This is a genomic window from Microbacterium sp. LBN7 (genome assembly GCF_045690345.1).
In the GTDB taxonomy this organism is placed as follows: Bacteria; Actinomycetota; Actinomycetes; order Actinomycetales; family Microbacteriaceae; genus Microbacterium.
Map to the genome: position 1 here is coordinate 731,143 of NZ_CP147856.1, position 57,133 is coordinate 788,275.

Consider the following 57,133-nt stretch of genomic DNA (forward strand, 5'->3'; position numbering starts at 1 on the left):
TCCACGCCCTGCTCGATCTGCCGGCCCCCGCTGTCGGCGCAGCCCAGCTCACCATCCGCACCGACGGCCCCGCGGCCGCCGCGGAGGCCGAGACGATCGCCGGGATCCTGCGCGATCACGGCGGGCTCACGACCGTCGCCCGCGACCGCGAGGACGGCGAGCGGCTTCTCGCGATCCGGCGCTCGATGCACGCGGCGATGGCCTCTCTCGGCACCACGCTGATCGAAGACGTCTCGGTGCCGCGCAGCGCGATGCCGGCCATGTTCGACGAGATCGCGCGCATCGAGCGCGATTTCGGGCTCACGATCCCCACGGTCGCCCACGCCGGCGACGGCAACCTGCATCCGAACTTCATCTTCGAGGGGTCCGAGACTCCGGCGCACGTCTGGGCGGCCGCGGACGAGCTGTTCCGCGCGGCGATCCGCCTCGGCGGCACCCTGACCGGCGAGCACGGCATCGGCGTGCTGAAGCGTCGCTGGCTCGCCGATGAGCTCGGCGACGACCAGTGGCGGCTGCAGCGGCAGATCGCGGCCGTGTTCGACCCGCTCGGCATCCTCAATCCCGGAAAGGTCTTCGAGCCCGATGCCTGATATCCATGTGAGCGCCGCCGTGATCGTCGACGACGACGGGCGCGTGCTCGTCGTGCGCAAGCAGGGCACGACGAGGTTCATGCAGCCCGGCGGCAAGCCGGAGCCCGGTGAATCCCCCGCGCAGACGCTGATCCGCGAACTGCACGAAGAGCTCGGGCTGCTCCTCGACGAGGCCGACCTCCAGCCGCTCGGCACGTTCATCTCCGAGGCGGCCAACGAACCCGGTCATCGTGTGGTCGCCGAGGCGTTCGCGACCTCGATCGACCCCGAGGCGGTGTCGGTGCAGGCCGAGCTCGCCGAACTGCGCTGGATCACTCCGTCTGACGTGGCGACGCTGCCGCTCGCCCCGCTCAGCCTCGAGCATCTGCTGCCCATCGCCTGGCCGGCGCAGGCGCGCTAGGGCGCTCCCGCTAGATGCCCTGCCAGGCGGGCTTGTTGGCGAACGTGTACCGGTAGTAGTCGGCGAGACGGAGGCGGGATGCCGCCGCCTCATCGACGACCACCGTGGCGTGCGGGTGCAGCTGGATCGCAGAGCCGGGGAGGAAGGCCGTGAGCGGCCCCTCGACCGCGTCGGCGACCGCCTGCGCCTTGCCCTCTCCGAACGCGAGGAGCACGAGGTGGCGCGCCTTCAGGATGGTTCCGAGTCCCTGCGTGATGCAGTGCCGCGGCACGTCGTCGATGGAGTCGAAGAAGCGCGCATTGTCCTCGCGGGTCTGCTCCGTGAGCGTCTTCACACGGGTCTGCGAGGCGAAGGAGGATCCGGGCTCGTTGAAGCCGATGTGCCCGTCGGTGCCGATCCCGAGGATCTGCAGGTCCACCCCTCCTGCTGCGGCGATCGCGGCCTCGTAGTCGTCACCGGCGTGCTGGATCGTCGCCTCGGCGCCGTTGGGCACGTGGATGCGCTGCGGATCCAGGCCGAGCGGCTCGACCACCTCGCGCGTGATCACCGAGCGGTAGCTCTCGGGGTGCGCGGGGTCGATGCCGACGTACTCGTCCAGCGCGAAGCCGCGGACCTGCGAGACATCGTGACCGGCGAGCTGTGTGCGCAGCGCGAGATAGACGGGCAGCGGGGTGGAGCCCGTGGCGAGACCCAGCACCGCGTCGGGGCGGCGCTCGATGAGCTCGACGATCTCGGTGGCGACAAGCGCGCCGGCGGCTGCCGCGTTCTCGACGATGACGACCTCAGCCATGGGGGACGATCTCCTTCTCGGGGACGGAGGCGCCGACCAGAGCGGCGCCGAAGGCAGCCGCGGGAGAACCCGCGGAGAGCAGTTCGATTCTCTCATCCAGGCGCAGCGACCGCATGAACGGTGACGCCTCGGCGCCGGCGTGCAGTGCGGCGCGGATGCCGTCCTCGAGCCGCGCTCCGAGCGCCGTGAGTCCACCGCCGATGACCACCGTCTCGACGTCGGCGGACAGCACGAGGACGCGGACGGCGGCGGCGGCGCCGTGGTACAGGTCGTCGCGGAGCGCCGACGCGTCGGCGTCTCCGGCGTCCGCCGCATCGAAGATGTCCCTGATCGGGAGTGCGCCGGGGCGCCCCCACGCCTTCGCGAGGGCACCTCCCCCGCAGAACGTCTCGATGCAGCCGAACTGTCCGCATCCGCACAGGCGGCCGTGCGGGTCGACCGAGATGTGTCCGACCTCGCCCGCCGTGCCGCGCGAACCGCGCCAGATGCGTCCGTCGATCACGATGCCCGCCGCGACGCCCGTCCCGAGGTTGAGGTAGGCCATGGAGCCGGCGACGCCGCTGAGGACGGCAGCCCCGAGGGCGGCGGCCTTGACGTCGTTCTCGACACGGAAGGGGATGCCGAGCACCTGCTCGGCACGTGCGGCGAGATCGAGCGATTCGACGCCGAGGTTGACCGCATGGTCGACGCGCCCCTGCGCCACGTCGACGAGGCCGGGGATGCCGATGCCGACGGACCCGATGTCCGCGACGGGGAACCCCGTCTCGTCGGCGAGCGCGGTGACGGCCATGACGATGCTCTCGACCACCGCGTCATCGCCCCAGCCGGTCGAACGGCGGATGCGGCCGAGGATGTCACCAGAGCCGTCGACGGCGACCGCGTCGATCTTCGTCCCGCCGACGTCCAGGCCCACTCGAATCTGCCGACCTGCCCGGTCGACGTTCTGTGCCCCGGTCATCGGATGGCGCTTGTGTCTGTCGTGCGGGCGGCGCGGGTCACGACACTCCCAGCTGTCCGGAGAGCACCATCACCGCGGTCCCGCGCAGCACGATGTCGTCCTGATGCGTGCGGCGCACCACGACGTCTTCGAAGACGCCCTCGAGCGTGCGCGCGTGCAGGGTCTCGATGGCGGCGTCGATGAGGATCCCGTCGAGCAGATCGGCGGGGCCAGAGAGCACGACCTCGGACAGGTCGAGGGCCGCGACGATCGGGGCGATGGCGATCGCCATGCGCGTTCCCGAATCGCGGAGGATCTCGTCGCGCGCGGCGGGGTCGGCCGCGAGCGCCTGGCGCATGCGGCTGACGCTGAGCCACGCTTCGAGGCAGCCGTCCTTGCCGCAGGCGCAGCGCGGACCGCCGTCGGTCCCGACGACGACGTGCCCGATCTCCCCCGCGGCGAATCGGCTGCCGAGGAGGGGCTGGCTGCCCGTGATGAGGCCGGCACCCACACCGCGCCCGAGCTTGATCAGCATGAAGTCGGCCTTGGCGTCGCCGAACGTGTACTCGGCGAGCACGGCCGCGTTGGCGTCGTTGCGGGCGAGCACCGGCAGGTCGAGATCGACGCTGAGCTTGGCCTCGAGCGGGAAGTTCGACCATCCGAGGTTCGGCGAGCTGAGCACGACGCCGTCGGGGCGGACGACACCGGGCGTGCCGATGCCGACGCCCAGCAGCGGCTGCGTCGATGCGGCGACGAGGGTGCGCGCGAGCTCGAGCGTCGCCGCGTACACGGCGTCCCCGTCCGGGGATTCCGGGCGGGCGACCTCGCGTCGCTCGAGGACATCCCCGTCGAGGCTGAGCACGGCACCCTCGAATGCGGTCGGACCGGACAGGTCGAGACCGAGGATCTGGTGCCCGATGCGGTCGATGTCGATCAGGATCGGAGGCTTGCCGGGGCCGACGGCCTCGCGCACACCCATCTCGATGACGATCCCGTCGGCGATGAACTCGGCGACCAGGTCGGAGATGGTGACCCGGGTCAGTCCTGTCTCACGCGAGAGGTCGGCGCGGCTCATCGCTCCGGCGTGGTAGAGCGTCTGCAGGACGAGCGCACGGTTGTGCCCGCGCGCGTGCTCGGGGAGCACCTTGGACCGGGAGCGAAGGTGCCGGCCGGGGCCGAAGGCGTGCGCATTCGCACCGCCGTACTCCGACGGCGATGCGGCACGCTGTTCATCCGAAACGGACATGTTTGTTAGTAGACCTTACGAACAAAATTTGCGCAACCTCTGCCGCGAGGCGGGCGGCGAGGGTTACCGAAACGTTACATTACTTTCGAGGCAGGACAGGGCGGGAATCCGAGAGCTCCACGAGGCGGGCGACCAGCCCCGCGACGATCGCCTCCCGCGCCTTGACCGTGAGCGGCTTGCCCGGCACTCCGGGGCGCCTCTGGTCCGGCGCAGGACCGTCCAGGGGCCGGTACCGCACCCCGGAGGCCTGCAGACGGCGCAGGTGCGTCGTCAGGCGGCGTCCGAAGTCAGCATAGGGCTCCGGTTCCCCACCCGCCCAGAGGCGTTCGGCGATCGCCGCGAGCCGCGGGAACATCGCGAAGTCGACGCGGTCGGGAGTGGGCAGATGCTCGCTCCACACGTTCGCCTGACCGCCGACCGCGCCGTCCTCGATGCGCAGGGTGTAGGCGCGCTCGATGCTCAGCGGCGGTCCGACGCGGATGGGCTCCTCCGCCGACTCCGACTGGGGGTAGTCCAGGTACACCTCCAGGTCGGGGCACGCCACGACCGGGATGCCGCGCGCGAGCGCCTCCCGCATCGCGACAGGACCCCGCCAGGCGAGGATGCGGACGCCCTCGGGGACCTCGCCCTCGAGCACCTCGTCCCACGCCAGCGCGGTGCGCCCGCGGCTGCGGACATGTGCGACGAACTGGGCCGTGAACCACGGCTGCACGTCGTGGGGCGTCGCGAGGCCGAGCTCGCGCATCCGCTCGGCGGCCGCGGGGCTCTGCGCCCACTCGGTGACGGGCACCTCGTCGCCGCCGATGCCGATCCATTCGGCGTCGAACGCCTCGCACAGTGCGTCGATCGCCGCACGGCCGAACGCCAGTGACGCCTCGGTCGGGGCGAGCGTGCGCGGATTGACGCCGAAGCGCTCCCAGGGCGCCGTCACCGGTTCGCCGACATCGGTGTTGCCCAGCTCGGGATACGCCGCGAGGCCGGCCTGGATGTGGCCGGGCAGCTCGACCTCCGGCACGAGCGTCACGAAGCGCTCGGCCGCGTAGGCGACGAGCTCACGCAGCTGGGCGGTCGTGTAGAACCCCTCGTGGATGCCGGGTTCGACGGTCGCGAGCGGACCGTGTCCCCGCTGCGTCGACGATCGGCGGGAGCCGACCTCGGTGAGCCGCGGGTAGCCGGGAACCTCGAAGCGCCAGCCCTGATCGTCGGTGAGGTGCAGATGGAGCACGTTCAGGTGGTGGTCCGCGAGGAGGTCGATGAGGCGTCGCACCTCGTCGACCGGGCGGAAGTGACGTGCCACGTCGAGCATCACCCCGCGCCAGCCGTACGCGGGCGCCCCCTGCCACACGCCCGCGGGCAGCGTCGCCGACGCGGCGTCCGGGTCGCGCAGCTGTCGCAGGGTCGTGGCCCCCCGGAAGACGCCCGCCGCGCTCGCTCCCCGGATCTCGACGCCGTCGGCGGCGATGGTCAGGCGGAACGCCTCCTCGCCGATCCGCTCGCCCTCCACGACCTCGGCGGCGATGCCCTCGTCGATCACGAGCCGGATCGGCGGCGCGTCCTCGACGGCCGCTCCCCCGCCCAGCCGGGCGACGGATGCGGACAGTCCCGGCTCCGCGACGATCGGCGTCGCCGGCCCCCAGGAGAACACGGGAGCGGCCGGATCGATGCGGGAGTCGATGCGCGGAACCGTCGCACGGTGCGCGGGCGGCGGCATCCGCAGCGCTCGCCCCGGCGTCGCGCCCGTGACCTGCCCGTCCGACAGCACGGGAACACCGCCGATGAGCACCTCCAGGATGCCGATCGGCGCCTCGAGCGGCCGCTCGAAGGTCGCGCCGGCGGCGACCGTCTGCGGGTCGAACAGCACGAGGTCGGCGATCGCCCCCTCGCGGATGATGCCGCGTGGCGCGTCGCCGCGGTCCAGGCCCAGCCGTGCGGCCGGGGTGCCTGCCAGATGCCGCACCGCCTCCTCGAGGGTGAGGACGCCGAGCTCGCGCACGTAGTGCCCGAGGTAGCGGGGGAAGGTCCCCCGCCCGCGCGGGTGCGGGCGGGCGCCGATCAGGATCCCGTCGCTGCCGCCGGTGTGACGCGGATGCCGCATGATGGCGCGGACGTTCTCCTCGTCGCCGATGTGCATCAGGATGCCGGTGGCGCCGGCATCCGCGGTGATCGTGTCGAGCACGACGTCGACCGCTCGACGGCCCGTCGTCGCGGCGATCTCGGCGACCGTGCGACCGACCAGCTCCGCGAGGGCCGGATCGGCCGCGCCTGAGATCTGGATCGCCGACCAGTCGGCCTTCTCGCCGTGGAAGCCGTCGCAGCCGATCTCCTCGAGCTCCACCCGCACGGCTTCCCTGCCGGCCGCGTCGAGCGCCGCGATCGCTCCGAGCAGGTCGCCCGTCGCGGCGAGCCTGCTGGGCAGCAGAGCGGCCAGTGTCGTGGCGCCGGGGAGGTAGGGGTAGGTGTCAAGCGTCACGTCGACGCCGTCGGCGATCGCCGCGTCGACCAGGGAGAGCAGCTCGTCGGCACGCCCGCGGTTCGGGGCGAAGTTCATCGTCGCGTGGGTCAGGTGGATCGGGCAGCCCGTGCGCCGGCCGATGTCGAGCGCCTCGCGGTAGGCGTCGAGCGCTCCCGCGCCGTAGCTGCGCGTGTGCGGGGCCCAGTAGCCGCCACGCTCGGCGACCACACGGCACAGTGCCTCGAGCTCGTCGGTGTCCGCATACATGCCGGGCGTGTACGTGAGGCCGCTCGACATCCCGAAGGCACCGGCGTCCAGCGCCTGGCCGAGCATCGCCGACATGGTCGAGACCTCGTCCGACGTGGCGCGACGGTTCGCGTGTCCGACGACCATCATGCGGAGGTTCCCCTGCGGCACGAGCACAGCGGCGTTCCCGACCGTCGCGGTGTCGATCGCCGCGAGCAGGTCGTCCATCGTGCGCCAGGGCGCGGTGGCGGGCGTCCCGTTCCAGCCGGCGATCTGCGCGGGGATGACGGATGCCGTGGCCTCGTCCAGCGGCGCGTATCCGAGGCCGTCCTGACCGAGCACCTCGGTCGTCACACCCTGGCGGATCTTGGCGTCGTGCGCGACGCCGGTGAGGACCGCGAGGTCGCTGTGCGCGTGCATGTCGATGAAGCCCGGCGCGAGGACGAGCCCGGTCGCGTCGACCTCGATCGCGCCCTCCGGCAGTTCGAGGTCGAGCGACGGGGCATCCGTGCCCTTCACGATCGCGACGATCCTGGCGCCCTCGACCGCGACGTCGGCCGTGTACCGCCGCGAGCCGGTGCCGTCGACGACGGTCGCTCCGCGATACACCCGCACGCGGCCTGCTGCCGCCTTCTCCGCACTCAGAAGCATGTCGCGACCGCTCCGATCACCCGGGGGTCCGCGGCGTCGGGATCGTCGATGACGGCGACCACCTTCCACTTGTCGAAGGCCGTGCACGGATGCGAGAGACCGAGCCGCACCACGTCCCCGACGTCGACCGTCGCTCCGTCGGAGAGACGGAGGAAGGCGTGCTGGTCGTTGAGGGCCGTGATCTCGCCGTCCACCGACTGCGGCACCGGGAGATCGAGATCGAAGGGCACATCGCGTCGCCCGGCGTCGAGCAGAGCCAGGCTCTCCTCCGGCTGCGAGACCACCCGCGCCCACGCATGCATCGCGGACCGGAGCGGCGCCGTGCCGGTGAGCGGTCCGAACGGCGACATCCGGCTGTAGAAGCCGTCGTCATGGATCTGGAACGCCCCCGACCGCAGCACCACGTCGGCTCCCTCGCTCCGCGTCAGCACCGCGGCGGCGCGGTCGGGGAAGGAGCTGCCTCCGGCGCTGACCACTGGCCGGAGACCGTCGGGATAGGCGAGACGCTCGTGCAGCTCGATCAGCGTCTGCAGATATCCGTCGACCGCCGCGACCGATGCGTCGCTGCGGTCGGGGCCGAACGGCCCCTCGTAGCCGGCGACGCCCGCGAGGCGCAGTCCGGGGGCGCCGGAGATCGCCGCGGCGATCCGCTCCCCCTCCTCGACGGTGCGCGCGCCGGTGCGTCCGTGGGCGCCGCCGAGTTCGACGAGGACATCGAGCGGCCGGGCGGCGTCCGCGAGCGCGCCCGCCAGGATCTCCACCCCGGCGACGGAGTCGGCCCAGCACAGGATGCGCAGTCCCGCGTCGGCCGCGAGGAGCTCGCCGAGCCGCGCCGCGGCCGCGGCATCCGTCACGGCGTTCGCGATCAACACGGTCGGCACGCCGGCGTCGACGGCGACCTCGGCCTGCCAGGGCGTCGCGACGGAGATCCCCCACGCGCCGGCGTCGAGCAGTCGCTGCCACAGCGCGGGCGCCATCGTCGTCTTGCCGTGGGGGGCGAGCACGACACCCTGCGCCCTTGCCCAGGAGAAGACGGTGTCCTCGTTGTGAGCGAGCGCGCTCTCCTGCACCGTGAGCACCGGCGTGACCAGGTCGGAGAGACGCAGATCCGCGTCCGCGACCTCCGACAGCCGCAGCCCGGATGCGCGGGCCGGGAAGCCCTTCGCCCAGGCGCCGAGAACAGGATCCGGAATTTGTAGAGGCACCTAACAAGGCTACTAGGGTGGAACCATGACCGCGAAGACCCGAGTTTCCACCGACGCAGCCCCCGCCCCCGCGCACACCTTCTCGCAGGGCGTCCGGAAGGGCCCCATCGTGCAGGTCTCCGGCCAGGGCCCGGTCCACCCCGAGACGAACGAGTACCTCTTCCCCGGCGACGTCGCCGCGCAGACGACCCGCACCCTCGAGAACGTCAAGGCGATCGTCGAGGCATCGGGCGCCACGTTCGACGACGTGGTCATGCTGCGCGTCTACCTCACCACGCGCGAGGACTTCCCCCTCATGAACGAGGCGTACGGCGCCTTCGTGACCGCCCACACCACGAGCGGCGTGCTCCCCGCGCGCACCACCGTGTTCACAGGTCTGCCCCGCGAGGAGATGCTCGTCGAGATCGACGGACTCGCCGTCATCTCCTGACCCGGGGGCCCGCCGAGCGAGCCCCCCATACACCGTTGCCTCCCCGTTACCTGCCATCACGTACTATTGAGCATCAGGACACGTGAGAACCGGGGGGTGAAGTTCGTGACCGATGTGATCTCAGTACCGAGCGCAGCACAGGCGCATGGCGACGACGATGCGGCCACGGCCGTCATCGCACCCACCGACGCACCCACCGATTCCCTGCCGCCCACGACCGGCGATCAGCCGCTCGCCTGGGCGCCGATGGAGCCGGCGCCGAAGAAGCGCCGCCTCGGGCTCTGGATCGGTCTCGGCCTCGGTGTCGTCGCCATCGGCGCGGGCGCCGCATCCATGGTCCTCATCGCTCCGGGAACGACCGTCGCCGGCATCCCCGTCGGCTGGATGACGCCGGGCGCCGCGGCCGACGCGATCAACGCCCACCTCGCCGAGACAGAGGTCGTCCTCACGGGCGACGGCGAGGGCACCGTGCTGACCGGAGCCGACCTCGGCGCCGCCGTCGACGCGACGGCTCTCGCCGACAAGGCGTTCGCCACGGCACCGATGTGGAACCTCGGCGCCTGGATGGGCGAGCCGGTCCCGGCCGACATCTCCTTCGACACCGCGCAGGCGACGAGCGCGCTGCGCGCCGCCGTGCCGACCAGCTTCGAAGACCCGGTCGACGCCGGCGTCGCCTTCGACGCGGCCACCGCCTCCTACGTGACCACGCCGGCCGAGGCCGGAACCGGCATCGACGTGGGCGAGCTCAACGCCGCATTCGTCGACGCCGTCGCCGGTGGCAGCAAGACTCTCGAGTTCCCCGGAGGCCCGGCCGAGGCTCCGGCCGCCGTCTCCGACGAAGACGCCGCCGCGATGGCCGCGAAGATGAACACGCTGCTCACCACCATCGGCTTCTACGTCGGCGCCGAGCGCACCGTGCCGATCGACGCGGCCACCGCCGCCAGCTGGATGACGGTCGTGGATGACAACGGCCAGCTGCGCATCGAGGCCGACGCACAGGCGATCAGCTCGACCTCCGATTACCTCGCGCTCGTCGTCGACCGCGCACCGGTCAGCGCCACGAGCATCGTCGATTCGGGCGGCAACGTCCTCCGTGAGGAGCAGGCCGGTGTCACCGGCCGCACGGTCGGCGACACCTCCGACGTGGCGGAGAAGTTCGCCCAGCAGCTCGCCGCCGGCGATGGCGTCTTCGCACTCTCGGTCACCGAGGTCCCCTTCGAGACCGTCACGCTCTTCCGGCGGATCGACGTCGACCTCGGCGCGCAGCGCGCCACGCTGTATGAGAACGGCGCCGTCGTGGAGTCGTGGGCGATCTCCTCCGGTCTGGACGCGACTCCCACCCCGACCGGGAACTTCACCGTGTTCGCGCACACCGAGATCCAGGACATGATCGGCACGGACTACGTCACCAAGGATGTCCCGTGGAACACCTGGTTCGCGCCGGACATCGCCTTCCACGGCGCCTATTGGCACAACAACTTCGGCAACCAGATGAGTCACGGATGCGTGAACATGCCCATCTCGGTCGCGAAGTACGTCTACGACTGGGCGCCCGTCGGCCTCGAGGTCTCGGTCCACCACTGAGCGGACGTCTCCTCGCGAGACGCACGCGAAAGGGGCCGGATGCGATTCGCATCCGGCCCCTTTCGTGTGTTCGTCAGCGCAGGGCGTCGACGATGCCGTTCAGCGTGGCCGACGGACGCATGACCGCCTCGACGAGCGCGTCGTCCGGGCGGTAGTAGCCGCCGATCTCGACGGGCTTGCCCTGCACGGCGTTGAGCTCGGACACGATGGTCGCCTCGTTCTCCGCGAGGGTCGCGGCGATCGGCGCGAACGACGCCGCGAGTTCGGCATCCTTCGTCTGCGCAGCCAGCTCCTGAGCCCAGTAGAGGCTGAGGTAGAAGTGGCTGCCGCGGTTGTCGATCGTGCCGAGAGCGCGGCCCGGGGAACGGTCCTCCTCGAGGAACGTGCCGGTCGCGGCATCCAGCGTCTCGGCGAGGACACGGGCCTTCTCGTTGCCCGTGCGGTCCGCGAAGTGCTCGAGCGACGCCGCCAGCGCGAAGAACTCGCCCAGGGAATCCCACCGGAGGTAGTTCTCCTCCACCAGCTGCTGCACGTGCTTCGGCGCCGAGCCGCCGGCACCCGTCTCGAACAGACCGCCGCCCGCGAGGAGCGGAACGATCGAGAGCATCTTGGCGCTCGTGCCCACCTCGAGGATCGGGAACAGGTCGGTCAGGTAGTCGCGCAGCACGTTGCCGGTGACCGAGATCGTGTCCAGACCGTGGCGCATGCGCGCGAGCGTGTAGCGCGTGGCCTCCTCGGGCGCGAGGATCGTGATCGTCAGCCCCTTGGTGTCGAGCGTCGCGAGGCCCTGGTGCACCTTCGCGATGATCTGAGCGTCGTGCGAGCGGTTCGCGTCGAGCCAGAACACGGCCGGCACGCCGGTCGCCCGTGCGCGTGACACGGCGAGCCGCACCCAGTCCATCACCGGGATGTGCTTGGTCTGCGTCGCGCGCCAGATGTCGCCCTTGCCGACCCGGTGCTCGATCAGCACGGTGCCTTCGCCGTCGAGGACCTGGACGATGCCGTCCGAGGCGATCTCGAACGTCTTGTCGTGGCTGCCGTACTCCTCGGCAGCCTGCGCCATCAGGCCCACGTTCGGCACGGTGCCGATCGTGGCGGGGTCCAGCGGACCGTTCGCGATGACGTCGTCGAGCACGGCCTGGTAGACGCTCGCGTACGAGGAGTCCGGGATGACCGCGAGCGTGTCCGCCTCGCCGCCGTCCTTGCCCCAGAGCTTGCCGCCGTTGCGCACGAGCGCGGGCATCGATGCATCGACGATCACGTCGCTCGGCACGTGGAGGTTCGTGATCCCCTTGTCGGAGTTCACGTACGACAGTGCCGGGCCTTCGGCGATGGCCTTGTCGAACGCTGCGGCGATCTCGTCGCCGCCTGCCACGTTCGCGAGGCCGGTGAGGATCGAGCCGAGACCGTCGTTGGCGCTGAGGCCCGCGGCGGCGAGCTGCTCGCCGTACTGCGCGAACACATCCGTGAAGAACGCCCGCACGACGTGGCCGAAGATGATCGGGTCGCTGACCTTCATCATCGTCGCCTTGAGGTGCACCGAGTACAGGATGCCGTCGGCCTTCGCGATCTTCAGCGTCTCGTCGAGGAACGCGTCGAGGTCGGCGGCCGAGAGGAACGTCGCGTCGATGATCTCGCGCGGAAGGACCTTCAGGCCCTCCTTGAGCACGGTGACCGTGCCGTCCTCCGCCGTGTGGCGGAAGCTCAGGACGTCGTCGTGCGCGGCGACCCAGGAGCGCTCGTTGCTCTTGAAGTCATCGTGACCCATCGTCGCGACGCGGGTCTTCGAGCCCTCCGCGAACGGCTTGTTGCGGTGCGGGTGCTTCTTGGCGTAGTTCTTCACCGCCAGCGGCGCGCGGCGGTCGCTGTTGCCCTCGCGGAGCACCGGGTTGACCGCCGAGCCCTTGATGCGGTCGTAGCGCGCCCGCACGTCCTTCTCCTCCAGCGAGGAGGGCTCGTCCGGGAAGTCCGGGATGTCGTACCCCTGCTGCTGGAGCTCGGCGATCGCGCCCTTCAGCTGCGGGATGGACGCCGAGATGTTCGGCAGCTTGATGATGTTCGCCTCGGGCAGGGTGGCGAGGCCGCCGAGCTCGGCGAGCGAGTCGCCGACCTGCTGCTCTGGGGTGAGCTTCTGCGGGAAGGCGGCGAGGATGCGGCCGGCCAGCGAGATGTCGCGGGTCTCCACCTCGATGCCCGCCTGGCCGGTGTAGGCCTGGATGATCGGCAGGAAGGAGGCGGTGGCAAGGGCCGGCGCCTCGTCGGTGTAGGTGTAGATGATGGCGTCGTCGGTCACCAGGAGGTTCTCCGTTCGCGGGGTCTATTTGTCTCGATACCAAGATACCTGAGCCGCTCTCGCCGCGTGGGCCGCACGCCTCGCCACGGCATCCGGAAACCGATCCCGTTGCGGCCGTGAGCGAAATGTTCCTCCGAAACGTGTTCCTCCGCGCGGGAGGGGTTAGCCTGGGATCATGTCCGAACTGCGCATGGTCGAACTCTCCGCTGCGACGATCGTCGCCGTGAACAACCTGTCGCTCAAGCCCGGACAGGAGCAGTTCCTCGCCCCCGTCTCCTACGGGATCGCGGCCACCGTCATCAACCCGCAGACGTCGTGGCAGCGGGTGATCCTCGATCGCGACGAGGTCGTGGGCTTCGTCAGCGCGAACTTCGACGACGAGGCGCCGGAGGAGCATTTCCGCTCCGTTCTCTGGCGCATCAACGTCGACGCCGACGACCAGGGTCGCGGCGTCGGGCGCTTCGCGGTCGAGTCGCTCATCGACGAAGCGCGTCGCCGCGAGGTCGACCACGTGAACGTGATCTACGAGGCGGGCGACGGCGGACCGGAGAACTTCTTCCACCGCGTCGGCTTCACGCCCGTCGGCGAGACGGCATACGGCGAGATCATCGCCGAGATCCGCGTCACACCCTGAGACCGGCGGCGGGGTCTCGAATCCCCTCCCCCATCGAGACTCCGTCGCCTTTCATCGACCATCGGCGGGACCGCTCCCACGCCGATCGTCACGAATATGTTGCGAGCAACCACAAAAAGCTTGCGCTCCTCTCATCGCCGTGCGTATCATCGCTCCAGAGGCATTAGCGAAACGCTTCGACAGCATTCCGCATGACGACGATGGAGTCACGATGACGACGATCCACGAGGTGGCCGAGGCCGCCGGAGTGTCGATCAGCACGGTCTCCTACGCGCTCAGCGGCAAGCGTCCGGTGTCCGAGAAGACCCGCGTGCGCATCGAGGATGCCGCACGTGCGCTCGGCTACGAGCCGGATGCCGGAGCCCGGATGCTGGCCGGAAGGCGTACGCACATCTTCGCGCTGACCGAGCCCCTGCGCGCGGACACGCACGCCCCGACGCACATGGCCTTCGTGCTGGCGACGGCCGTGGCTGCACGCCGGCGCGGATACGACATCCTCCTGCTGACCGACGAGCAGGCCTCCGAAGGCATGAACCGCGTGGCGGCCAGCAACCTCGTCGACGCGATCCTCGTGCTCGATGTCGCGCCGGACGATGAGCGCGCGGCGATCGCGCGGACGGTGCGCACCCCCACGGTGTTCATCGGGATCCCCGACGACCACGAGGGCCTGACCTGCGTCGACCTCGACTTCGAGGCGGCCGGACACCTCGCCGTCGATCGTCTGGCGGACGCCGAGCACACACGCATCACCCTCCTCGGTCAGACCGAGGTCTCGTACCGGAAGTCGAATTTCCCGCGGCGGCTGCTCCACGGAGTCCAGGACCGCGCCGTCGAGCGCGGGGTCGCTCTCGACTGGGTGACCACGGGCGCGGCGGCCACCGACATCGCCGCCGTGCGAGCGGCCGCCGAGACGGCGATCGCGCGCGGCGACCGGGCCTTCATCGTGCACGCCGTCGACGATGTGCACGGGGCGCTGCTGACCGTCCTCGACGAGCACGGGCTGCGTGTCGGGCACGACGTGTCCGTGATCTCCGCCGCCGCCTCCTTCGACACGACGACCCTCGCCGTCCCGGTCGACACCATCCCCCTCGTGCCGCAGCAGTCGTGCGAGCTCGCCGTCGACCTCGCGGTCCGCCGCCTGGAAGAGGCGGACGTGCGACCGGGGATCCATCTCCTCCCACCCGAATACCGCTCCGTCGGATCGGTCGCCCCTCGGGGCTGACATCCGACCCGACGCTCTTGCCTGCGCATTGTCGAAACGCTTCGACGAATGCTCCCCCACAACTGAAGACCCGCCCCAGAGAAGTGTCCGGCCCGACGGGCCACCGAGAAAGGAGTGCCGACGATGGCACGCAACATCCGCAGGACGAAGGCGCTCGCCGTGATGGCCGCGCTCACCGCGACGGGGATCGCCCTGAGCGGCTGCACGGCCGGCTCCGGCGACGACGGCGGTGATGGCAAGACCCTCAAGCTGTGGCACTACGAGGGAGCCGACAGCGCGATGGGCAAGGCATGGGCCGAGGCCATCAAGATCTTCGAGGAGGAGACGGGCGCGAAGGTCGAGTTCGAGGAGAAGTCCTTCGAGCAGATCCAGAAGACCGCCAGCCAGGTGCTCGACACCGACGCAGCACCGGACCTGATGGAGTTCAACAAGGGCAACGCGACGGCGGGGTTCCTCGCGTCGACCGGCCTGATCGCCGACATCTCGGATGCCGTGGACGAGTACGGCTGGGATGAGAAGCTCGCGCCCTCCCTGCAGACGACCGCGAAGTACTCCGAAGACGGGGTCATGGGCGGCGACACCTGGTTCGGTGTGCCGAACTACGGCGAGTTCGTCGGCGTCTACTACAACCAGGACGCGTTCGCGGCGGCGGGACTCGAGATCCCCACGACCTACGACGAGTTCGTCGACGTGCTCGACGCCTTCGTCGCGAAGGGCATCACGCCGCTGGCGGAGGCCGGCGCCGAGTACCCCCTCGGACAGCTCTGGTACCAGCTCGCGCTGCTCGAGGGCGACCGCGGATTCGTCGACGCCTACCAGCTCTACGACGGCGAGGTCGACTGGCAGGGACCCGAGGTCACGGCCGCGACCGAGACCCTGAAGGAGTACGTCGACAAGGGCTACATCGCCTCCGACGTCTCCTCGGTCAAGGCCGAGGACGCCGGCGTCTCGTTCATCAACGGCAACTCCCCCATCTTCGTGTCGGGCTCGTGGTGGTTCGGTCGTTTCGTGGCCGAGGCCACGGGCTTCGACTGGACGATGACCGCCTTCCCCGGCGCCGATCTCTCGCTGGGCTCCTCGGGCAACCTCTGGGTCGTCCCCGAGAACGCCGCCAACAAGGAGCTCGCCTACGAGTTCATCGACATCACCATGCGGCCCGAGATCCAGGCGATCATCGGCAACAACGGCGGTCTGCCCGTGGCCGCGGACACCGCCGACATCACCGACGAGAAGAGCGCGGCCCTCATCGAGACGTTCAACGGCGTGCTCGACGCCGACGGCCTGTCGTTCTACCCGGACTGGCCCGCCCCCGGCTTCTACGACGTCATCGTCCAGGAGCTCCAGGGTCTGGTCACCGGTGTGCAGGACGTGAAGACCACGAACACCAACCTCGGTGAGCAGTACGACGAAGGCACCGCCGAATTCCGTTGATCCGTCCGCGGGGGCGGCATCCTCAGGATCGCCGCCCCCGCCTCCTCCTGGAGATGAACATGTCGCTCGCCACCCGCGAGGGCCGCCGCCAGAAGCTGCCGCCCGAACAGCCGTCCATCCCGCAGCGCAGCGGCGGGACCGGCGCCTACTGGATGTACCTTCTTCCCGGCTTCGCTCTGCTGCTCGTCGTCGTCATCATCCCGCTCATCTGGAACGTGTACCTCACCTTCACGAAGTGGAAGGGCGTGCGCACGCCGGAGTTCATCGGGCTGGAGAACTGGCAGAAGATCCTCACCGACAGCGACTTCTGGACGTCGTTCACGAACTCCGTCTGGATGATCCTGGCGATGGTCGTGGTCCCCACGATCGTCGGTCTCATCGTCGCCGCCCTGCTGTTCGACGTCGTCGGCCGCAAGTTCGGCGGCAAGGTCGGCAGCTTCCTGCGGGCCACCTATTACCTCCCGCAGATCCTGCCCATCGCCGTCGCCGGCATCGTGATCGGATGGATCGTGCGTCCGGGCGGAGACGGAGCCCTCAACCAGATCCTCGGCGCCTTCGGACTGCCGTCCTACGACTGGCTGGGTCAGATGCCCTCCGCGCTCATCGTGCTGATGCTCGTCATGGTGTGGGTGCAGCTCGGCTATCCGGTCGTCGTGTTCATGGCGGCTCTGCAGCGCGTCGATCCCGAGCTCTACGAGGCGGCGGAGCTCGACGGGGCCAACTGGCTGCAGCGGTTCACGGCCATCACGATGAGCATCATCCGCCCGGAGATCTTCGTCGTGACGCTGACCTGCACGATCGCGGCCCTGAAGGTGTTCGGCCCGGTCTACATCATCACGCGCGGCGGACCCGCGGGCGCCACGCTCGTGCCGGCCTACTACGCGTACCAGGAGTTCTTCACCAAGCGGAACGTCGGCTACGGCGCGACCATCGCCACCGTGCTCACCATCGTCGTGGTCATCGTGTCGATCGTGTTCATCCGCGTGCAGAACTCGCTCGAGCGCAAGGAAAGGGCGGGACTGTGATGCACGCCACCACTGCCATCGTCACCGGCAAGCCGTCGAAGAGCCGTGCCCGCGGCGGCATGACCAAGAAGCGGCCCGTCGACTGGCTGCTGCTCGCCCTCGTCGTCGTGGGTGCGCTGCTCGTGATCGCGCCGTTCTACCTCGTGCTGGTGAACTCGTTCAAGTCGCCGGTGGACTACGCCACATCCGGTCCCCTCGCCTTCCCCGAGACGCTCGACTTCGGCGGGATCATCAAGTTCTGGGAGCGGGTGAACTTCCCCGAGAAGGTCTGGAACTCGATCTTCATCTCCGGCATCGTCGCGGTGCTGGCCGTCGTGATCTCGATGCTGAATGCCTTCGCGATCGGCATCGGCCGCATCCGCGGGCGCAGCTGGATCGTCCTGCTGTTCCTCATGGCCAACCTGCTGCCGCAGGAGGCCCTGCTCTACCCGCTGTACTACATGTTCAAATCGGTGGGGCTGTACGACAACGTGTGGGCGGTGATCATCGTGTTCACCGTGATCCAGGCCGCCTTCGGCACCTACCTGCTGTCCTCCGTGTACGGCACGTTCCCCAAGGAGATCCTCGAGGCGGCCTCGCTCGACGGCGCGACTCGTTGGCAGATCCTCTGGCGCGTGATCTTCCCGATCAGCCGGCCGACCCTGTCGGTGCTGCTCATCTTCTTCTTCATCTGGACGTGGAACGAGTTCCTCATCCCGCTGACGTTCCTCGCCTCGAACGCCAACCAGACCGTCCCGGTGGCGATCAGCGTGCTGCAGGGCGACCGTCTGATGGACGTCACGACGACGAGCGCGTCGGCTCTTCTCGGCATCATCCCCACGCTCATCTTCTTCCTCATCTTCCAGCGCACGCTGACACGCGGCATCACGGCAGGAGCAGTCAAGTAATGAAGTTCACCGACGGGTTCTGGCAGCTTCGTCCCGGCGTCACCGCGCTCCACGCACAGGAGGCCTACGACATCGCGGCGACCGACGACACCCCCGACGGCCCCGGCATCGTCATCACCGCTCCGACCATGGTGATCGCCCGGCGCGGCGACGTGCTCAACCGGCCGGTGCTGACCACGACGCTCTCCTCCCCCGCGGAGGGCGTGATCCGCGTGCGCATCGCACACCACACCGGCGGGCGATGGCACGGAGGCTTCGCCCTTCCCGGGGCAGAGCGCAGCACGGCATCCGTCTCGGTCTCGGAGGCCGGCGGCGTCGTGAACGCCGGCGCACTCGTCGCCCGGATCGCCCCGGGCGCCCCCTGGAACCTGGCGTTCGAGGTCGAGGGCCGCCGGGTCACCGGCAGCGGGCACAAGGCGCAGGGGTACATCCGTCTCGCCGACGACGCGCAGGTCGATCCGGGCATCGTGGGCAACGCCCGGCAGGGAGGACGGATGCCGGCGGCATCCGCCTTCCTGCATGAGCAGCTCGATCTCGGTGTGGGCGAGCACATCTACGGGCTCGGCGAGCGCTTCGGTCCCCTGGTCAAGAACGGCCAGACGGTCGAGATCTGGAACGCCGACGGCGGCACCTCGAGCGAGCAGGCGTACAAGAACGTGCCGTTCCACCTCTCCGACCGCGGATACGGGGTGCTCGTCAACGACCCGGGTCACGTCTCCTACGAGATCGGGTCCGAGGCCGTCGAGCGCGTGCAGTTCTCGGTCTCGGGCGAGGTGCTGGAGTACTTCGTGATCGCCGGCCCCACGCCGAAGCAGGTGCTGGGCCGCTACACGGCGCTGACCGGGCGGCCGCCGGTCGTTCCGGCGTGGTCCTACGGCCTCTGGCTGTCGACGAGCTTCACGACCGACTACGACGAGCAGACCGTGAACTCGTTCATCGACGAGATGGCCGCTCGCGAGCTGCCTGTGTCGGTCTTCCACTTCGACTGCTTCTGGATGCGCGAGTTCAACTGGTGCGACTTCGAGTGGGATCCGCGGGTCTTCCCCGACCCCGAGGGCATGCTCGGACGCCTGCACGACAAGGACATCCGCGTCTGCGTCTGGATCAACCCGTACATCGCGCAGCGTTCGCCGCTGTTCCGCGAGGCCGCCGATCAGGGATTCCTGGTGCGCCGCGCCGACGGATCGGTATGGCAATGGGACCTCTGGCAGGCGGGCATGGGGCTCGTCGACTTCACGAATCCCGACGCGACGGCGTGGTACCAGTCGAAGCTCCGCGCGCTCATCGCGCAGGGCGTCGACTGCTTCAAGACCGACTTCGGGGAGCGCATCCCCACCGACGTCGTGTGGGCGGACGGCGCCGAGCCCGAGCGCATGCACAACCTCTACACGGAGCTGTACAACCGCGCCGTGTTCGAGGTGCTCACTGACGTCCGCGGTGACGGCGAGGCCGTGCTGTTCGCCCGGTCCGCGACCGCGGGCGGCCAGAGCATGCCCGTGCACTGGGGCGGAGACTCGACCTCGACGTTCGCGTCGATGGCTGAGACCCTGCGCGGGGGCCTCTCCCTCGCGCTGAGCGGCTTCGCGTTCTGGAGCCACGACATCGGCGGATTCGAGGGAACGCCGGATGCCGCGGTGTTCAAGCGCTGGACCGCGTTCGGGCTGCTCGGCTCGCATTCGCGCTTCCATGGGTCGAGCTCGTACCGCGTGCCGTGGGCATTCGACGAGGAGGCTGTCGATGTGACCCGGCGCTTCACGCACCTGAAGATGCGACTGATGCCGTATCTCTACCAGCAGGGGCTCGATGCCGCGGCGACCGGCGTACCGCTCATGCGGCCGATGGTGCTCGAGTTCCCGGACGACCCGGCCGCCGCCTATCTCGACCGCCAGTACATGCTCGGGTCGGATCTGCTCGTCGCCCCGGTGTTCTCGGCCGAGGGCACCGTCGACTTCTATCTGCCCGCGGGCGAGTGGACGTCGCTCCTCACCGGGGAGACCGTGACGGGAGGCTCGTGGCGCCGCGAGACCCACGGCTTCGACTCCCTGCCGCTGTATGTGCGGCCCGGCGCCGCGCTCCCCTGGGGCGCACGCGTCGACGGACCCGGGTACGACTACCACGACGGGCTGCAGCTGCGCGTCTTCCCCGGCGGGACGGGTGCCGGATCGGTGACCGTGACGAGCCCGGATGGCCGTAGTGTGACCTACGACGTCGACCTCGAGGAGATCACCGGATGACCAGCCCGCTCACCCCGCTCATCCCGCGCGACGACTACCGGGGATCCGGTCTCGTCTTCCCGGAGGGCTTCACCTTCGGCTCGGCCACCGCCTCGTACCAGATCGAGGGCGCGGCGGCCGAGGACGGGCGCACCCCGTCGATCTGGGACACGTTCAGCAAGACACCGGGACGCGTCTGGAACGGCGACACGGGAGACGTCGCGTGCGACCACTACCACCGCGTCGACGAGGACCTCGACCTGATGCAGGACCTGGGCCTGCAGGCCTATCGCTTCTCGATCGCCTGGCCCCGCATCGTGCCGACGGCCTCGGGCGAGGTGAATCAGGCAGGGGTCGACTTCTACTCGCGGCTCGTCGACGGGCTGCTCGAGCGCGGCATCCGCCCGGTGGCCACCCTGTACCACTGGGATCTCCCCCAGTACCTGGAGGATGCCGGAGGCTGGACGGCCCGCGCGACGACCGATGCCTTCGAGCGCTACGCCGAGATCATGGGTTCCGCGCTCGGCGACCGCGTGCACACGTGGACCACCCTCAACGAGCCGTGGTGCTCGGCGTATCTCGGCTACGGGCAGGGCGGGCACGCGCCGGGTCGGCATGAGCCGGCATCGGCGCTGGCGGCCGTGCACCACCTGAACCTCGCGCACGGGCGTGCGATCCAGGCGCTGCGAGCGACGTCGAGCGGCGACCCCGACTACTCGGTGACGCTGAACTTCCATGTGCTCCGCGGGCAGGGAGAGGGCGCCGCCGAGGCCGTGCGGCGCATCGATGCCCTGGCGAACCGGGCGTTCACCGGACCGATGCTGCGGGGCGAGTACCCCGCCGATCTGCTGGCTGACACGGCATCCGTCACCGACTGGGACTTCGTTCAGGCCGGAGACCTCGCCACGATCGCGCAGCCGATCGACGTGCTCGGCGTGAACTACTACTCGACCGCGACCGTACGGCTCTGGGACGGCGTGTCCGAGAAGCAGCAGAACGACGGACACAAGGGCGCCGAGGGCGGCACGGCATGGCCCGGAAGCGACCGGATCGTGGAGTTCGTCGAGCAGCCCGGGCCGTACACGGCCATGGGCTGGAACATCGCACCGGAGGGGCTCGAAGAGCTGCTCGTGTCGCTGTCGGAGCAGTTCCCGGATCAGGCGCTCATGGTCACCGAGAACGGGGCTGCCTTCGAAGACGAGGTCGCCGAAGACGGCGCGGTCCCCGATCCGGAGCGCACCGACTACCTGCGTCGGCACTTCACCGCCGCGCACCGGGCGCTCGAGCGCGGGGTCGACCTGCGCGGGTACTTCGTGTGGTCGCTGCTCGACAACTTCGAGTGGGGCTACGGCTATGCCAAGCGATTCGGGATCGTGCGGGTCGACTTCGACACGCTCGAGCGCACCGTGAAGGACTCGGGGCACTGGTACCGCGAGCTCGTGCGGACACGGACCGTGGGAGCCTAGGCCACGATCGCGAGCCGGACGATCAGCGGTGGTCGTCCGGCTTTCCGGGGCGTCGGCGCGACGTCCACGCCGAGAGGGCGGATGCCGCGGCCCCCGCCGCCCGATCGATGGCCTCGGCCGAGCGACTCAGCACGTCCTGTGCCGCGTCCTGCCACGCGGGGATCGTCGTCGCCTCCCCCGCCTGCACCTTCGCCGCGTGCTCCGCCGCCTCGAACGCGCGCTCGAGTTCGGCGACGGCATCCCGGTAGGCGGCGAACTCGGCGGGTGTGACGCGGCCGGTCGCGGCCCGACGCATCTCCTTCGCGTGATCCGCCGCTCGCAGATACGCGGCCGTCTCCGGTCGCTTGACGTCGGTCATCGCCGGGTAGCCGATCTGCAGCGCCGGGTCGGTCTCGTAGCGCATCCAACGGCCGATCACCGCGTCGTGCTCCGCCTGCAGCCGATCCAGCGGACGAGGACCGGATGCCGGCGGGATCGCCGCCCGCGCGGCGTTCAGCCGCACCTGACGGGCTCGCACATCGGCCGACGCGGCCTTCGCATCGCGTTCCCTCTCGCGCAGCATCCGCCGTGCGGCGGCGACCTGCTCCGCGGACGCCCGCTGTGCCGCGCGCTCGGCGGCGACCCTCGTCAGGTCCGCCCGCGCGATCTTGAGCGCCGTCCGCCGCTCCGCCGCGACCTGCTGCGCGGCGCGAAGGTCATGGCGGGCCGCATCGACGGCGAGCCTCCTGCCGCTGGTCGTGCTGTTGCGTCGGTTCACCCCGATCACCCCCACCGTCCCCACGGCGACCGCGGAAGGCGCGATCCACCACCACTCGGCCACGAGCAGCAAGGGGTCCATCCTTCGATGCTACCCAGGGGCAGGTTGCGGCACGCGGGCTTGGGCGTCTTCTGCGGCCGATTCCCACCTGACGAGGCGACCGGCCCTCACCCCTCCGGTGGCCCCTCGAACTTCCGCGGCCGATCCGAACTTCTGCGGCCACATCGATCGGATGTGGCCGCAGAAGTTCGAGATGGCCGCGGAAGTTGCGGCGATACGGAAGCGACGCGGCTAGACCAGGGTCTCCTGCCACGCCGCATGCAGCTGCGCGAACTTGCCGGTGCCGCTGATGAGCGCGTCGGGGGTGTCGTCCTCGATGATCTGCCCGTGCTCCATCACCAGCACACGATCGGCGATCGCGACCGTCGAGAGGCGGTGCGCGATGATGATCGCCGTGCGGTCCTTGAGCAGGGTCTGCAGCGCGTCCTGGATCAGTCGCTCCGACGGGATGTCCAGCGAGGCCGTGGCCTCGTCGAGGATCAGCACCGCCGGGTCGGCCAGGAACGCGCGGGCGAACGAGATCAGCTGACGCTGTCCCGCCGACACCCGGCCACCGCGCTTGTTGACGTCGGTGCCGTATCCGTCGGGCAGGGACGAGATGAACCCGTCAGCGCCGACGGCCCGAGCCGCCGCGCGGATCTCATCCAGCGTCGCGTCCGGCTTGCCGAGCGCGATGTTGTCGGCGACCGTGCCGCTGAACAGGTACGCCTCCTGCGTGACCATGACGATCGCGCGGCGGAGATCCTTCGGATGCAGCGAGCGCAGGTCGACGCCGTCCAGCGTGACGTGTCCCTCCGACGGATCGTAGAACCGCGAGATCAGCTTCGCCAGCGTGGACTTGCCCGCGCCGGTCGTGCCGACGAGCGCGATCGTCTGACCCGCGGGGATGTCGAGCGAGAAGTTCGGCAGGATCGTCTTCTCGCCGTTATAGCCGAAGGTCACCTCGTCGAAGTTCACGTGTCCGCGCGACTCCCACAGATCCACGGGCTTCTCGGGGTCCGGCACGGTCGGCACCTCTTCGAGCACGCCCGACACCTTCTCCAGCGCGGCCGTGGCCGACTGGTAGGAGTTGAGGAACATCGCGATCTCCTGCATCGGCGCGAAGAAGTTGCGCACGTAGAGCACCGCGGAGAGCAGCACACCCACCGTGAGCGCTCCATCGGAGACACGGATGCCGCCCCAGAGCACGACGATGCCGAGCACCAGCGCTGCGACGCCCATGAGCCCCGGCTCGAACGTGCCGAACAGCAGCATCGACCGGCGGTTGACGTCGCGGTAGTCGCCCGCGACCTCCTGGAACGACGTGTCGTTGCGCGGCTCCTTGCGGAACGCCTTCACGGCGCGGATGCCGGTCATCGTCTCGACGAACTGCACGATCACCTTCGCGCTGATGACGCGGGACTCACGGTAGACGAGCTGCGAGCGCGAGTAGAACCAGCGCATCAGGAAGAACAGCGGGATGCCGCCGACCGCGAGGATCAGCCCCGACTGCCAGTCCCAGAAGCACAGGGCGATGAACGTGAACAGGCCGAAGAGCACACCGGAGACGAGCTCGTTCAGACCTCCGTCCAGCAGCTCCTTGATCGAGTCGAGGTCGCTCGTCTGACGGGAGATGATGCGCCCCGACGTGTACGACTCGTGGAACTCCAGGCTCAGCCGCTGCGTGTGCAGGAAGATGCGCTTGCGAAGATCGAGCAGCACCGCCTGCGTGAGCTTGGCGGCGATGATCACGTACCAGGCGATCAGGATCGAGGCCAGGAGCCCCGCGAGCAGGTAGATGCCGCCGACCATGAAGGTCGGCATCCAATCGGCGTCGTTCAGCACGGCCGGCAGAGCGCGGTCGAGCCCGATGCTGATCAGGATCGGGCCGGCGACCTGCAGAGCGGTCGAGACCACCAGCACGGCAGCCGCGAGCACGATCTGCGGCTTCAGCGGACGGACGAGGGATCCGAGCAGACGGAGGGACCGACGACGGATCTCCTTGCTCTCCTCGCGGGTGTACCGGGAACGATCCTCGTCCTGGGTTCCGGTGATGGCGGAGCTCATCGCTGCACCTCCTTCTTCATTTCGGTTGCTGAGTCCGACGAAGCATCGTCGGCGGCCGCCATCTCGAGGCCCTCGCGGACCTCTTCGGCGACCTCGAGCTGCTCGTCGCGGATCACGGGGATCGCCCCGGTTCGTGCCGCCTCCTCCGCCTCGAGGCTGGAGATGACATGACGGTAGTGCCGACTCGACTTGAGCAGTTCGGAGTGCGTGCCCACCGCGGTCACACGCCCGGCCTCGAGCAGGGCGACGCGGTCGGCGAGCGCGACCGTGGAAGGACGGTGCGCCACGATCATGGCCGTGGTGTCGGCGAGGACGTGCCGGAGCGCCTCCTCCACGAGGGCCTCGGTGTCGACGTCGAGTGCGGACAGCGGGTCGTCGAGCACGAGTACCTTCGGCTTCGCCGCCACCGCACGGGCGAGGGCCAGCCGCTGCCGCTGGCCGCCGGAGAGGCTGAGCCCCTCCTCGCCGATCACGGTCTCCACGCCGTCGGGCAGGGAGTCCACGAACGCCGCCTGAGCGACCTGCAGCGCCTCGCGCAGCACCCGCTCGCCCTCTTCGCTGTGCACGTCGAGGTCGGCACGGCCGAGCAGCACGTTCTCGCGGACGGTCGCCGAGAACAGCGTCGCATCCTCGAACGCCATGGCGATGTGTTGCCGCAGCTCGGAAAGCGGGAGATCACGCACATCGACGCCGTCGAGCGTGACCTTGCCGCCCGTGACGTCGTAGAGACGCGTCGGCAGGGTCGTCAACGTCGTCTTGCCGCTTCCGGTGAGTCCCACCAGCGCCATGGTCTCGCCGGGGCGCAGCACCAGGTCGATTCCGTCGAGCAGGTCGCGCTCGTGTGCGCCGGCGTCCTGGTAGCGGAAGTGCGCGTTCTCGAACGCGAGCTCTCCCCGCGGGTTCTCGATGTGCACCGGGTGCTCCGGATCCGTGATGGTGTTCGTCTCGGAGAAGATGTCGAACACACGGTCGGTCGCCGTGCGGGCGTCGAGCATGAACGAGAACAGGAAGCCGATCGACTCGATCGGCCACCGCAGCACGACGGCCATCGCGAAGAACGCGAACAGCTCTGCCTCATCGATCGCGCCCTGGGAGATCAGCCAGATACCGGACATCAGGCTGAGTCCGAAGGCGATCTGCGGCATCAGGTCGAGCCAGAACCAGATCGACGCGATCGCGCGGGCCTTGCTCATCTCCGTCTCGCGGAGCGTCTCGGCCTGACGGCTGAACCGGCTCAGGGCGTGCTTGCCGCGGCCGAAGGCCTTCAGCACGCGGATGCCGTGCACGCTCTCCTCGACGCTGGTGGCGAGGTCGCCGGCCTGGTCCTGGCTGCGGCGGGTCAGCGCGCCGTAGCGCTTCTCGAACAGGTATCCACGCACCCACAGCGGGATCGCGGTCACGAGGAAGATCGTGCCCAGCAGCCAGTGCCAGCGGAAGAGCAGCACCGACCCGATGGCGATCGTGAGGATGTTCACGACGAGCAGCACGAGGCCGAAGGCGAGCCAGCGACGGATGAGGCCGATGTCCTGCATCATGCGGCTGAGCAGCTGACCGGACTGCCAGCGGTCGTGGAACGACACCGGCAGCGTCTGCAGGCGCGAGTAGAGCGTCGTGCGCATCTGGTACTCGACCTCGGTGGCCGGGTTCAGCACGAACTGCCGGCGCAGCCACACCATGACGGCCTCGCCGAGCGCGAGGGCGAAGACGACGACGGCACCGACGACGATGGCGCTGATCTCGCCGGACCGCACGGGTCCGCCGATGATCTGCTCGAGCACGATCGGGATCATCAGGGCGATGATCGCGGCGATGAGCGCACTGGCGGCACCGCCGGCGAGCCGCCAGATGACCGGCTTCACGAAGGGCTTCAGGCGCCACAGTGCAGCCGGAGTGGAGAGGGTGGAAGAGGGCGAGGTGTTCTGCGAGGAAGGCGAGGAAGACATGTCTCTCAGATGAGTTTCGTATGGGAAAACGGTTGCGGAAAGGGACGGATGACAGCGCGGACTCTGCGAGTCCGGCATCCGTTGCGAGAGAAGCGGCTCTAGATGAGCGGACGCACCGGGGTCGAGCCGAGAGCGTCGATCCGCACAGCGGCGATCGTGGTCATGATGTCCTCCTCAGGGGCTCGGCGGCGTCGCCCGGTCGGCGCGACAGCCCACCAGCCTATTCCTGTGAACCAGCTGAAGGCAAGAGTCATTCCCGATTGATCGGATCGCCCCGCGCCACGGAGGTCGCAGCCGCGGCTCAGCTTCGCGTCGTGCGCCCGAGCTCGGCCCTCAGCAGACGATGCAGGTTCGCGCCGAGCACCGAGAAGATCTCCTCTTCGCCCCAGCCCCGCCGGAGCAGCGCCTCGGTGACGAGCGGGAGCCCCGTCGGCCCTTCGAGTCCCGGGATGTAGCAGTCGACCGGCACGCCTTCGACCAGCTCCTCCACGCAGCAGGGGGCTGTCGTGTCTTCGAGGACCTCGCGGACGAAGTCCGGCCCCATGCCGACGTGGTCGATGCCCGCGATCGAGACGACATGCTCGAGGTGATCGACGACGGTGTCGAGCGTGTGGGTGTCGGCGTGCAGGTACGACGCGAAGAAGTTGACGCAGACGACCCCGCCGCCTGCGGCGATCGCCGCGATCTGCGCGTCGGTGAGGTTGCGATGGTGATCGAACAGGGCCCGCGCCGACGAGTGCGACGCGATGACGGGGCGGGTCGCGAGTTCGAGCACGTGATCGACGCCGGCTGCCCCGAGGTGACTGACGTCGAAGATCATCCCGATCCGCTCCATCTCCGCGAAGGCCCGGATGCCGGGGCGCGTGAGCCTGCTCCCCGCGGCATCCTCGCCGCTGCCGTCCGCGAACGCACTGCGACCGAAGTGCGCGACGGAGCCCATGCGAACGCCCAGCCGGTGCACGGTCTCGAGCAGCTCGACGTCTTCGGCGATGCCCGGCATGCCCTCGAGTGCCAGCACGAGCGCGATGCGCCCCTCGGCGACCGCCCTGTCGATGTCGGCACCGGTGAGGCAGAGGGCCACGGCGTCGGCGTTCCCCTCCGCGAGGCGGTGCGCGGCCTCGATCATGCGGAGCGTTCGCCGCAGGGCGCCTTCGGGGCGATAGAACTCGTCGATGAAGACGGGAAGGATCTGCAGATCGACGCCGCCGGCCTGCAGCTGCGGAAGCCACTGCCTGCGGAAGAACGACGCCCACTCATCCGACGGCCGAGTCGCGACCGCGCACAGCAGGTCGTTGTGCGCGTCGGCGACGAGGGCGCTGCGGTGGAGCGCGGCTGCTCGGTTATCGGTCATGCGCCCATCCTGCCGCGCTGGGACACCTGATCCGGGCATATCGCCCGAACGGCGCGAGAAGTAACGTGATCGTCACGCAGATCTCAGCGTGCGGAGGACTCTCTGGCCAGCAGGCTCTCCTTGACCGGGAGGCCCCAGGCGAAGCCGCCGAGGCTGCCGTCGGTGCGCAGCACGCGGTGGCACGGCACGAACAGCGCCGGTGCGTTCCGCGCGCAGATGGATGCCGCGGCGCGCACGGCACGTGGGTTGCCCAGTCGTGCTGCGAACGAGGTGTAGGTCAGGGGCTCTCCCGCGTCGATCGCACGCAGCTCGGCCCAGCCGGCGAGCTGCAGCGCCGTTCCGGTCTGCTTCACGGCGACCGCGTCGATCGCGGAGAGGTCCCCCGCATAGTAGGCGAGGGCCGCAGCGGCGGCATCCGTCTCTCCGTCGCGGATCGCCTCAGGGCGGGCGGAGGCTGCCAGTCGGCCGACGATCGCGTCGGCGTCGGCCGTCCAGCCGGACGAGAGCACGCGCTGCCGGTCGTCGACGAGGATCGTGAAGGGGCCGTCGGCGGTGTCGATGGTCTGGATGATCGCGGTCATGATGTCTCCTTCGAAGTGACGGTTCGGGTGATGCGGGCGGGGCGAATCGGTGCGGCTCGCCAGAGATGCGCGCTCAGGTAGCTGCGCCAGGGAGCGGCGCGCTCTGCCCAGGCCGTGAGCGCCTTGGGCTCGCCCGGGAGGCCGGAAGCCGCGGCACCGGCGCGCAGCGCCACGTCTCCGGGGAGCAGGATGTCGGGATCGCCGAGCACCCGCATCCGCACGTAGTCGGCGGTCCACGGACCGATACCCGGCATCGCGAGCAGCGCGGCGCGCTGCTCCGCTCCGTCGTCGCCGACGGTGAGGCGCAGGGACCCGTCTGCGAGGGCCGCGGCGGCTCCGGTGATCGCTCGGATTCGGGCGGCCGGCCCGCGCAGCACCTCGGTGCCGCGCTCGGCGATCGCGGCCATCGTCGGGAAGAGCAGACCGCTCTCCGTGCGCTCCCCCAGCGCCTCGGCGAGCCCGCTGAGCGCGGTGCGCGCCGCCACGACGGTGATCTGCTGTCCGATCATGGCGCGGATCAGCATCTCGTGCGGGTCGGCCGATCCGGGAACGCGGATGCCCGGTGTGCGCGCCACGAGCGGCGCGACCTCAGGGTGGGCGGAGAGAGCCTCGGCGACGGCGATCGGGTCGGCGTCGAGGTCGAAGATGCGGCGTACGGTCGCGACGAGAGGCGCGAGGTCGGAGAGCCGTGCGACGCGGGCGCGGAGGCGCAGGCGCTCGGCGGCATCCTGGCGCACCTCGAACCAGGCGCCACCTCCGCTCATGCGCAGGTGGCGGGAGAACGACGTCGGCGTCGCCTCCTCGACCCCCGGCAGGGCCCGCGCCGTCATCCAGTCGAAGATGCCGCTGGCATCGAGCGGGCCGCGGTACGGCAGCACGAGGTCGATCACGCCGGAGGCGACCTCGATGCCGGACGACCGTCGGCGCGCACGCAGCTCGCCGGGAGTGAGTCCGAACACCTCGCGGATCGTGTCGTTGCCCTGCCGGATGCTGGCGAAGCCGGCCGAGAATGCGACATCGGAGATCGGCATGTCGGTTCCGACGAGGAGCATCCGCGCGGTGTGCGCCCGATGCGCCCTGGCCAGCGCGAGGGGACCCGCGCCCAGCTCGGCGCTGAGCAGTCGGGTGAGGTGACGCGAGGAGTACCCGAGCCGTGCAGCCAGCCCCGGCACGCCTTCGCGTTCGATCACGCCGTCGGCGATCAGACGCATCGCTCTGGCCGCCGTGTCGCCGCGGACGTTCCAGGCGGGAGAGCCGGGAGCCGCCTCCGGCAGGCAGCGCTTGCACGCACGGTAGCCGGCCTCGTGGGCGGCCGCGCTCGTCGGATAGAACGTGACGTTCTGCGGTTTCGGCGTGCGCGCGGGGCAGCTCGGCCGGCAGTAGATGCCGGTCGAGCGCACCGCCGTCACGAACTGCCCGTCGAAGCGCGTGTCGCGGGCGTTGATCGCCCGATAGCGTTCGTCGAAGTCAGTCAGGGGGAGGCTCATGCCCCCACTCTGTCACGACCCGCCGACATCGACTGGCGGGAATCGGACATCGCTGTCGATGCCCCGGATCAGTGGAAGAAGTGCCGCTCCCCGGTGAAGAACATCGTCACACCGGCCTTGCGAGCAGCATCGATGACCTCTTCGTCGCGCACCGACCCACCCGGCTGCACGATGGCCGTGACACCCGCGTCGATGAGCACCTGGGCGCCGTCCGCGAATGGGAAGAACGCGTCGGACGCCGCGACCGATCCGGCCGCGCGATCTCCCGCCCGCTCGACCGCGAGGCGGCACGAGTCGACGCGATTGACCTGGCCCATGCCGACGCCGACCGTGGCGTTGTCCTTCGCGAGCACGATCGCGTTGGATTTCACCGCGCGGCACGCCTTCCACGCGAAGATGAGGTTGACCATCTCGTCATCGCTCGGACGCTCACCGGAGACGAGCTCCCAGTTCTCGGCGACGGATCCGATGTCGTCGGGGAAGCGGTCGGCGTCCTGCAGCAGCAGGCCACCGGAGACCAGACGCACGTCCATCCGCTCCTGCTGCCAGTCCTCCGGCAGCTGCAGCAGGCGGAGGTTCTTCTTCGCCTTGAACACCTCGAGCGCGGCCGGCTCGAACGAGGGCGCGACGATGACCTCGGTGAAGATGTCCTTCAGGTTCTCGGCCATCTTGAGGGTCACCGTGCCGTTGGCGGCGATCACGCCGCCGTACGCCGACACCGGGTCGCACTCGTGCGCGCGCAGGTGCGCGCTGGCGATGGGGTCGAGGGCGTTCGGCGCGGTGGTGGCGATCCCGCACGGGTTCGCGTGCTTGATGATCGCCACAGCCGGCTTCACCATGTCGTAGGCGGCACGCAGCGCGGCATCCGCGTCGACGTAGTTGTTGTACGACATCTCCTTGCCCTGGAGCTGCGTCGCCTGCGCGATGCCGTGGCCGCCGGCGCGCGTGTAGATCGCGGCGCGCTGGTGCGAGTTCTCGCCGTAGCGCAGCGTGGCGAGACGCTCGGCCTGGATCGTCAGGTGCACCGGCAGGTCGTCCGGCTCGCCGAGCGTTCCCTCGGCGAACCACTGCGCGACGGCGGTGTCGTAGGAGGCGGTGTGCGCGAACGCCCGGGCGGCGAGTTCGCGGCGCTGCGACAGCGAGGTGCCGCCTTCGCCGATCGCCGCGACGACCGCGGGATAGGACTGGGGAGAGACGACGATCGCGACGTTGGCGTGGTTCTTCGCCGCGGCGCGCACCATCGCCGGCCCGCCGATGTCGATCTGCTCCACGACGTCGTCGCCGACGGCACCGGAGGCGACCGTCTCGACGAACGGGTAGAGGTTCACCACGACCAGCTCGAACGGGGCGATGTCGAGCTCCTGCAGCTGGCGCTCGTGGTCCGCGAGACGGAGGTCGGCGAGCAGACCACCGTGGACCTTGGGGTGCAGCGTCTTCACGCGTCCGTCGAGCATCTCCGCGACGCCCGTGACGGCGGCGACGTCGGTCACGTCGAAGCCCGCATCGCGGATCGTCGCGGCCGTCGATCCGGTCGAGACGATCTCCACTCCGGCGGCGGCCAGCGCTTGGGCGAGCACGAGCAGATCGGTCTTGTCGCTCACCGAGACGAGCGCGCGCCGGATCGGCACGGTGTCGCGATCGCGGTAGAGCGAGGGGTCGTGGCGGGGGCCGGCCATGGTGGGCTCCTTCGTGCGTGAGGTGCGTCGGGTGGAAGCTGTCAGGGTGCGGGGGTCAGTGCGAGCTCGCCGGTGGCGATGGCGCGCACGACGTCGATGAGCAGTCGACGCTCGACGGGCTTGATGCGCTCGTGCAGGCTGTGCTCGGTGTCGCCGGGCAGGATCGGCACGCGTTCCTGCGCGAGGATCGGTCCGGTGTCCACACCGTCGTCGACCACGATCACGCTCGCACCGGTCTGCTCGACGCCGGCGGCCAGCGCGTCGCGAACGCCGTGGGCGCCCGGGAACTCCGGGAGGAACGCCGGGTGCGTGTTCAGCAGCCGCGGCGAGTACTCCGCGACCAGCGCCGGCGGCAGCAGGCGCATGAGCCCGCTGAGGACGACCAGATCCGGAGTCCAGACGGCGAGCTGTCGTCCGAGCTCTTCACCCCACGCCTCGCGACTGTCGTGCTCGTGCCACGGCACCGTGAAGCTGGGGATGCCGAACTCCTCGGCGTGCGCCAGCCCGTCGGCTTCGCGGTCGGCGCCGACCACGACGACCCTGGCGGGGAAATCGGGGTGACGAGCGGCCTCGAGGAGGGCGCGAAGGTTCGAGCCGGTGCCCGAGATGAGAACGGCGACCGTGAGCACGCGCCCAGTCTACCGGGGCGCGGGCAGTGCTCCCGCCTCACATCCGCCGTCGTCCGAGGGCATCAGTCGAGACGGTCCGAGGGGTCGCGCTTCGGGATCGTGAACCCGCGGAGGTCGTCCAGCGGCGCCGTGTCGTCGAACGGGGAGGGGCCGGTGGTGCGTGCCGCGTCGGATGCCGGCGCCGGGTCGCCGTCCACGAGCGGCTCGGCCGACATCTCGGCCAGCCACCGATCGGTGCGCTCCTCCGCCAGCTCGTCGCGATGTCGCGGCGACAGCAGCAGGATCGCGGCCCCGAGGAGCACCTCGCCGCCCAGGGCGAGCGCGAACGGGAGCGGCGACGGCCCGACCTCTGCCAGTCGACCCGGTCCCATCGACCCCGAGGCGAGCACCGCGGCGAGCGCGGCGATCCCCGCGGTCACGGCGCCGATGCCGAGTGCGATGACCGTTCGCTGGGACATGCCGAGCGGCGTGCCCTCCCACACCAGGCGGGAGCGGACGGCCCAGCCGGCGAAGGCACCGGCGGCGATCGGCACGAGCACGATGATCAGCATCCAGATCGAGCTGTTCTCCGGGAGCAGGCCGAAGACCGGGATGCCGGGGACCACTCCCAGCTGCGTGCCCGCCGGCGACACCGCGGTCCCGGCGCCGACCGCGAAACCCGGTCCCGCGATCCAGGACGCCACCCACACGATCAGCGTCGGCAGGTAGACGAGCTGGCCGAGCGTCATGACCGTCAGCCCGAGCACGTCGACGCGGGCCGCCTGGAACAGGGCGACGACCTCCCCGCCGCGCAGCGCGATCATCACGGCGAGCGCCGTGGCCGCCGCGCCCGTCACGGCGACGATGACGATGGCCGTGCCGCGCACGATCGCGGCCGGGACCGCCGCCCAGTCCTCCCTGGCGTCGAGCGCGTCGTGGATGCGATCCAGCAGGCCCCCGTCGCCCTCCTCCCAGGCGACGCGGACTCCGCCGCACATCGCGCCGACGAGGTACACCGCAGGCGGGAGGAGGATCGCCAGGAACAAGGGGGTCTGCGCCGCCGCGAGCTCTGTGCTGAGCGCGACGCCGGTCGCGATGAGGGCGAAGACGGCCGAGCCGGAGAGCGCGCCGAGGAGCCAGGCGCCGGCGGTCGCGGCACGCTTGCCGGAGCGTGCGGCGAACAGCAGGGTGAACAGCAGGAATGCGAGCGGGGTGATCGACACGGCGAAGCTCGCGGCTTCGGTCGGGAGGCCGAGCGCGACGATGAGCTCGTCGGGGATCGTCACCGCGAGCGGCACTCCGTGACCAAACTCCCACAGGGTGCCGGTGAGCGGCCAGAGCGCACCCCAGTCGGCGGTGACGCCGAACGCCAGCGTCCAGAGCAGCGTCAGCGGCGCCAGGAGCACGGCGAGGCCGACCGCGGCGGCGATGGCGGCGTCGAAGGCGGCGAGGAGCGCGACGAGGAGGCGTTGCATATCGAATCGAGACTACGACGAGTTCCCGCTCACCTCCTGGGGGCGCGCGCTGGTCGGACGACACGATAGCGTCTTCTCCGGAGGTTCCCCCGATGACAACTGCCCCGTCCCCCGCCCACGCGCCCACTGAGCCCACGAGCGCTCTCGATCGCTACTTCGAGATCAGCAAGCGAGGATCCACGGTCGGCACCGAGATCCGCGGTGGCCTGGTGACGTTCGTCACGATGGCGTACATCGTGATCCTGAACCCGATCATCCTGTCGGGGAAACCCGATGTCGCGGGCGACATGCTCGCCTTCAACGCCGTGGGAGCTGCCACCGCCCTCACCGCCGGTGTGATGACGATCCTGTTCGGACTCGTCACGCGCCTGCCGTTCGGCTTCGCGGCAGGTCTCGGCATCAACGCCTTCGTGGCCTTCTCGGTGGTCGGCCAGGTCACCTGGCCCGAGGCGATGGCGCTCGTGATGATCAACGGCGTCATCATCGTGCTGCTCGCGGCCACCGGACTGCGGAAGGCGATCTTCGACGCGGTCCCCTTCCAGCTGAAGATCGCGATCACGGTCGGAATCGGCCTGTTCATCGCCTTCATCGGCTTCGTCAACTCCGGCTTCGTCACCGCGACGGGCGCCTCCTCTCCCCCGGTCGGCCTCGGCGTGAACGGCTCGGTGGCGACCGTGCCGAGCCTGCTCTTCGTGATCACGCTCCTGCTCACCGGCATCCTGGTGGCGCTGCGGATCAAGGGCGGCATGCTGATCGGACTCGTCGGCGGCACGGTGCTCGCCGTGATCGTCGAGGCGATCTGGCACATCGGCCCGCGCGGCTTCGACGACGAGGGGAATGTCGTCAACCCCGGCGGCTGGGGGCTGACCGTTCCCGCGCTGAACGGCTCGCCTGTGAGCGTTCCGGACCTCAGCCTGGTCGGCGCCGTCGACTTCACGTTCGACTTCGGCAAGGTCAGCGTCGTCGCGCTGGTCATGATCGTCTTCACACTGCTCTTCACGAACTTCTTCGACGCCATGGGCACCATGACTGGCCTGGCCAAGGAGGCGAACCTCGCCGATGACAACGGCGACTTCCCCCGCATCAAGTCCGCACTGATCGTCGAGGGTGTCGGCGCGATCGCCGGCGGCGCGACCTCGTCCTCCTCGAGCACCGTGTTCATCGAGTCGGGTGCGGGCATCGGCGAAGGGGCGCGCACCGGCCTCGCGAACGTCGTCACCGGCGTCGTCTTCCTGCTCGCGATGTTCCTGACGCCGCTCACGTCGATCGTGCCGACCGAGATCGCCGCTGCCGCGCTGATCATCGTGGGTGCGATGATGATGGCGCAGATCCGCCACATCGACTTCGGCGACTTCCGTGTGCTGCTGCCGGTCTTCCTCACCGTGTCGGTCATGCCGCTGACCTACTCGATCGCCAACGGCATCGGCGCGGGCTTCGTCAGCTGGGTGCTCATCCACGCGTTCTCCGGCAAGGCCAAGAGCATCAGCCCCCTGCTGTGGGTGGTCGGCGCGGGCTTCCTGATCTTCTTCGCGCGGGGCCCGATCGAGGCGCTGTTCGGCATCGGGATCTGATATCCCGATATGAAGGAGGGGGCGGATGCTGCGGCATCCGCCCCCTCCGTCTTACGCTCGTCGTCGTGACGGATCCCGGCGACGAACAGGAGTTCACGCTGCTGCATCGGATGAACACCTGGGGTCTGTCGAGCGATCGTCCGGGGAGTCTGAGCTGGGAGTACCGCGGGCAGGTCTGGCGGGCGCGCCGCCCGGCCGACGGCGATCCTCCCTCGGAGGTCAGCGTCCGATGCCCCCAGTGCTACGAGACCCTCACGCTCCGCGTCGAGTCGGTGCGAGGGATGCGTCGGCGGAAGACCATCCTCCGATGCGCAGCCCTGATCCTCGCCCTCATCGGCGTACTCGCCATCGTCTCGTGCGCCGCCCAGGTCGGCGTGGCCGACGACAGCTCTCTCGCCGACGGCATCCGCTCGTCGGCGAGCGCCGGGGCAGCCATCAGCACGCTGCTCGTGATCGCGTCGCTCACGGCGGCGTGGACGCTGATCCTCACGGCCGCGAACCAGGTCGGGGTGCAGGGCCACGGCGCGGGAGCTCCGGCCTTCGCCCGGCATCGTGTGCAGCAGGGCCCGTCGTCACCGGCCCCGTAGCGATCCCGGCGGCTCTCTGGTAGACCGGAGGCACCTCCCGAGAAGGTGGATCCGATGTCCGCATCCGACGCGGCCGCAGGCGCCCGCTATGTCACCGACGGCGGTCTCGAGACCGACCTGATCTTCCACCATGGCGTCGAACTTCCCGACTTCGCCGCGTTCGTGCTGCTCGACGACGAGCGTGGCCGTGGCCTGCTGCGGGAGTACTACCGCGGGTTCGCCGAGGTCGCGCGCGCCCACGGCGCCAGCCTGAGGCTCGAGTCCGCCACCTGGCGGGCGAGCGCGGACTGGGGTGCGCGACGGGGGTACGACGCGGCAGCCCTCCGCAGGTCCAACGTCGCCGCGGTGGACCTGCTCCACGATGTCGCGGCGGATTTCCGCGATCTGCCCGAGGTCCGCCTCGTCGGGGTGATCGGTCCCCGCGGCGACGGCTACCGACCCGGCTCATGGGACGCCCGCAGCGGAGCCGACGACGCACTCGCCTACCACCGGGCGCAGGTGCAGGCGCTCAGCGATGCCGGAGTGCACGTCATCGCGGCGTACACGCTCACGGATCCCGCCGAGGCCATCGGCATCGTCCGCGCCGCACGCGAGGCCGGGATGCCGGTCGAGATCTCCTTCACGGTGGAGACCGACGGGCTTCTCGCCTCGGGACGCACTCTGGCGGAGACGATCGACCTCGTCGATGCGGCCGCCTCGCCGGACGGCTATCTGTTGAACTGCGCGCATCCGGAGCACCTCGACCGCGCGATCGATCCGACGGTCACCGCGCGGATCATCGGCATCCGTCCCAACGCGTCTCGTCTGTCGCACGCGGAACTCGACGAAGCCGAGCAGCTCGACGACGGCGATCCGGAGGAACTCGCCGCCCGCACCGTCGAGCTGCTGCAGCGGATGCCGGCTGTGCGCGTGATCGGCGGATGCTGCGGCACCGACGTGCGCCATATCGCGGAGATGTGGCGTCGGCTCAGCGCTCAGGAATCCGGCTGAGGCGACGAGGCTCCGTCGCCGAGCAGATCTCAGGCGAACGCGGCGGCGAACTCGGGTGCCGGCTCGATCGGCTCGATCACGTCGATGAGCACGCCGCCCGGCGCCTCGACGATGAAGTGCCGCTGGCCGAAGGCCTCGTCGCGCAGCGTGAGGCGTTCAGGGAGCTCGCGCTCCCCCACCAGCCGGGCATGCTCGGCGGTGGCATCGGCGACCTCGACGTTGAGCAGCAGTCCACGCACCGGCTCACGGAAACCGGCGGGGATCGTCTCATGCCGCCGGTCGAGGATCGCGAGCTCGCCGCCCTCGAAGCGCAGGCTCACGTACCAGTCGGTCTCGAAGGTCGTCTCGAAGCCGAGCTCGTCTCGATAGAAGGCCGCGGCTTCGGCGACGTCGTCGACCATCAGCACGGGGTAGAAGCTCGTGATGTGCATGCGGATCTCCTTTACATACTCTGTGATTGTATCTTCGGGTCTAGAATACATACACACCGCACGTAAAGGAACCCTATGCCTCGAGCCTCCGCCGCCGACGCCGCCGCGACCGCCCGCCGGATCCTCGAGGTCGCCGGCGCCCACTTCGCCGAGCACGGCTACGCCGCAGCATCCGTCGACGAGATCGCTCGCGCAGCGCAGGTCACGCGCGGCGCCGTGTACCACCACTACACGTCGAAGCCGCTCCTCTTCGCGGCGGTGGCCTCCGCGCAGCAGGGGCTCGTCGCCGACGCGATCATGTCGGCCACGGCGGACAGCGCCCCGGATGCGGCGCTCCGCGACGGCAGCCACGCGTTCCTCGACGCGATCACGCGCGGCGCGGCCGCGCGCGTCCTGCTCGTCGACGGGCCTGCTGTGCTGAGCTGGGAGGACTGGCGACGGTTCGATGCCGAAGGCCCTGCCGTGACGTTGCACGAGGGTCTCGCCGACGCCGGGATCGCGCCGGCGCTGCGAGATGCACTGACGGCGGCACTCTCGGGAGCCATGAACGAGCTCGCGCTCTGGTTGTCGGAGCGGCCGGCGGATGCCGCGGCTCGCGCCCAGGCGCACGACGCGCTCGACCAGCTGCTGGACGCTGTGGTTCCGCAGACGTCCTGACCGCGGCCCAGGGCCCCACTTCTGCGGCCGGGCATGAAAGAAGGCCCCAGAGTGGAGTCCGGGGCCTTCAGATCAAGCGTAGCTCAGGTCAGAGACCTTCGACAATCGCACGCATCAGGTCAGCGGTCTCGGACGGCGTCTTGCCGACCTTGACGCCGGCGGCCTCGAGGGCCTCCTTCTTCGCCTGCGCGGTACCGGCCGAGCCCGAGACGATGGCGCCGGCGTGGCCCATGGTCTTGCCCTCGGGAGCGGTGAAGCCCGCGACGTAGCCGACGACCGGCTTGGTGACGTTCGCCTTGATGTAGTCGGCCGCACGCTCCTCGGCGTCGCCGCCGATCTCGCCGATCATCACGATCGCCTTGGTCTCGGGGTCGGCCTCGAACGCGGCGAGCGCGTCGATGTGCGTGGTGCCGATGACGGGGTCGCCGCCGATGCCGATGGCGGTCGAGAAGCCGAGGTCGCGCAGCTCGAACATCATCTGGTAGGTCAGGGTGCCCGACTTCGACACGAGGCCGATCGGTCCCTTCCCGGTGATGTTCGCCGGCGTGATGCCGACGAGCGCCTCACCGGGCGTGATGATGCCGGGGCAGTTCGGCCCGATGATGCGGGTCTTGTTGCCCTTGCTCTGGGCGTACGCCCACGCCTCGGCCGAGTCGCCGACGGGCACGCCCTCGGTGATGACGACCAGCAGCGGGATCTCGGCGTCGATGGCCTCGATCATGGCGTCCTTCGTGAAGGCGCCGGGGACGAAGGCGATCGACACGTCGGCGCCGGTCTCCTTCATGGCCTCGGCCACGGATGCGTAGACGGGGAGCTCGACGGCGTTGCCGTCCTTGTCGGTGTGCGCGACCGTGGTGCCGGCCTTGCGGGCGTTCACGCCGCCGACGACCTGGGTGCCGGCCTTCAGCATGAGTGCCGTGTGCTTGGTGCCCTCGCCGCCGGTGATGCCCTGGACGATGACCTTGGAGTCCTTGTTGAGGTAGATCGACATTTCTTCAGTCCTTGTGTCTCAGGCGTTGGCGAGCTCGGCGGCCTTGTCGGCGCCCTCGTCCATGGTGGCGGCCAGGGTGACGAGCGGGTGCGCGTACTCGGCGAGGATCGCGCGACCCTCGTCGACGCGGTTGCCGTCGAGGCGCACGACGAGCGGCTTGGATGCCGTGGCACCCAGCGTCTCGAGGGCACCCTTGATGCCGTTGGCGACGGCGTCGCACGCCGTGATGCCACCGAAGACGTTGACGAACACGCTCTTGACCTGCGGGTCGCCGAGGATGACGTCGAGGCCTGCGGCCATGACCTCAGCCGAGGCGCCGCCGCCGATGTCGAGGAAGTTGGCGGGCTTCACGCCGTTGTGGTTCTCACCGGCGTAGGCGACCACGTCGAGCGTCGACATGACGAGTCCTGCGCCGTTGCCGATGATGCCGACCTCGCCGTCGAGCTTCACGTAGTTGAGACCGGACGCCTTGGCCTTGGCCTCGAGCGGGTCGGCGGCGTCCTTGTCCTCGAGCGCCTCGTGCTCGGGGTGACGGATCTCGGAGGCGTTGTCGTCGAGCGTGACCTTGCCGTCGAGCGCGATGATGTCGCCCTCTTCGGTGCGGACCAGCGGGTTGACCTCGACGAGCGTCGCGTCCTCACCCTTGTAGACGTCGAAGAGCTTCACGAAGACGTCGGAGACCTTCTCGACGAGGTCCTCGGGGAAGTTCGCCGCGCGGGCGATCTCGACCGCCTTCTCCTTGTCGATGCCGGTGAGCGGGTTGACCTCGACGCGCGCGAGCGCCTCGGGACGCTCGACGGCGAGTTCCTCGATCTCCATGCCGCCCTCGACCGAGCAGAGGCTCAGGTAGGAGCGGTTGGCCCGGTCGAGCAGCACGGAGAAGTAGAACTCCTCGGCGATGCGTGCACCCTGGGCGACCATGACGCGCTTGACGACGTGGCCCTTGATGTCGAGGCCGAGGATGGCCTTCGCTGCCTCGTAGGCCTCGTCGGGGGTCTTGGCGACCTTGACGCCGCCCGCCTTTCCACGGCCGCCGGTCTTCACCTGAGCCTTGACGACGACCACGCCGCCGATCTTCTCGGCTGCCGCCCTCACCTCTTCAGGAGTGTCCGCGACGATGCCGGCGAGGACCGGCACTCCGTACTTCTCGAAAACGTCTCGTGCCTGGTACTCGTACAGATCCACTGTGGTTCCTTCACTGGGCTGCTGTCTGGTAATTCTCTCGATGTCGAGACATCGACCAGTCCCCCAGCCTACTACCTCCGCCCGAGAGCTCCCGCGGCGCACCCTGCCCGTATACCGGTCGGTTCCCGCGGATTGCACCCCCGATTGCGCTATCGCGCGGACGATCTAGGCTTTCGCTATGCGAGACTTCCCCGAACCGCGCGCCGCCGTCGTCGCCGCAGCCCTCGAGCTCTTCCAGGATCAGGGGTTCGACCAGACCTCCGTCGAGCAGATCGCCAAGGCGGCCGGGGTCTCGCGATCCACCTTCTTCCGGCAGTTCGGCGGCAAGGAGGATGTGGTCTTCGCCGACCACGAGGTGCTCCTGGAACGGCTCAGGGAGTTCCTCGCGGAAGGACATGACGACCCCTGGGGTGCCGTGTGCGCGGCATCCGAATCCGTCTTCGCCCACTTCGCGCACGATCCGGAGCTCGCACGACGCCGCTACCAGATCGTGCGGCAGGTGCCGGTGCTCCGCGAGCGCGAGATCATCACGGTCTTCCGCTACGAGCGACTGTTCGACGACTACCTGCGCGGCGCCCTCCCCGGCGTCGATCCCCTGGACGCCGTCGGCTTCGCCGCCCTCGTGACGGCCGTGCACAACCACGTCCTCCGCCAGCTGCTCCGCGGCAAGAAGAAGGTGCCGCTGTCGACGCTGCAGACGGCCCTCGCCGATGTCCGGCGGCGCTACGGCGTGGGAACGGATGCCACGGCCGGAGCTCCCGACGATGTCGTCGTCGCAGTGTTCCCGCGCTCGATGCCGATCGCCGAGATCACGCGACGATTGAAGTCGAAGCTCGACTAGCGACGGCTTCCACCGCCTCCTGGCACGCCGATCGAGATCCTGGGCGATGACTTTGTCGCCTCGCGCTAAGGTGAGCGGGTCGTGGACACGACCGGCGCGGTCTTTCCCGTCATAGCGGATCCCACGGTCAACTTCTATGGCCCCTACATTCCGGTACACCTGAACAGGCATGAGAGCATCACCGCAGTTTCTGGCTACGCCGCTTGTGCTGCTGTCCTGTCAAAGTCCCCTGTGCCGTTTGCGAAAGCTCTTCAGATTGCCTGCGCTGCAGTGACGGCGATCGGCTCCGCGCAATTGGTGGCGGGAAAATGCATCTCAATCCACTACGTCATAGGCGTCGGCGGCCCGGCCGGCGTATGGTGGCCCTGGATCAGGAATTGCTAGGAGGCCCGCATGATCGGCATCGTCATCGCCGGTGTGGCACTCCTCGTTCTGGGGGCGGTCGTGGGCAAAGTCGGCCCGAAACTTGGCACCACCCTCGCGATCTGCCTCGTGTTGGGATGGTTCGGAGTGCTGGCGTGGTTCGGCTCGACAGGCAACCTGAGCGGCCCTCTGATACAAGATCTGGCGCTCTATCTCCTGATCGGTCTCACCGCTTTTCTTGTGGGCTCGAACCTGACGAGTAGATCCTCACGCTCGCGGAGAACGCACCAAGATCTGTGACGACGGAGATCTGATCCACCTCGAAGGGTGTCGCCAACCAGCAGTTGGCGACACCCTTCGCTCGTTGGCGAACCCTCAGGCTGAGATGCAGGAAGAAGTTGATTCGTGGGACCGAGTATCGAGGAGTACGATACTTGGTGCCACGAAGGAGTACCCATGAGCATCGAAGCCCCCCTCCCCGGCGAGCGTGTCTCGTCGTATGACATCACCGGCCGCCAGGACAGCGACTACTACGCCGTCTTCGCCGACATCCCCGCCGCCGACCGCGAGGCGTGGGACCGCGCGAAGACCTACGTCGACGAGGTCGCTCCGCAGATGGCGGATGCCTGGGACCGCGCGGAGTACCCGCTCGACGCCGCCCGTCGCATGGGCGAGATGGACCTCGTCGTCGACGGCATCGACCACCCATCGCTGACGCGCCTCTCCCCGCTGGCCGCAGGTCTCGTCAACATGGAGATCTCCCGCGGCGACGGCTCACTGGGCACGATCCTCGCCGTGCAGGGCGGCCTCGCGCTGCGCACTCTGGCGCTCTTCGGCTCCCCGGCCCAGCAGGAGAAGTGGCTGACGGCCCTCGCGGACGGCTCGGTCCTCGGATCCTTCGCGCTCACCGAGCCCGACCACGGATCCGACTCCGTCTCGCTGGAGACGGTCGCCCGGCGCGACGGCGACAGCTGGATCATCCGCGGCGCGAAGAAGTGGATCGGCAACGGCGCCTCCGGCGGGATCACTTTCGTGTGGGCCCGCGTCGACGATGAGACGGCCACCGAGCACGGCGCCGTGCGCTGCTTCCTCGTCGAGCAGGACACCCCCGGATACACCGGCACCGTCATCCGCGGCAAGGCGTCGCTGCGGGCGATCCACCAGGCGCACATCCGGCTCGACGACGTGCGCGTCCCCCTCGACGCGGTGCTTCCCGGCGCTGCGAGCTTCAAGGACGCATCGACCGTGCTGTACGCGACGCGCTCCGGCGTCGCGTGGTCGGCGCTCGGCCACGCCACCGCCTGCTACGAGGCGTCGCTGGCCTACGCCAAGGAGCGCGTGCAGTTCGGCAAGCCCCTCGCGAAGTTCCAGATGGTGCAGGAGCGCCTGACGCACATGCTCGAGGACCTCACGGCCATGCAGCTGTACTGCCGTCGCATGGCCGACCTCGAGAACGCGGGAGAACTGCGACCGACGCAGGCCTCGCTCGCGAAGTTCCACAACACGCGCGCGGCGCGCCGGGTGGCGTCGACCGCGCGCGATCTGTTGGGCGGCAACGGCATCCTGCTGGAGAACGGCGTGATGCAGCACATGGCCGACATCGAGGCCATCCACACCTACGAGGGCACCGAGAGCGTGCAGGCGCTGCTGCTCGGCCGCGACATCACCGGGATGAGCGCGTTCGCCTGATCCGCTGCCGGCCGCCAGCGATCCTGACGCATCATGCAGATGAGCCGGTCCCGCCCGTCCCAGCTCGGAACCCGCACGAATCCGCGGGATTCGTAGAGGCGCACGGCTGCGGCACGCCAGTCCCAGACCGACAGGCGCACGGGGCCTTCGGCTGCGGCGACAGCGGCGTCGAGAAGAGCGGAGCCGATGCCGCGGCCACGAGCGGCGGGCGCCGCCCAGAGACGCTTGATCTCGGCCGCGCCGTCGAGCCGCGCCAGGACGACGACCCCCATCGTCACCTGGTCGACGTCGGCGAGGAGCACGGGGAAGCCGGCGTACGCGGCGGCAGGATCGTCGACCTCGGCGCGATATCGCTCAGGGAGCGCATCGCCGCCGTCGTGCCGCGGCGCGAGTCCCTCTCGGCGCTTCTCCGCCTCGGTCTGCCGGAGGTAGGCGCCGACGGCGGCGGACACGACGGCGGCATCCGATCCGGAGAGATCCGCCGGACGGATCACGGGAGCGGAGGCATCCACTGCCATGCCCGGGCTCCGGGTCAGCTGCAGCCGCAGGCGCCGGCCGGCGTCTTGACCATGAAGCAGACGTCGCACACGCCGTAGTCGCGATCGGCCACGGGCGTGGGCGCACGCTCGCCACGAGGAGCCGAGACGCGCGGCGTCGTCGTGCGCTTCGGCTTGGGCTGCGCGATCGGCATGAACTCGGTCGGGTGATTGACGTAGAAGTACGGCGCACGCCCCTCGCTCGGCTGCAGGCGCAGCGGAGCCGCGCCGATCACGAGCCGCTCGTCTTCGGTGAATCCGTTCGTGTAGGTGCGTCCGATGTGGAGGGAAGCCCCTTCACCACGACGGATCGCCTCGATGTAGCGACCGCGGTCGATGTACGAGCTGATGCCGATAGCCTCGACGATGGCCGTGATGAACGCGTAGTTGGAGATGTCGATGCGGTGCGCGCGCAGCGCTTCGTTGAGCGAACGGTATGGACGGGAGGTGCCTGCGGGGGTCGGCCCCTGTACTTCTTTCATCCTCTCCAGGATCGCACGTCTGAGCGCCGGCTTCGACCGCTTCTCTGCCGCCGCCGTGCGAGACTGGCGTGATGGCACGGGCGACGATCATCGGCGCAGGTCCCAACGGACTCGCAGCCGCCGTCGCGCTCGGACGCGCCGGCTACGACGTGCACGTGCTCGAAGCCTCCGACACGGTCGGCGGAGGCATCCGGACGCAGGAGTCCACGCTCCCGGGATTCCGGCACGACGTGTGCTCGGCCGTGCATCCCGCGGCCGTCTCGTCGCCGTTCTTCCAGGCATTCGGACTCGCCGAGCGCATCGAGTGGATCCATCCGGAGATCTCCTACGCCCACCCGCTCGATGGCGGACGCGCCGCGATCGCCTGGCACGACATCGAGCGCACGGCCGCAGGGCTGGGCGTCGACGAGCAGGCATGGCTCGCCCGTGTGCGGCCGTTGAGCACGCGCATCGAGGGTCTCGTCGACTTCACCGGCAATCAGCTGCTGCGCGTTCCGCGCGACCCGGTCACCGCCGCCCGCTATGCGATCAGGATGCTGGATCAGGGCACGCCCTTGGCCGGACGCGCATTCCTCGGCGATGCGGCCGCCGCCCTGATGTCGGGAGTCGTCGCGCATGCGAACTCTCCGCAGCCGACGCTCGCGGGCGCCGCCGCCGGGATGCTCCTCGCCGCGTTCGGCCACGCCGGCGGCTGGCCGTACCCGCGCGGCGGCGCGCAGCAAATCGCCGACGCGCTGATCGCCGACATCGAGTCCTACGGCGGGACCATCGAGTCAGGCGTCCCTGTCACCGACCTGCGGCGGCTCGACTGGGGCGATCCCGCGCGGGGCGATCTGCTGCTGCTCAGCACCTCGCCGCGCCTCGCCCTCACCCACGCCGATGTGCCCGCCGCCTACGCCAGGGCGATCTCGGCCTACCGCTACGGCGCGGCCGCGGCCAAGGTCGACTTCGCACTCGACGGCCCGATCCCGTGGACGAACCCCGACGTCCGACAGGCGCCGACCGTGCACCTGGGCGGCACGCGCGCGGAGATCTGGGCCAGCGAGAACGCCGTCGCGGCCGGACGCGTCAGCGAGCGCCCGTATGTGCTCGCCGTGCAGCCCTCGGTGCTCGACCCCTCGCGCGCGCCGGAGGGCAGAGCAGTGCTGTGGGCGTACATCCACGTACCGAACGGATCGGATCTCGACCCCACCGAGCTGATCACCGCGCAGGTCGAGCGCTTCGCACCCGGTTTCCGCGACCTGATCCTCGCGCATCACGCCGTGCCGGCATCCTCGCGCGAGGCGATCAATCCCGCGGAGATCGGCGGAGACATCTCGGGCGGAGTGTTCGACATCCGGCAGGCGCTGCGACGGCCGACGCTGTCCCCTGTGCCGTGGCGGACGCCGATGCACGGGGTCTACCTGGCCTCGGCATCGACCCCTCCCGGTCCCGCGGTCAACGGCATGGCCGGCTGGCACGCGGCGCGCACCGCCCTGCGCGATGCGGGGACGCCGACGGACCTCGGCGACCTGTTCGCCTGAGCCGGTCCCCCTTCCGCCGCACGACCCCCGCGGCCAGGATGGGACCATGCGCTACGACATCCCCTCCCCGATGCTCGCGAAGGCCGTCCCGGCGGTGCCCGACCCGGCGAAGACGCCCGGCGGACTGCTGTACGAGCCGAAGTGGGACGGCTTCCGCGGCCTCATCGCGTGGGACGGCGAGACGGTCGAGATCGGCTCCCGCGGCGCGAAGCCGCTCACCCGGTACTTCCCCGAGCTCGTGGAGGCCATCCCGGAACTCCTCCCCGGTCCGTGCCTCCTCGACGGCGAGATCGTCGTCGCCACCGGACCGCAGGGCGCCCAGCGCCTGGACTGGGAGGCGTTGAGTCAGCGCATCCACCCCGCCGCGTCCCGCGTCGCCAAGCTCGCGGCGGAGACGCCCGCCATGTTCATCGCGTTCGACCTGCTGGCGTACGGGGACGACGATCTGCTCGGACAGTCCTTCGAGACCCGCCGCGCCCGTCTCGAGACCGTGATGGATGCCGTCGAGCATCCCCTGCACATCACACGCACCACGCGTGACCGCGACGCCGCCGTCCGCTGGCTCGCCGAGTTCGAAGGCGCGGGCCTCGACGGGGTCGTCGCCAAGCCGCTCGATCAGCCCTACGCCCCCGGCAAGCGCACCCTCTTCAAGATCAAGCATGCGCGCACGGCCGATGTGGTCGCGCTCGGCTACCGGATCCACAAGTCCGGTTCGGGCGTCGGCTCGCTGCTCGTGGGACTCCACGACGACGACGGCACCCTGCGGCAGGTCGGCGGCGTCGCCGCGTGGAGCGATGCGCGTCGGCAGGAACTGGTCGAGGAGCTCGCGCCCCTCGTCGAGCGCGACGAGAGCGGCGACGCGGTCACCGGCGAGGGCGAGCGGTCACGGTTCAGCGGCGCGAAGGACGTGTCGTTCGTGCGGTTGCGCCCTGAGCGCGTGCTCGAGGTGCGCTACGACCAGCTCGAGGGCGCGCGCTTCCGCCACACCGTGCAGTTCGAGCGCTGGCGTCCCGACCGCGATGCCCGCTCCTGCGCCTACGACCAGCTCGACACGGTCGCCGGCTACGACCTCGCCGACGTATTGTCCTGAGGCCGCGTCAGTCGCCTCACGGCAGCAGTTCGATCACTTGCGGTCGCGCCGGCCCCGTGCTTGCTGGCGGACTCGTGTGCTTTCACGCCGCCGACGCCGTCAGCGCGTCGCGGATGACCTCCGAACGGGTCTTTCCTTCACGCTGAGCACGCGCATCGAGGGCCGCGATCTCGTCCAGCGTGAGACGCAGAGCGACGACTTGAGACGGTTCGGCGCCCCGCCCTGGGCGTCCGCGTCCGCGTCGCTTCATCGCCTCGACGTCGTAACCCGCCTCGGCTTCGGCCGCCCAAGCGGCGATCTGTTCCTCCGTGACGGGCTTTCCGTTGATCGTCTCTCGCGCTGCCATGTCATTAATGTATGACGAAAATGCCTGAGGATCAACGGTCAATCATCAATCGGATTGCCCTCGGCATCCCAGTTGCCGGCGACCTTCTTGCTCGGCTGCACACGCGGCGGCTCCCCGGGCATCTTCGGGAACTCCGGCGGGAAGGACAGCTCACCGAGCCCGTTCTCCTTGTCGCGCTCCCACCACTCGAGCAGGGTGTCGATGCGTCCCGGCGAGGTCTGCATGTCCGCCCAGGGGTCGCCGACGTCCGCGAGCCGCTGCGGGATGCTGCGCACCGTGAACACGGTCGGGTCGAGCCCGTCGAGCTCCTCCCACAGGACCGGCGTCGAGACGGTCGCACCCGGCAGGGCACGTGGACTGTAGGCGCCGGCCATCGTGCGGTCCCGGTTGGCCTGGTTGAAGTCGACGAAGATCCGCTCCCCGCGCTCCTCCTTCCACCAGTTCATGGTGACCTGCTCCGGCATCCGGCGCTCCAGCTCCCGCCCGGCGGCGATCACGGCATGACGCACGTCGAGGAACTCATGCGTCGGCTCGATGGGGGCGAAGATGTGCAGACCGCGGTTGCCGCTGGTCTTGGCGAACGCGTCGAGGCCGGCCTCGCGAAGCACCTCGCGCAGCGTGTGTGCGGCGGTGACGGCATCCGCGAAGTCCGTTCCCGGCTGCGGGTCCAGGTCGATGCGCAGTTCGACGGGGTTGTCGGCATCCGTCGCCAGCGACGCCCAGGGATGGAACACGATCGTGTTCATCTGCACGGCCCAGACGATCGCACTGGCGCGGTTGAGGACGATCTGCGGATGCTGGCGCCCGCTGTTGTAGGTCATCATCTCGGCGTCGACGAAGTCAGGCGTGCCCTTCGGCGGGTTCTTCGAGAAGAACCCCTCCTTCCGCGGCTTTCCCGCCGCTTCGATGCCGTCGCGGAAGCGCTCGAGGGACACGGCCCTGTTGCCGTTCGCGTTGAGGAATGCGATCGACACCGACTGCACGTACTCGGCGAGCTCGGCCTTGGTGATGCCGAGGTCCGGCCACACCACACGGTTGGGGCTGGAGAGCACGACCTCGCGCTCTCCGTCGGAGTCGGCGACGGTCAGGGTCACGCGTTCGGAGGCCATGCTCCGACCCTAGGGTGCCGACGGATTCCGGGGAAGACCGCGCTCAGTCGTCGAGGTCGACCGCGAGCACCAGGACCGGTGCGAGCGCGTCGCGCTCGACGACGATCGACGGCCCCGCGGTGTCGACGATCACGCCGGCCATCTCGGCGTGACTCGAGAGCACCTTGGCGAGCTGCTCGGGTTCGAACGGCAGCGGGCGATCGCCCCGGCCGAGCGCGATGACCTCGAGCGGATGCGAGAAGAGCTGGAGGAACCGTCGGCCGTCGGTGGTCTGCGCCTCGGCGATGCCGACCTGACCGGTGCCGCTGCCGTCGTTCACGGCCACCCACATGCGCTTCGACGCGAGCGCCTCCCCGACCTTCGCGGCGGAGTCCTGTTCCCGCGGCGCGGCGAGGAGCGACTTGACCGTCATGTCGACGTCGGCCTGATCGAGCGTCTTCTGCAGCAGCTCGGTCGGGAACACCACGCGGTGCGGTGCGGAGGCGTTGTCCACGATGAGACCCGCGAAGTCGCCGGACACCACCTGCTGCAGCACGGAGGTGACCGGCTGCGCCACCGCCGAGCTCGCGGCGGGATCGTCTTCCAACTGCACCGAGTCGCGCACGGCGGCAGCGGAGCTGAACGCGAGCATGAACTGGCGCTCGGCATCACGGACGACCGCGACCGCGAGCGGCTTGCCCTCGCTGATCTGCGTGCGCGCGTCGCCGATCACGCGGATGTACAGGTGCCCCTGCAGAGCCTGGCGCATGACGCCGAGCAGCTGCTCGTTCGTCGCGCCGGCCTCGACCTCCTTGAGGGCCTCGCGGAGCAGGACGTTGTCCTTCATCCCGGCGATGGTCTCGGTCTGCTCGGGCGGCAGGCTCGGCGCGAGCGGGAGCCGCCGGTCCTGCGGAATCGCGAGCTGGGGGGCGGGCTGCGCCGCCGACGGCCGCGGAGTCGGCAGACCCGACGGGGCCGACGGAGAAGCGGATGCCGCTGCCCCGGGCGCCGCCTCGGGGTCGGGCAGAGCGACCTCGGGGCCGGCTTCCTCACCGACGCCGCGGAACGCCTGGACGGAGATGCCGATCGTGGGCGCCGCGGCGACCGGTTCGGCGACAGCCGTCTCGGCTGCGTCGTCGGCGGGCGTGCGCGATTCGGTCTCGGGGGCGTCTGCTGCCGGGGCGACGGCGTCGTCGCTGGACTTCTTGCGGCGGGAGAAGAGGGCCATATGAGCCAGCCTAACCCGCTCGCGAGCCCTAGATCTTCTCGATCGGCGCGACCTTGATGAGCAGCTTCTTCTGCCCCGCGGTGTCGAAGCGCACGTGCGCGATGCGCTTCGCGCCCTCACCGGTCACGGCATCGACCCTGCCCTCGCCGAAGTCGACGTGACGGATGCGATCACCTGCGGTGAGCTCGAGGTCGCCGTTGTCGCGCATCTTGGCGGTGACGCGGTTGGGGAACTTGTCCATCGCTGTCGAGAGCGGCTTGAGCGATTCCCTGCCCGGCAGCGCCTTGACGCCGAACCGGTCGCCCGAACCCGAGCCCGATCCGCCGAATCCGCCGGAACGACGCGCGTTCAGGGCACGCGACTGCATGCCCCCACGCGAGTTGACGTCGCCCGGCGACTGGCGCCAGTCGATCAGCGCCGCGGGGATCTCCTGCAGGAAGCGACTGGGCATCGCGACCGTGACCTCGCCGAACTGCGCCCTGGTCATCGCGAGCGAGAGGTGCAGCCGCTTGCGGGCCCGGGTGATGCCGACGTAGAACAGTCGGCGCTCCTCCTGGGGGCCTCCGGGCTCGCCCGCCGAGATGCGATGCGGGATGAGGTCTTCCTCGACGCCCGTGACGAACACGGCGTCGTACTCGAGGCCCTTCGCCGTGTGCATCGTCATCAGGGAGACCGTTCCGGACTCGTCGTCGAGGTCGTCGGCATCCGACACCAGCGCGACCTCGGTGAGGAAGTCGACGATCGTGCCCTCGGGGTTGTTGCGCGCGAAGTCGCGGGCGACGGCGACGAACTCGTCGAGGTTCTCGACGCGGGCCTCGTCCTGCGGGTCGCGGCTCGCCCGGAGCGAATCGAGGTACCCGCTCTTCGAGAGCAGCAGGCTCAAGCCGTCGGCGACGGTGGTCGGGGCCGGGAGCTCGCCGGATGCCGGGAGCATGATCGCCGTGGCCTCGGCGAGAACGGCGTCGAGGTGCGCGATCGCGGCCTGGATCTTCGGGCCGAAGCCGAGTTGCGCCGAGTTGGCCAGGGCATCGCGGAAGCTGATGCCGTGCTCCTCTGCGAAGCGAGCGATCGCGGTCTCCGTGACGTCGCCGATGCCGCGGCGCGGCTTGTTCAGGATGCGGCGCACCGACATCTCGTCGGCCGGGTTCGCGACAGCGACGAGGTAGGCGAGCGCGTCCTTGATCTCGGCGCGCTCGTAGAACTTCGTGCCGCCCATGATCTTGTACGGCACCGCGGAGCGGATGAAGATCTCCTCCAGCGCGCGGGACTGCGAGTTGGTGCGGTAGAACACGGCCATCTCCGAGTACGGCATGCCGGCTCGGCGCAGCACCTCGATCTCGTCGGCCACGAACTGCGCCTCATCGTGCTGCGAGTAGCCGGTGAAGCCGATGATGGCGTCGCCGTCGCCCTTGTCGCTCCAGAGCTTCTTGTCCTTGCGGTCGAAGTTGTTGCCGATGACGGCGTTCGCCGCGGACAGGATGTTCTGGGTCGAGCGGTAGTTCTGCTCGAGCAGCACCACCCGCGCACCCGGGAAGTCGCGTTCGAACTCGCTGATGTTGCGGATGTCGGCGCCGCGGAACGCGTAGATCGACTGGTCGGAGTCGCCGACCACCGTGAGCGAGGCACCGCCGAGGGCGGGGGTCGTCTCAGGTTCGAAGATCATCATGCCGTTCGAGGCATACGGATCGGGAGCGTCGGAGGAGACCGGCCTCGTCAGCTCGTGGATCAGCGCGTACTGCGCGTGGTTGGTGTCCTGGTACTCGTCGACCAGGATGTGCCGGAAGCGGCGCCGATAGGTGTCGGCGACCTGCGGGAAGGCACGGAAGAGGTACACCGTCTGACCGATGAGATCGTCGAAGTCGAAGGCGTTGGCCTTCTGCAGCTGCCGCTGGTAGTCGGCGAACAGCTCGACGAAGATGCGCTCGGTCGGGTCGCTCATGTTGGCCTGGCGGGCGTACGACTCGGCATCGGAGAGCTCGTTCTTGAGCTTCGAGATGCGCGACTGCACGGAGGCCGGGGTGAGGCCGTAGGCATCGGCCTCGTGCTCCTTCACGAGGCGCTTGATGAGCGCGCGCGAGTCACCCGAGTCGTAGATCGTGAACGTCTTCGTGAACCCGAACTGCTCGGCCTCGCGGCGCAGGATGCGCACGCACGCGGAGTGGAACGTCGAGATCCACATGCCGCGGGCGGCGTCGCCGATGAGTCCGGCGACGCGCTCGCGCATCTCGCCCGCAGCCTTGTTCGTGAACGTGATCGCGAGGATCTGGCTCGGCCACGCCTCGCGGCCGCGGAGCAGCGACGCGATGCGGCGCGTGAGCACGCTCGTCTTGCCGGATCCGGCGCCCGCGACGATGAGCAGCGCGGGTCCGCGGTAGGTGACGGCTTCGAGCTGCTGCGGGTTCAGTCCGGCGAGGAGGTCGTCCTGTCCCTCGGCCCCTGCGGAGCGGGGACCGGCGGTTCCGGGGACGATGAGGGGAGCTTCGGTCATGGCCTTATGAGTCTAGGCCGCGGCACCGACACCGCGGCACGGCGACGACGGCCGTCGAGAGACGGGAGGGGTGCACGAGCGAACTCGCACACCCCTCGTGTCGCGGGTCGGTGTCAGGCGGTGCGTCGGCGCCGAACGACGGCGATGCCACCCGCCGTCAGCAGCATCAGCGCGAGCGCGATCGCTGCGATGGGCAGCTCCGCTCCCGTGGCCGCCAGACCGCCGGACGCCGCCGTGACGCGGATGTCCGCCCATCCGAGCAGCGTGCCGTCGGCCGCGTAGACCGCGATCCGGTGCGCGCCGAGCGCGGCATCCGCCGGGATCGTGACGGTCAGAGCGCCGGATGCCGAGAGCGATCCGGTCGCGATGCGCACCGGGTCGGAGTACATCCACACCGCGACGTCCGCGCCGGCGGCATCCGCTCCGACCGTGACCGTGACCGTCTGGCCTCGCGTCGCGACCGCCGGGTCGACCGTCACGCCGTTGCGGTTGCCGTCGACCAGATCCGTGCCGGGCAGCGGCGGCGTCTCGCCACCGGGGTTCTCCCCGCCGGGGTTCTCGCCGCCGGGGTTCTCGCCGTCGACACCCGGGAGGGTCCCGACGCGCAGCGCCTCCGACGCGAAGCCGTCGGCGAACCACCAGACCGGGCGCTGACCGTCGACCGACAGCGAGGCCGGAGCCGTGGCGAAGCCCTCGTTGTTGACGTCCGGCATCCCGGCGGGGCGCGCGTAGTGCGCGACACCCGGCTTCGCGGTGCCGTTCAGGGTGATCTCGGCCGAGCGGCCCTGGCATCCGTCGTCGCAGACCGCCCACAGCGTGTTCCGCACGCCGTCGTAGTCGAGTGCCATGACCCCGGGGAGCCCGGGGGCGATCTCCGACACCAGCGTCGCCGTGCCGTCCGCGGCGAGCGCGAAGGCGTAGACGTGTCCGTTGTCCTCGACGGCGACGAAGAACAGCCCGTCTCCGTGCCCGGCGTATGCCGACGGGTCGTACGCGGCTCCGGTGTTGTCATCGAAGAGCTTTCCGGCGAGCGCCGCGTCAGGCACCCACTGGACGGCCTCCATGCCGAGGTTGGCTCCGACGGCCGGCAGCAGCGCGGTCAGATCCCACTCCTGCTCCGCGACGAGGTCTCCCGCCGCGGCATCCGGGGCCACCTTCAGCACGACGTTCTGGTTCACGCCCTTGGCGCTGTTGTCGCGTTCGGAGGCGACGTAGACCGCGCCTGCGCCGTCGACCGTGATGCCCTCGGTGTCAGGACCTGCGGCTCCCGGGTCCTCGGCGTCCTTCTGGAAGCGGACGCGCTTGCCGTCGTTCCAGCCGTCGACCTTCTCCACCGAGCCGTCGGCATGCGCCTCGAGCTTCCAGATGCGCCCTTCGCCGTTGTCGACCGCCCAGAGGAACACGCCGTCGGCGGTCTCCTGCACGTCGAGGCCCGAGCTGTCCTCGAGGAAGGTCGGGACGCCGTCGAGCGCGCGCACGTCGGCGGAGCCGGGCCACGGCGAGACCGTGACCTCGCCGTCGCAGACGTTCGCCGCGCCCTTCGTGGACTCGGTCGTGGTCGCAAAGACCCCGGTGGCGTCGGGGCAGCGGCCCCACGTGGTCGCCGCGTGGCCCTCACCCCAGGTGGTCTCGTCGATCAGCAGGTCTCCGTCGAACAGGCGCACCGTGTCGCCGCCGCCGAGACCGAAGCCCAGCTGCTCGCGCTCGACGACGAGGTATCCGCCGGCCGCGATCGAGGTGCCGGCGGGGATCGCATACGCGTGTGCGTCGTCATCGTCCTTCACGACGACGCCCGAGACGTCGAGGGCCGCCGTCGTAGGGTTCACGAGCTCCACCCAGTCGTCCGGGGAGCCGCCGTCGGACTCGACCTCGTTGATGCGCACGGGGTTGCCGCAGGCGTTGCGGAGTCCCTTGGTCGACACGGCCACATCGGCGAACTCGCCCGTGCCGTCGGCGCAGCGCGCCCAGACGCCCTCGGCGTGCGCCGCGTAGACGTGCTCGTCGACCGTGTTCCCGTTGGCGTCGCGGATCGTCACGGTGTCGCCGTTGCCGAGCCCGAACACGAAGTTCGCGGGCTGGTCGAACACGAAGTAGGCGCCGGGCTCGAGGATCGTGCCGGCCGGAAGCGGCGTGGTCTCCGCGGCATGGCCGTTCGGATCGTTGTCCATCACGGACCACCCCGAGAGGTCGACCGCCGTCGCTCCGGTGTTGACGATCTCGACCCAATCGGTGGCATCGCCGTTCGACTCGATCTCGTTGATGACGACGTCCGGCATCACGCAGGAGTTCGCCGCACCCGGGGTGGGGTGGGCCAGCAGGAACGCGCCCTCGCCGTCGGGGCAGCGTGCGAGCGTCGCTGCGGCGAAGTCCCCGTCGATGGCCGCGTGTCCGGACCAGGGCAGCGTGTCGTCGATCATCGTGCCACCGGCGTCGTAGAGACGGATGCGGTCGGCGCTGCCGATGCCGATCGGATCGCGGAATGCCGCTTCCGCGCCTCCGACGAGTCCGATCGTGCCCTCCTCCACGACGAGGAAGGCTCCCGCCTCGATCGTCGTGCCGGGCAGGAACTGCCAGCGGTGGTCATCCGAGTTGTCGCGGACCTCGTAGCCCGAGATGTCGAGTGCCGCGTCGCCGGGGTTGTGGAACTCCACCCAGTCGGCCGGCTGCGAATCCACCTCGTTGATGACGATCGCACCGTCGACGGGGGTCACCGAGCAGTCGTTGGCTGCACCGGGTGTTGCTGCCGTCGCGTGCGCCCACTCCCCTGTGCCGTCAGGGCACCGCGACCAGTCCGACAGCGGCGCGGTGTTCTCGTACGCGTAGGCGTCGATCTCCGCACCGGTCGGGTCGAACAGCACGACCTCGTCGCCCTTGCCCAGCCCGAAGCCGAAGTCGACATCCTTCTGAAGAACGAGGAACTCCCCCGGCGCCAGCGACGTGCCTTCCGGCGCAGATCCGAACGTGTCGCGCTTCTCGTCGGAGATGTACCAGCCGTCGAGGGCGACCGACTCGGTGCCGGCGTTGTAGAGCTCGACCTGATCGGCGAGACCGGTCGCTGCGTCGTCGTAGATGATCTCGTTGAGCACGAGACCCGCGGACGCGGTGACGCCCGGAGCCTCCTCGACGGGACGGATGCCGGGATCGGCGCCGACCGCGGCGACCGGGGTGGCGAGCAGGGCGGCGGCGCTGAGGGCGCAGACGGCCGTGACCGCCGCTGCGTAGTGCAGGCGGGGCATGGAGGACTCCTGGGTAGGGGTTCAGACGGGTAGGCCTCCAGACCACCGACTCCGCGTGGCCGCGCGGCGACTCGCACGTGCACGGGAGGTGAACGACGGGTGGCCGTTCACCTCCCGTGCCGCGTGGGCTCTGGCTCAGGCGATGCGGGTGCCCGGCGGAAGCCGTCGCGCCGGCGTGCGGGTGCGCGCCCACGCCCCGGCGAACAGGGAGCCGGCGATGACGAGCTGCACTCCCAGCCCGACGAACCAGCTCGGCACGGTCGAGTCGAGGACCTCCTGCGGTGTCCGACCGGTGACGCCACCGCTCGGATCGCACTCGTCCCAGCGCTGCTCGAGGGGTGACAGCTGCGCGCTGCGCACCCCGTACTTGATCTGCCCGAACAGGTCGACGGGGTAGCCGTCGGCGGAGAGCTCGGTCGGGGTCGCATCCGCGAGCACCATGAACGGGTTGGCGGCGAGCGCCCACCAGACGAGATCGAACCGCGGCACCTCGTAGCTGTTGCTCTCCCAGCGCTCGCAGTCGACGTTCCCGGAAGAGTCGTACGGACGGTGATAGCTGGTCGCCTCGCCGCGCACCGCCATCCCGCCGAGGAGGAAGACGATGAGCGTGCCGATCACGAGCACCGACACGACGAGGTAGGTCGTCGCGACCGAGAACAGCGGACGCGCGAGCAGTCCGCTCAGTCCCACGCCGATCGCGGCGACCACGACGATCTCCACCGCGAGGACGAGGAGGGAGACGAGCAGGACGGCGGCGTTCGCTCCGCCGCCGAGCAGGGAGAACGCGAGGAACGGCAACGCCACGACGAGGAACGCGCCGCCCGTCGCGATGGCGGCGACGAGCTTGCCGATCATGATGTCGCCGGTCGAGACGGCGGTGACCTGGACCGCGGCGAGCGTCGCGGCATCGCGGTCGCCGTTGATCGCGTTGCCGCTGAGCGTCGGCGAGACCAGCACCACCAGCAGCAGGACGATGTTGACGACGATCGAGTAGACCCCGGCTCCGACGGCGTCACCCCAGGAGTACACGGCGAACGCGAGCCCGGTGATGCCGAGCAGGACGAGCGCGAACACCCCGAGGAGGACGTACCAGCTGACGCTGCGCAGGCGCTGGGTCAGCTCGAGGCGGGCGACGGTGCCGATGTGCGCGAGACTCATGCGCCTGCCTCCGTTCCGGCCGGGGGCGGGGTGGGGGCGGATGCCGGTGGCTGCGGGAGGTTCAGGAACGTGTGTTCGAGCGCGCTCTGCGCGGGGGCGAACTCCGCCACCGGGAGCCCGGCCTCGACGAGGCGGCGCAGCGCCTGGGCCGCGCCGTCGTCGTCGGTGAAGCCGACCAGGACGGCGCCGCGGTCGGATCCGAGCGACTCGGGAGCGAGGCCCAGCAGGGAGGCGACCTGCCAGGCGTCGGCGTTCATCCGCTCCGGCGTCGCTCCGGCGAGGCGGACCCGCCATGCGCGCACCGACGCCTGGGCCGGGGCCGCGTCGACGACCGACCCGGCGACGAGGAACACCGCATCGTCGACGACCTCCTCCAGCTCGGAGAGGATATGGCTGGAGATCAGGACCGTGCGGCCCTCCGCCGCGAAACGGCGCAGCAGGACCCGCAGGTGCACACGCGCCTCGGGATCGAGACCGGATGCCGGTTCGTCGAGCAGCAGCACCTGGGGGTCGTGCACCAGGGCGCGGGCGAGGCCCAGCTTCTGCTTCTGTCCGCGGGAGAGCACCTTCGCGGGTGCATCGGCGAGGTCGCCGAGCCCGACGAGCGCCAGCAGCTGCTCTGCGCGGGTCGCCGCCTCGGGCTTCGGCATGTCGTAGAGGCGAGCCGTCGTGACGATGGTCTCCCGGGCGGTGAGCGACGGCCAGGCGCCGAGCGCATCCGGCATCCACCCCAGTCGCCGTCGAGCGGCGAGCGGGTCTGCGGAGGGGTCGACGCCGCCGATGCTGATCCGGCCGGTGTCGGGAGCGAGCAGGGAGGCGAGCATCAGAAGCAGCGTGGTCTTGCCCGCGCCGTTCGGCCCCACGAGTCCGGTGACGCGCCCCGGCTCCGCGCGGAGGGTGGCCGCTCGCACGGCCTGAACCGTCCCGAATGCTCTGCTGACGTCTTCCACGACGATTCCGGTCATGC

General features: G+C 69.8%; 48 protein-coding genes (1 of these 48 cut by a window edge). 20 read left to right on the forward strand and 28 right to left on the reverse strand.

Translation table 11 applies throughout. From position 1 onward, the window contains the following. Together LBN7_RS03520 and LBN7_RS03525 are read left to right on the forward strand one after the other, a co-directional pair. A protein-coding gene (locus LBN7_RS03520) for an FAD-binding oxidoreductase (protein ID WP_407360965.1) crosses the window boundary here: on the forward strand, positions 1 to 590 show its final stretch. The gene continues 775 nt to the left of window position 1, outside the view; 590 of the gene's 1,365 nt are visible here — the last part of the coding sequence; the start codon falls outside the window, past its left edge; its stop codon occupies positions 588 to 590. Then, positions 583 to 990, forward strand: coding sequence for an NUDIX domain-containing protein (locus tag LBN7_RS03525; RefSeq protein ID WP_341946015.1), 408 nt, complete (start codon positions 583 to 585; stop codon positions 988 to 990). Before LBN7_RS03520 ends, LBN7_RS03525 begins: the two co-directional genes overlap by 8 nt. A gap of 10 nt (positions 991 to 1,000) precedes the next feature. Here the strand turns inward: LBN7_RS03525 and LBN7_RS03530 are convergent, their stop codons facing one another. The 5 genes from LBN7_RS03530 to LBN7_RS03550 form a co-directional block, all read right to left on the reverse strand. Next, entirely contained in the window at positions 1,001 to 1,780 is a 780-nt protein-coding gene (locus LBN7_RS03530; RefSeq protein WP_116634642.1) for a glucosamine-6-phosphate deaminase, read from the reverse strand. Continuing rightward, positions 1,773 to 2,738 carry an ROK family protein gene (locus LBN7_RS03535; RefSeq protein WP_407360966.1) on the reverse strand — a complete coding sequence of 322 codons (966 nt, stop codon included), beginning with the start codon at positions 2,736 to 2,738 and terminating at the stop codon, positions 1,773 to 1,775. The genes LBN7_RS03530 and LBN7_RS03535 overlap by 8 nt, the downstream gene beginning before the upstream one ends. A 37-nt stretch (positions 2,739 to 2,775) precedes the next feature. After that, positions 2,776 to 3,963 carry an ROK family protein gene (locus tag LBN7_RS03540; protein WP_407360967.1) on the reverse strand — a complete coding sequence of 396 codons (1,188 nt, stop codon included), beginning with the start codon at positions 3,961 to 3,963 and terminating at the stop codon, positions 2,776 to 2,778. Positions 3,964 to 4,042: 79 nt separating this feature from the next. Then, entirely contained in the window at positions 4,043 to 7,312 is a 3,270-nt protein-coding gene (locus LBN7_RS03545) for a family 20 glycosylhydrolase (protein WP_407360968.1), read from the reverse strand. After that, positions 7,303 to 8,517: an alanine racemase gene (locus LBN7_RS03550; RefSeq protein WP_407360969.1), complete on the reverse strand. Its 1,215-nt coding sequence runs from the start codon at positions 8,515 to 8,517 to the stop codon at positions 7,303 to 7,305. The genes LBN7_RS03545 and LBN7_RS03550 overlap by 10 nt, the downstream gene beginning before the upstream one ends. A gap of 25 nt (positions 8,518 to 8,542) precedes the next feature. Here LBN7_RS03550 and LBN7_RS03555 point away from each other — a divergent pair, with 25 nt between their 5' ends. Continuing rightward, positions 8,543 to 8,947, forward strand: coding sequence for a RidA family protein (locus tag LBN7_RS03555; RefSeq protein WP_116634639.1), 405 nt, complete (start codon positions 8,543 to 8,545; stop codon positions 8,945 to 8,947). A 96-nt stretch (positions 8,948 to 9,043) separates the two neighbouring features. Continuing rightward, entirely contained in the window at positions 9,044 to 10,531 is a 1,488-nt protein-coding gene (locus tag LBN7_RS03560) for a L,D-transpeptidase family protein (protein ID WP_407360970.1), read from the forward strand. A gap of 73 nt (positions 10,532 to 10,604) precedes the next feature. Here the strand turns inward: LBN7_RS03560 and LBN7_RS03565 are convergent, their stop codons facing one another. Next, positions 10,605 to 12,824 (reverse strand): NADP-dependent isocitrate dehydrogenase, encoded by a 2,220-nt coding sequence (locus LBN7_RS03565; protein WP_407360971.1) that lies wholly within the window; start codon positions 12,822 to 12,824, stop codon positions 10,605 to 10,607. Positions 12,825 to 12,999: 175 nt separating this feature from the next. Between LBN7_RS03565 and LBN7_RS03570 the strand changes: the two genes are divergently transcribed. The 7 genes from LBN7_RS03570 (at position 13,000) to LBN7_RS03600 (ending at position 21,702) form a co-directional block, all read left to right on the forward strand. Then, positions 13,000 to 13,458 (forward strand): GNAT family N-acetyltransferase, encoded by a 459-nt coding sequence (locus LBN7_RS03570; RefSeq protein WP_116634636.1) that lies wholly within the window; start codon positions 13,000 to 13,002, stop codon positions 13,456 to 13,458. 211 nt (positions 13,459 to 13,669) lie between these two features. After that, positions 13,670 to 14,680: a LacI family DNA-binding transcriptional regulator gene (locus LBN7_RS03575; protein WP_116634635.1), complete on the forward strand. Its 1,011-nt coding sequence runs from the start codon at positions 13,670 to 13,672 to the stop codon at positions 14,678 to 14,680. A gap of 123 nt (positions 14,681 to 14,803) precedes the next feature. Further along, positions 14,804 to 16,111: an ABC transporter substrate-binding protein gene (locus LBN7_RS03580; RefSeq protein WP_116634634.1), complete on the forward strand. Its 1,308-nt coding sequence runs from the start codon at positions 14,804 to 14,806 to the stop codon at positions 16,109 to 16,111. A gap of 59 nt (positions 16,112 to 16,170) precedes the next feature. Next, a complete protein-coding gene (locus LBN7_RS03585) occupies positions 16,171 to 17,136 on the forward strand; it encodes a carbohydrate ABC transporter permease (protein ID WP_116634783.1) in 966 nt (321 codons plus the stop codon). Further along, entirely contained in the window at positions 17,136 to 18,023 is an 888-nt protein-coding gene (locus tag LBN7_RS03590; protein WP_341946024.1) for a carbohydrate ABC transporter permease, read from the forward strand. The genes LBN7_RS03585 and LBN7_RS03590 overlap by 1 nt, the downstream gene beginning before the upstream one ends. Further along, positions 18,023 to 20,257, forward strand: coding sequence for an alpha-xylosidase (yicI, locus tag LBN7_RS03595; protein ID WP_407360972.1), 2,235 nt, complete (start codon positions 18,023 to 18,025; stop codon positions 20,255 to 20,257). The genes LBN7_RS03590 and yicI overlap by 1 nt, the downstream gene beginning before the upstream one ends. Beyond that, the gene (locus LBN7_RS03600) at positions 20,254 to 21,702 is read left to right on the forward strand and encodes a GH1 family beta-glucosidase (protein WP_341946026.1); all 1,449 of its coding nucleotides are present in this window, start codon (positions 20,254 to 20,256) and stop codon (positions 21,700 to 21,702) included. The genes yicI and LBN7_RS03600 overlap by 4 nt, the downstream gene beginning before the upstream one ends. Before the next feature lie 22 nt (positions 21,703 to 21,724). Here the strand turns inward: LBN7_RS03600 and LBN7_RS03605 are convergent, their stop codons facing one another. The 10 genes from LBN7_RS03605 to LBN7_RS03650 all read right to left on the reverse strand — a co-directional run bounded on the left by LBN7_RS03605 (position 21,725) and on the right by LBN7_RS03650 (position 33,686). Further along, positions 21,725 to 22,540 (reverse strand): hypothetical protein, encoded by an 816-nt coding sequence (locus LBN7_RS03605; RefSeq protein WP_407360973.1) that lies wholly within the window; start codon positions 22,538 to 22,540, stop codon positions 21,725 to 21,727. Positions 22,541 to 22,750: 210 nt separating this feature from the next. Beyond that, positions 22,751 to 24,565, reverse strand: a complete 1,815-nt coding sequence (locus LBN7_RS03610) for an ABC transporter ATP-binding protein (protein WP_341946028.1) — start codon at positions 24,563 to 24,565, stop codon at positions 22,751 to 22,753. Continuing rightward, entirely contained in the window at positions 24,562 to 26,508 is a 1,947-nt protein-coding gene (locus tag LBN7_RS03615) for an ABC transporter ATP-binding protein (RefSeq protein WP_407360974.1), read from the reverse strand. The genes LBN7_RS03610 and LBN7_RS03615 overlap by 4 nt, the downstream gene beginning before the upstream one ends. A 98-nt stretch (positions 26,509 to 26,606) precedes the next feature. Next, complete coding sequence (locus LBN7_RS03620; RefSeq protein ID WP_165808020.1) at positions 26,607 to 26,762, reverse strand: hypothetical protein; 156 nt, start codon at positions 26,760 to 26,762, stop codon at positions 26,607 to 26,609. 47 nt (positions 26,763 to 26,809) lie between these two features. Continuing rightward, entirely contained in the window at positions 26,810 to 27,859 is a 1,050-nt protein-coding gene (locus LBN7_RS03625) for a dipeptidase (protein WP_407360975.1), read from the reverse strand. Between the two features lie 83 nt (positions 27,860 to 27,942). After that, positions 27,943 to 28,440, reverse strand: coding sequence for a methylated-DNA--[protein]-cysteine S-methyltransferase (locus LBN7_RS03630; RefSeq protein ID WP_116634626.1), 498 nt, complete (start codon positions 28,438 to 28,440; stop codon positions 27,943 to 27,945). Next, positions 28,437 to 29,927 carry a DNA-3-methyladenine glycosylase 2 family protein gene (locus LBN7_RS03635; RefSeq protein WP_407360976.1) on the reverse strand — a complete coding sequence of 497 codons (1,491 nt, stop codon included), beginning with the start codon at positions 29,925 to 29,927 and terminating at the stop codon, positions 28,437 to 28,439. The genes LBN7_RS03630 and LBN7_RS03635 overlap by 4 nt, the downstream gene beginning before the upstream one ends. A 68-nt stretch (positions 29,928 to 29,995) precedes the next feature. Next, on the reverse strand, positions 29,996 to 31,603 hold the full coding sequence (gene purH, locus LBN7_RS03640; RefSeq protein ID WP_407360977.1) for a bifunctional phosphoribosylaminoimidazolecarboxamide formyltransferase/IMP cyclohydrolase: 1,608 nt from the start codon (positions 31,601 to 31,603) through the stop codon (positions 29,996 to 29,998). Positions 31,604 to 31,644: 41 nt separating this feature from the next. Next, positions 31,645 to 32,232: a phosphoribosylglycinamide formyltransferase gene (gene purN / locus LBN7_RS03645; protein WP_341946032.1), complete on the reverse strand. Its 588-nt coding sequence runs from the start codon at positions 32,230 to 32,232 to the stop codon at positions 31,645 to 31,647. 62 nt (positions 32,233 to 32,294) lie between these two features. Beyond that, complete coding sequence (locus tag LBN7_RS03650; RefSeq protein WP_116634622.1) at positions 32,295 to 33,686, reverse strand: DUF6350 family protein; 1,392 nt, start codon at positions 33,684 to 33,686, stop codon at positions 32,295 to 32,297. Positions 33,687 to 33,778: 92 nt separating this feature from the next. On the opposite strand from LBN7_RS03650, the gene LBN7_RS03655 reads away from it, so the two are divergent. From LBN7_RS03655 to LBN7_RS03665, 3 genes are all read left to right on the forward strand, one after another. Next, complete coding sequence (locus LBN7_RS03655) at positions 33,779 to 35,257, forward strand: NCS2 family permease (protein ID WP_341946034.1); 1,479 nt, start codon at positions 33,779 to 33,781, stop codon at positions 35,255 to 35,257. 65 nt (positions 35,258 to 35,322) lie between these two features. Continuing rightward, a complete protein-coding gene (locus LBN7_RS03660; protein ID WP_407360978.1) occupies positions 35,323 to 35,844 on the forward strand; it encodes a hypothetical protein in 522 nt (173 codons plus the stop codon). Positions 35,845 to 35,898: 54 nt separating this feature from the next. Further along, positions 35,899 to 36,834: a homocysteine S-methyltransferase family protein gene (locus LBN7_RS03665; protein WP_116634619.1), complete on the forward strand. Its 936-nt coding sequence runs from the start codon at positions 35,899 to 35,901 to the stop codon at positions 36,832 to 36,834. Between the two features lie 29 nt (positions 36,835 to 36,863). On the opposite strand, the gene LBN7_RS03670 is transcribed toward LBN7_RS03665, so the two are convergent. Continuing rightward, the gene (locus tag LBN7_RS03670) at positions 36,864 to 37,265 is read right to left on the reverse strand and encodes a VOC family protein (protein ID WP_341946037.1); all 402 of its coding nucleotides are present in this window, start codon (positions 37,263 to 37,265) and stop codon (positions 36,864 to 36,866) included. Between the two features lie 75 nt (positions 37,266 to 37,340). Here LBN7_RS03670 and LBN7_RS03675 point away from each other — a divergent pair, with 75 nt between their 5' ends. Continuing rightward, positions 37,341 to 37,922, forward strand: coding sequence for a TetR family transcriptional regulator (locus LBN7_RS03675; protein WP_341946038.1), 582 nt, complete (start codon positions 37,341 to 37,343; stop codon positions 37,920 to 37,922). Positions 37,923 to 38,010: 88 nt separating this feature from the next. Here LBN7_RS03675 and sucD read toward each other — a convergent pair whose 3' ends face one another. Both sucD and sucC read right to left on the reverse strand, forming a co-directional pair. After that, positions 38,011 to 38,913, reverse strand: coding sequence for a succinate--CoA ligase subunit alpha (gene sucD, locus LBN7_RS03680; protein WP_116634616.1), 903 nt, complete (start codon positions 38,911 to 38,913; stop codon positions 38,011 to 38,013). An 18-nt stretch (positions 38,914 to 38,931) separates the two neighbouring features. After that, complete coding sequence (gene sucC / locus LBN7_RS03685) at positions 38,932 to 40,098, reverse strand: ADP-forming succinate--CoA ligase subunit beta (protein ID WP_045252498.1); 1,167 nt, start codon at positions 40,096 to 40,098, stop codon at positions 38,932 to 38,934. Positions 40,099 to 40,276: 178 nt separating this feature from the next. Here sucC and LBN7_RS03690 point away from each other — a divergent pair, with 178 nt between their 5' ends. The 3 genes from LBN7_RS03690 to LBN7_RS03700 all read left to right on the forward strand — a co-directional run bounded on the left by LBN7_RS03690 (position 40,277) and on the right by LBN7_RS03700 (position 42,991). Next, on the forward strand, positions 40,277 to 40,939 hold the full coding sequence (locus LBN7_RS03690) for a TetR family transcriptional regulator (protein WP_341946039.1): 663 nt from the start codon (positions 40,277 to 40,279) through the stop codon (positions 40,937 to 40,939). 393 nt (positions 40,940 to 41,332) lie between these two features. Continuing rightward, on the forward strand, positions 41,333 to 41,602 hold the full coding sequence (locus LBN7_RS03695; RefSeq protein ID WP_407360979.1) for a hypothetical protein: 270 nt from the start codon (positions 41,333 to 41,335) through the stop codon (positions 41,600 to 41,602). A 156-nt stretch (positions 41,603 to 41,758) separates the two neighbouring features. Beyond that, positions 41,759 to 42,991 (forward strand): acyl-CoA dehydrogenase family protein, encoded by a 1,233-nt coding sequence (locus tag LBN7_RS03700; RefSeq protein ID WP_407360980.1) that lies wholly within the window; start codon positions 41,759 to 41,761, stop codon positions 42,989 to 42,991. On the opposite strand, the gene LBN7_RS03705 is transcribed toward LBN7_RS03700, so the two are convergent. Both LBN7_RS03705 and LBN7_RS03710 read right to left on the reverse strand, forming a co-directional pair. Next, a complete protein-coding gene (locus LBN7_RS03705; protein ID WP_407360981.1) occupies positions 42,919 to 43,509 on the reverse strand; it encodes a GNAT family N-acetyltransferase in 591 nt (196 codons plus the stop codon). The genes LBN7_RS03700 and LBN7_RS03705 overlap by 73 nt on opposite strands. A 14-nt stretch (positions 43,510 to 43,523) precedes the next feature. Then, complete coding sequence (locus LBN7_RS03710) at positions 43,524 to 44,009, reverse strand: hypothetical protein (RefSeq protein ID WP_116634612.1); 486 nt, start codon at positions 44,007 to 44,009, stop codon at positions 43,524 to 43,526. Positions 44,010 to 44,080: 71 nt separating this feature from the next. Between LBN7_RS03710 and LBN7_RS03715 the strand changes: the two genes are divergently transcribed. Continuing rightward, positions 44,081 to 45,532: a phytoene desaturase family protein gene (locus LBN7_RS03715; RefSeq protein ID WP_407360982.1), complete on the forward strand. Its 1,452-nt coding sequence runs from the start codon at positions 44,081 to 44,083 to the stop codon at positions 45,530 to 45,532. Between the two features lie 46 nt (positions 45,533 to 45,578). Beyond that, positions 45,579 to 46,622, forward strand: coding sequence for an ATP-dependent DNA ligase (locus tag LBN7_RS03720; RefSeq protein WP_407360983.1), 1,044 nt, complete (start codon positions 45,579 to 45,581; stop codon positions 46,620 to 46,622). An 82-nt stretch (positions 46,623 to 46,704) separates the two neighbouring features. On the opposite strand, the gene LBN7_RS03725 is transcribed toward LBN7_RS03720, so the two are convergent. From LBN7_RS03725 to LBN7_RS03755, 7 genes are all read right to left on the reverse strand, one after another. After that, complete coding sequence (locus LBN7_RS03725; RefSeq protein WP_116634609.1) at positions 46,705 to 46,968, reverse strand: ribbon-helix-helix domain-containing protein; 264 nt, start codon at positions 46,966 to 46,968, stop codon at positions 46,705 to 46,707. A 38-nt stretch (positions 46,969 to 47,006) separates the two neighbouring features. Next, the gene (gene ligD, locus LBN7_RS03730) at positions 47,007 to 48,077 is read right to left on the reverse strand and encodes a non-homologous end-joining DNA ligase (RefSeq protein WP_407360984.1); all 1,071 of its coding nucleotides are present in this window, start codon (positions 48,075 to 48,077) and stop codon (positions 47,007 to 47,009) included. A gap of 43 nt (positions 48,078 to 48,120) precedes the next feature. Next, the gene (locus tag LBN7_RS03735) at positions 48,121 to 49,284 is read right to left on the reverse strand and encodes an SseB family protein (RefSeq protein WP_341946046.1); all 1,164 of its coding nucleotides are present in this window, start codon (positions 49,282 to 49,284) and stop codon (positions 48,121 to 48,123) included. 28 nt (positions 49,285 to 49,312) lie between these two features. Then, entirely contained in the window at positions 49,313 to 51,772 is a 2,460-nt protein-coding gene (locus tag LBN7_RS03740; RefSeq protein ID WP_407360985.1) for an ATP-dependent helicase, read from the reverse strand. Between the two features lie 113 nt (positions 51,773 to 51,885). Next, positions 51,886 to 55,008, reverse strand: coding sequence for a lamin tail domain-containing protein (locus tag LBN7_RS03745; RefSeq protein WP_407360986.1), 3,123 nt, complete (start codon positions 55,006 to 55,008; stop codon positions 51,886 to 51,888). Between the two features lie 135 nt (positions 55,009 to 55,143). After that, a complete protein-coding gene (locus LBN7_RS03750) occupies positions 55,144 to 56,166 on the reverse strand; it encodes an ABC transporter permease (protein ID WP_407360987.1) in 1,023 nt (340 codons plus the stop codon). Then, positions 56,163 to 57,131 carry an ABC transporter ATP-binding protein gene (locus LBN7_RS03755; RefSeq protein WP_407360988.1) on the reverse strand — a complete coding sequence of 323 codons (969 nt, stop codon included), beginning with the start codon at positions 57,129 to 57,131 and terminating at the stop codon, positions 56,163 to 56,165. Before LBN7_RS03755 ends, LBN7_RS03750 begins: the two co-directional genes overlap by 4 nt. Positions 57,132 to 57,133 lie beyond the last annotated feature (2 nt).

Coding starts and splice junctions, on each gene's coding strand:
- LBN7_RS03525 (WP_341946015.1), top strand. CDS start 583: ATGCCTGATATCCATGTGAGCGCCGCCGTGATCGTCGACGACGACGGG.
- LBN7_RS03530 (WP_116634642.1), bottom strand. CDS start 1,780: ATGGCTGAGGTCGTCATCGTCGAGAACGCGGCAGCCGCCGGCGCGCTT.
- LBN7_RS03535 (WP_407360966.1), bottom strand. CDS start 2,738: ATGACCGGGGCACAGAACGTCGACCGGGCAGGTCGGCAGATTCGAGTG.
- LBN7_RS03540 (WP_407360967.1), bottom strand. CDS start 3,963: ATGTCCGTTTCGGATGAACAGCGTGCCGCATCGCCGTCGGAGTACGGC.
- LBN7_RS03545 (WP_407360968.1), bottom strand. CDS start 7,312: ATGCTTCTGAGTGCGGAGAAGGCGGCAGCAGGCCGCGTGCGGGTGTAT.
- LBN7_RS03555 (WP_116634639.1), top strand. CDS start 8,543: ATGACCGCGAAGACCCGAGTTTCCACCGACGCAGCCCCCGCCCCCGCG.
- LBN7_RS03570 (WP_116634636.1), top strand. CDS start 13,000: ATGTCCGAACTGCGCATGGTCGAACTCTCCGCTGCGACGATCGTCGCC.
- LBN7_RS03575 (WP_116634635.1), top strand. CDS start 13,670: ATGACGACGATCCACGAGGTGGCCGAGGCCGCCGGAGTGTCGATCAGC.
- LBN7_RS03580 (WP_116634634.1), top strand. CDS start 14,804: ATGGCACGCAACATCCGCAGGACGAAGGCGCTCGCCGTGATGGCCGCG.
- LBN7_RS03585 (WP_116634783.1), top strand. CDS start 16,171: ATGTCGCTCGCCACCCGCGAGGGCCGCCGCCAGAAGCTGCCGCCCGAA.
- LBN7_RS03590 (WP_341946024.1), top strand. CDS start 17,136: ATGCACGCCACCACTGCCATCGTCACCGGCAAGCCGTCGAAGAGCCGT.
- yicI (WP_407360972.1), top strand. CDS start 18,023: ATGAAGTTCACCGACGGGTTCTGGCAGCTTCGTCCCGGCGTCACCGCG.
- LBN7_RS03600 (WP_341946026.1), top strand. CDS start 20,254: ATGACCAGCCCGCTCACCCCGCTCATCCCGCGCGACGACTACCGGGGA.
- LBN7_RS03605 (WP_407360973.1), bottom strand. CDS start 22,540: ATGGACCCCTTGCTGCTCGTGGCCGAGTGGTGGTGGATCGCGCCTTCC.
- LBN7_RS03610 (WP_341946028.1), bottom strand. CDS start 24,565: ATGAGCTCCGCCATCACCGGAACCCAGGACGAGGATCGTTCCCGGTAC.
- LBN7_RS03615 (WP_407360974.1), bottom strand. CDS start 26,508: ATGTCTTCCTCGCCTTCCTCGCAGAACACCTCGCCCTCTTCCACCCTC.
- LBN7_RS03620 (WP_165808020.1), bottom strand. CDS start 26,762: ATGACTCTTGCCTTCAGCTGGTTCACAGGAATAGGCTGGTGGGCTGTC.
- LBN7_RS03625 (WP_407360975.1), bottom strand. CDS start 27,859: ATGACCGATAACCGAGCAGCCGCGCTCCACCGCAGCGCCCTCGTCGCC.
- LBN7_RS03630 (WP_116634626.1), bottom strand. CDS start 28,440: ATGACCGCGATCATCCAGACCATCGACACCGCCGACGGCCCCTTCACG.
- LBN7_RS03635 (WP_407360976.1), bottom strand. CDS start 29,927: ATGAGCCTCCCCCTGACTGACTTCGACGAACGCTATCGGGCGATCAAC.
- purH (WP_407360977.1), bottom strand. CDS start 31,603: ATGGCCGGCCCCCGCCACGACCCCTCGCTCTACCGCGATCGCGACACC.
- LBN7_RS03650 (WP_116634622.1), bottom strand. CDS start 33,686: ATGCAACGCCTCCTCGTCGCGCTCCTCGCCGCCTTCGACGCCGCCATC.
- LBN7_RS03655 (WP_341946034.1), top strand. CDS start 33,779: ATGACAACTGCCCCGTCCCCCGCCCACGCGCCCACTGAGCCCACGAGC.
- LBN7_RS03665 (WP_116634619.1), top strand. CDS start 35,899: ATGTCCGCATCCGACGCGGCCGCAGGCGCCCGCTATGTCACCGACGGC.
- LBN7_RS03670 (WP_341946037.1), bottom strand. CDS start 37,265: ATGCACATCACGAGCTTCTACCCCGTGCTGATGGTCGACGACGTCGCC.
- LBN7_RS03675 (WP_341946038.1), top strand. CDS start 37,341: ATGCCTCGAGCCTCCGCCGCCGACGCCGCCGCGACCGCCCGCCGGATC.
- sucD (WP_116634616.1), bottom strand. CDS start 38,913: ATGTCGATCTACCTCAACAAGGACTCCAAGGTCATCGTCCAGGGCATC.
- LBN7_RS03690 (WP_341946039.1), top strand. CDS start 40,277: ATGCGAGACTTCCCCGAACCGCGCGCCGCCGTCGTCGCCGCAGCCCTC.
- LBN7_RS03695 (WP_407360979.1), top strand. CDS start 41,333: ATGATCGGCATCGTCATCGCCGGTGTGGCACTCCTCGTTCTGGGGGCG.
- LBN7_RS03700 (WP_407360980.1), top strand. CDS start 41,759: ATGAGCATCGAAGCCCCCCTCCCCGGCGAGCGTGTCTCGTCGTATGAC.
- LBN7_RS03705 (WP_407360981.1), bottom strand. CDS start 43,509: ATGGCAGTGGATGCCTCCGCTCCCGTGATCCGTCCGGCGGATCTCTCC.
- LBN7_RS03710 (WP_116634612.1), bottom strand. CDS start 44,009: ATGAAAGAAGTACAGGGGCCGACCCCCGCAGGCACCTCCCGTCCATAC.
- LBN7_RS03715 (WP_407360982.1), top strand. CDS start 44,081: ATGGCACGGGCGACGATCATCGGCGCAGGTCCCAACGGACTCGCAGCC.
- LBN7_RS03720 (WP_407360983.1), top strand. CDS start 45,579: ATGCGCTACGACATCCCCTCCCCGATGCTCGCGAAGGCCGTCCCGGCG.
- LBN7_RS03725 (WP_116634609.1), bottom strand. CDS start 46,968: ATGGCAGCGCGAGAGACGATCAACGGAAAGCCCGTCACGGAGGAACAG.
- ligD (WP_407360984.1), bottom strand. CDS start 48,077: ATGGCCTCCGAACGCGTGACCCTGACCGTCGCCGACTCCGACGGAGAG.
- LBN7_RS03735 (WP_341946046.1), bottom strand. CDS start 49,284: ATGGCCCTCTTCTCCCGCCGCAAGAAGTCCAGCGACGACGCCGTCGCC.
- LBN7_RS03740 (WP_407360985.1), bottom strand. CDS start 51,772: ATGACCGAAGCTCCCCTCATCGTCCCCGGAACCGCCGGTCCCCGCTCC.
- LBN7_RS03745 (WP_407360986.1), bottom strand. CDS start 55,008: ATGCCCCGCCTGCACTACGCAGCGGCGGTCACGGCCGTCTGCGCCCTC.
- LBN7_RS03750 (WP_407360987.1), bottom strand. CDS start 56,166: ATGAGTCTCGCGCACATCGGCACCGTCGCCCGCCTCGAGCTGACCCAG.
- LBN7_RS03755 (WP_407360988.1), bottom strand. CDS start 57,131: ATGACCGGAATCGTCGTGGAAGACGTCAGCAGAGCATTCGGGACGGTT.